General features: G+C 58.2%; 54 protein-coding genes (1 of these 54 cut by a window edge). 44 read left to right on the top strand and 10 right to left on the bottom strand.

Going from position 1 to position 57671, the window contains the following annotated elements:
• Nucleotides 1–57 precede the first annotated feature (57 nt).
• From PSV26_RS01125 to PSV26_RS01140, 4 genes are read right to left on the bottom strand one after another with little or no spacing between them, the layout of a single operon-like run.
• A complete protein-coding gene (locus PSV26_RS01125) occupies nucleotides 58–1263 on the bottom strand; it encodes a CaiB/BaiF CoA-transferase family protein (protein WP_300566602.1) in 1206 nt (401 codons plus the stop codon).
• On the bottom strand, nucleotides 1260–1601 hold the full coding sequence (locus PSV26_RS01130; protein WP_300566604.1) for a polyhydroxyalkanoic acid system family protein: 342 nt from the start codon (nucleotides 1599–1601) through the stop codon (nucleotides 1260–1262). Before PSV26_RS01130 ends, PSV26_RS01125 begins: the two co-directional genes overlap by 4 nt.
• Nucleotides 1594–2703, bottom strand: coding sequence for an aminopeptidase (locus PSV26_RS01135; protein WP_300566607.1), 1110 nt, complete (start codon nucleotides 2701–2703; stop codon nucleotides 1594–1596). Before PSV26_RS01135 ends, PSV26_RS01130 begins: the two co-directional genes overlap by 8 nt.
• Nucleotides 2704–2708: 5 nt before the next feature.
• The gene (locus PSV26_RS01140; RefSeq protein WP_300566610.1) at nucleotides 2709–4823 is read right to left on the bottom strand and encodes a molybdopterin oxidoreductase family protein; all 2115 of its coding nucleotides are present in this window, start codon (nucleotides 4821–4823) and stop codon (nucleotides 2709–2711) included.
• Nucleotides 4824–4885: 62 nt separating this feature from the next.
• On the opposite strand from PSV26_RS01140, the gene PSV26_RS01145 reads away from it, so the two are divergent.
• The gene (locus tag PSV26_RS01145; protein ID WP_300566613.1) at nucleotides 4886–6016 is read left to right on the top strand and encodes an ABC transporter substrate-binding protein; all 1131 of its coding nucleotides are present in this window, start codon (nucleotides 4886–4888) and stop codon (nucleotides 6014–6016) included.
• Between the two features lie 162 nt (nucleotides 6017–6178).
• On the top strand, nucleotides 6179–7312 hold the full coding sequence (locus tag PSV26_RS01150; protein ID WP_300566616.1) for an ABC transporter substrate-binding protein: 1134 nt from the start codon (nucleotides 6179–6181) through the stop codon (nucleotides 7310–7312).
• 85 nt (nucleotides 7313–7397) lie between these two features.
• Here PSV26_RS01150 and argE read toward each other — a convergent pair whose 3' ends face one another.
• Nucleotides 7398–8585: an acetylornithine deacetylase gene (argE, locus tag PSV26_RS01155; RefSeq protein WP_300566619.1), complete on the bottom strand. Its 1188-nt coding sequence runs from the start codon at nucleotides 8583–8585 to the stop codon at nucleotides 7398–7400.
• Nucleotides 8586–8701: 116 nt separating this feature from the next.
• On the opposite strand from argE, the gene PSV26_RS01160 reads away from it, so the two are divergent.
• Genes PSV26_RS01160 through PSV26_RS01185 form a run of 6 tightly spaced genes read left to right on the top strand, consistent with a single transcriptional unit; the run spans nucleotide 8702 to nucleotide 15012 of the window.
• Nucleotides 8702–9556: a decaprenyl-phosphate phosphoribosyltransferase gene (locus PSV26_RS01160; RefSeq protein ID WP_300566622.1), complete on the top strand. Its 855-nt coding sequence runs from the start codon at nucleotides 8702–8704 to the stop codon at nucleotides 9554–9556.
• Between the two features lie 26 nt (nucleotides 9557–9582).
• The gene (locus PSV26_RS01165) at nucleotides 9583–10479 is read left to right on the top strand and encodes a lysylphosphatidylglycerol synthase transmembrane domain-containing protein (RefSeq protein WP_300566625.1); all 897 of its coding nucleotides are present in this window, start codon (nucleotides 9583–9585) and stop codon (nucleotides 10477–10479) included.
• A 13-nt stretch (nucleotides 10480–10492) separates the two neighbouring features.
• Nucleotides 10493–12040, top strand: a complete 1548-nt coding sequence (locus PSV26_RS01170; protein WP_300566628.1) for a glycosyltransferase family 39 protein — start codon at nucleotides 10493–10495, stop codon at nucleotides 12038–12040.
• Nucleotides 12028–12681 carry an HAD family hydrolase gene (locus tag PSV26_RS01175; protein WP_300566631.1) on the top strand — a complete coding sequence of 218 codons (654 nt, stop codon included), beginning with the start codon at nucleotides 12028–12030 and terminating at the stop codon, nucleotides 12679–12681. The genes PSV26_RS01170 and PSV26_RS01175 overlap by 13 nt, the downstream gene beginning before the upstream one ends.
• Before the next feature lie 40 nt (nucleotides 12682–12721).
• Nucleotides 12722–13918 (top strand): M20 aminoacylase family protein, encoded by a 1197-nt coding sequence (locus PSV26_RS01180; RefSeq protein ID WP_300566634.1) that lies wholly within the window; start codon nucleotides 12722–12724, stop codon nucleotides 13916–13918.
• Nucleotides 13915–15012: a M14 family metallopeptidase gene (locus PSV26_RS01185; protein ID WP_300566637.1), complete on the top strand. Its 1098-nt coding sequence runs from the start codon at nucleotides 13915–13917 to the stop codon at nucleotides 15010–15012. The genes PSV26_RS01180 and PSV26_RS01185 overlap by 4 nt, the downstream gene beginning before the upstream one ends.
• 77 nt (nucleotides 15013–15089) lie before the next feature.
• Here PSV26_RS01185 and PSV26_RS01190 read toward each other — a convergent pair whose 3' ends face one another.
• The 4 genes from PSV26_RS01190 to PSV26_RS01205 all read right to left on the bottom strand — a co-directional run bounded on the left by PSV26_RS01190 (nucleotide 15090) and on the right by PSV26_RS01205 (nucleotide 18597).
• On the bottom strand, nucleotides 15090–15863 hold the full coding sequence (locus PSV26_RS01190) for a hypothetical protein (protein ID WP_300566640.1): 774 nt from the start codon (nucleotides 15861–15863) through the stop codon (nucleotides 15090–15092).
• A gap of 46 nt (nucleotides 15864–15909) precedes the next feature.
• Complete coding sequence (locus PSV26_RS01195; RefSeq protein WP_300559788.1) at nucleotides 15910–16569, bottom strand: TetR/AcrR family transcriptional regulator; 660 nt, start codon at nucleotides 16567–16569, stop codon at nucleotides 15910–15912.
• A 37-nt stretch (nucleotides 16570–16606) separates the two neighbouring features.
• Complete coding sequence (locus PSV26_RS01200; protein WP_300566643.1) at nucleotides 16607–17902, bottom strand: patatin-like phospholipase family protein; 1296 nt, start codon at nucleotides 17900–17902, stop codon at nucleotides 16607–16609.
• Nucleotides 17903–18075: 173 nt separating this feature from the next.
• The gene (locus PSV26_RS01205) at nucleotides 18076–18597 is read right to left on the bottom strand and encodes a phasin family protein (RefSeq protein ID WP_300566646.1); all 522 of its coding nucleotides are present in this window, start codon (nucleotides 18595–18597) and stop codon (nucleotides 18076–18078) included.
• 232 nt (nucleotides 18598–18829) lie between these two features.
• Here PSV26_RS01205 and PSV26_RS01210 point away from each other — a divergent pair, with 232 nt between their 5' ends.
• A complete protein-coding gene (locus PSV26_RS01210; protein WP_300566649.1) occupies nucleotides 18830–20827 on the top strand; it encodes an SDR family oxidoreductase in 1998 nt (665 codons plus the stop codon).
• On the opposite strand, the gene PSV26_RS01215 is transcribed toward PSV26_RS01210, so the two are convergent.
• Nucleotides 20777–20983, bottom strand: a complete 207-nt coding sequence (locus PSV26_RS01215; RefSeq protein WP_300566652.1) for a hypothetical protein — start codon at nucleotides 20981–20983, stop codon at nucleotides 20777–20779. The two genes, PSV26_RS01210 and PSV26_RS01215, sit on opposite strands and share 51 nt — an antisense overlap.
• Between PSV26_RS01215 and rfbB the strand changes: the two genes are divergently transcribed.
• The 35 genes from rfbB to PSV26_RS01390 all read left to right on the top strand — a co-directional run.
• Nucleotides 20982–22052: a dTDP-glucose 4,6-dehydratase gene (rfbB, locus tag PSV26_RS01220; protein WP_300566655.1), complete on the top strand. Its 1071-nt coding sequence runs from the start codon at nucleotides 20982–20984 to the stop codon at nucleotides 22050–22052. The genes PSV26_RS01215 and rfbB overlap by 2 nt on opposite strands.
• Entirely contained in the window at nucleotides 22049–22945 is an 897-nt protein-coding gene (gene rfbD / locus PSV26_RS01225; protein WP_300566658.1) for a dTDP-4-dehydrorhamnose reductase, read from the top strand. The genes rfbB and rfbD overlap by 4 nt, the downstream gene beginning before the upstream one ends.
• Nucleotides 22946–22955: 10 nt before the next feature.
• Nucleotides 22956–23843, top strand: coding sequence for a glucose-1-phosphate thymidylyltransferase RfbA (gene rfbA / locus PSV26_RS01230; protein ID WP_300566661.1), 888 nt, complete (start codon nucleotides 22956–22958; stop codon nucleotides 23841–23843).
• On the top strand, nucleotides 23840–24385 hold the full coding sequence (rfbC, locus tag PSV26_RS01235) for a dTDP-4-dehydrorhamnose 3,5-epimerase (protein WP_300566664.1): 546 nt from the start codon (nucleotides 23840–23842) through the stop codon (nucleotides 24383–24385). The genes rfbA and rfbC overlap by 4 nt, the downstream gene beginning before the upstream one ends.
• Nucleotides 24386–24427: 42 nt before the next feature.
• Nucleotides 24428–25303, top strand: coding sequence for a hypothetical protein (locus tag PSV26_RS01240; RefSeq protein ID WP_300566668.1), 876 nt, complete (start codon nucleotides 24428–24430; stop codon nucleotides 25301–25303).
• A gap of 429 nt (nucleotides 25304–25732) precedes the next feature.
• Nucleotides 25733–26902: a nucleotide sugar dehydrogenase gene (locus PSV26_RS01245; protein ID WP_300566671.1), complete on the top strand. Its 1170-nt coding sequence runs from the start codon at nucleotides 25733–25735 to the stop codon at nucleotides 26900–26902.
• A gap of 100 nt (nucleotides 26903–27002) precedes the next feature.
• Nucleotides 27003–28451 carry a mannose-1-phosphate guanylyltransferase/mannose-6-phosphate isomerase gene (locus PSV26_RS01250; protein WP_300566674.1) on the top strand — a complete coding sequence of 483 codons (1449 nt, stop codon included), beginning with the start codon at nucleotides 27003–27005 and terminating at the stop codon, nucleotides 28449–28451.
• Nucleotides 28452–28463: 12 nt separating this feature from the next.
• Complete coding sequence (gmd, locus tag PSV26_RS01255) at nucleotides 28464–29552, top strand: GDP-mannose 4,6-dehydratase (protein WP_300566677.1); 1089 nt, start codon at nucleotides 28464–28466, stop codon at nucleotides 29550–29552.
• A gap of 37 nt (nucleotides 29553–29589) precedes the next feature.
• Complete coding sequence (locus PSV26_RS01260) at nucleotides 29590–30828, top strand: class I SAM-dependent methyltransferase (RefSeq protein WP_300566680.1); 1239 nt, start codon at nucleotides 29590–29592, stop codon at nucleotides 30826–30828.
• 93 nt (nucleotides 30829–30921) lie between these two features.
• Nucleotides 30922–32721, top strand: a complete 1800-nt coding sequence (locus tag PSV26_RS01265; RefSeq protein WP_300566683.1) for an ABC transporter ATP-binding protein — start codon at nucleotides 30922–30924, stop codon at nucleotides 32719–32721.
• Nucleotides 32705–33721, top strand: coding sequence for an NAD-dependent 4,6-dehydratase LegB (locus PSV26_RS01270; RefSeq protein WP_300566686.1), 1017 nt, complete (start codon nucleotides 32705–32707; stop codon nucleotides 33719–33721). The genes PSV26_RS01265 and PSV26_RS01270 overlap by 17 nt, the downstream gene beginning before the upstream one ends.
• A 5-nt stretch (nucleotides 33722–33726) precedes the next feature.
• Nucleotides 33727–34905: a LegC family aminotransferase gene (locus tag PSV26_RS01275; protein ID WP_300566689.1), complete on the top strand. Its 1179-nt coding sequence runs from the start codon at nucleotides 33727–33729 to the stop codon at nucleotides 34903–34905.
• Entirely contained in the window at nucleotides 34902–35519 is a 618-nt protein-coding gene (locus tag PSV26_RS01280) for an acetyltransferase (RefSeq protein WP_300566691.1), read from the top strand. Before PSV26_RS01275 ends, PSV26_RS01280 begins: the two co-directional genes overlap by 4 nt.
• 7 nt (nucleotides 35520–35526) lie before the next feature.
• Nucleotides 35527–36534, top strand: coding sequence for an N-acetylneuraminate synthase (gene neuB, locus PSV26_RS01285; protein WP_300566694.1), 1008 nt, complete (start codon nucleotides 35527–35529; stop codon nucleotides 36532–36534).
• Complete coding sequence (gene neuC / locus PSV26_RS01290; protein WP_300566696.1) at nucleotides 36531–37703, top strand: UDP-N-acetylglucosamine 2-epimerase; 1173 nt, start codon at nucleotides 36531–36533, stop codon at nucleotides 37701–37703. The genes neuB and neuC overlap by 4 nt, the downstream gene beginning before the upstream one ends.
• A 3-nt stretch (nucleotides 37704–37706) precedes the next feature.
• Nucleotides 37707–38759 (top strand): nucleotidyltransferase family protein, encoded by a 1053-nt coding sequence (locus PSV26_RS01295; protein WP_300566699.1) that lies wholly within the window; start codon nucleotides 37707–37709, stop codon nucleotides 38757–38759.
• A gap of 8 nt (nucleotides 38760–38767) precedes the next feature.
• A complete protein-coding gene (locus tag PSV26_RS01300) occupies nucleotides 38768–40102 on the top strand; it encodes an N-acetyl sugar amidotransferase (RefSeq protein ID WP_300566702.1) in 1335 nt (444 codons plus the stop codon).
• Nucleotides 40103–40111: 9 nt separating this feature from the next.
• Nucleotides 40112–40882, top strand: a complete 771-nt coding sequence (locus tag PSV26_RS01305) for an imidazole glycerol phosphate synthase subunit HisF (protein ID WP_300566705.1) — start codon at nucleotides 40112–40114, stop codon at nucleotides 40880–40882.
• Complete coding sequence (hisH, locus tag PSV26_RS01310) at nucleotides 40869–41516, top strand: imidazole glycerol phosphate synthase subunit HisH (RefSeq protein WP_300566708.1); 648 nt, start codon at nucleotides 40869–40871, stop codon at nucleotides 41514–41516. Before PSV26_RS01305 ends, hisH begins: the two co-directional genes overlap by 14 nt.
• Nucleotides 41506–42540, top strand: coding sequence for a Gfo/Idh/MocA family oxidoreductase (locus tag PSV26_RS01315; protein WP_300566710.1), 1035 nt, complete (start codon nucleotides 41506–41508; stop codon nucleotides 42538–42540). The genes hisH and PSV26_RS01315 overlap by 11 nt, the downstream gene beginning before the upstream one ends.
• On the top strand, nucleotides 42537–43229 hold the full coding sequence (locus PSV26_RS01320) for an acylneuraminate cytidylyltransferase family protein (RefSeq protein ID WP_300566713.1): 693 nt from the start codon (nucleotides 42537–42539) through the stop codon (nucleotides 43227–43229). The genes PSV26_RS01315 and PSV26_RS01320 overlap by 4 nt, the downstream gene beginning before the upstream one ends.
• Before the next feature lie 26 nt (nucleotides 43230–43255).
• Nucleotides 43256–44425, top strand: coding sequence for a methyltransferase domain-containing protein (locus PSV26_RS01325; RefSeq protein WP_300566716.1), 1170 nt, complete (start codon nucleotides 43256–43258; stop codon nucleotides 44423–44425).
• Nucleotides 44422–45129 (top strand): SDR family oxidoreductase, encoded by a 708-nt coding sequence (locus PSV26_RS01330; RefSeq protein ID WP_300566719.1) that lies wholly within the window; start codon nucleotides 44422–44424, stop codon nucleotides 45127–45129. The genes PSV26_RS01325 and PSV26_RS01330 overlap by 4 nt, the downstream gene beginning before the upstream one ends.
• Entirely contained in the window at nucleotides 45119–46018 is a 900-nt protein-coding gene (locus PSV26_RS01335; protein WP_300566721.1) for a glycosyltransferase family 2 protein, read from the top strand. The genes PSV26_RS01330 and PSV26_RS01335 overlap by 11 nt, the downstream gene beginning before the upstream one ends.
• 100 nt (nucleotides 46019–46118) lie before the next feature.
• Nucleotides 46119–47066, top strand: coding sequence for a UDP-glucuronic acid decarboxylase family protein (locus tag PSV26_RS01340; RefSeq protein ID WP_300566724.1), 948 nt, complete (start codon nucleotides 46119–46121; stop codon nucleotides 47064–47066).
• 5 nt (nucleotides 47067–47071) lie between these two features.
• A complete protein-coding gene (locus PSV26_RS01345) occupies nucleotides 47072–47839 on the top strand; it encodes an oxidoreductase (protein ID WP_300566726.1) in 768 nt (255 codons plus the stop codon).
• Nucleotides 47840–47847: 8 nt separating this feature from the next.
• Entirely contained in the window at nucleotides 47848–48957 is a 1110-nt protein-coding gene (locus PSV26_RS01350; RefSeq protein ID WP_300566729.1) for an FAD-dependent oxidoreductase, read from the top strand.
• A gap of 76 nt (nucleotides 48958–49033) precedes the next feature.
• Nucleotides 49034–49978 (top strand): methyltransferase domain-containing protein, encoded by a 945-nt coding sequence (locus PSV26_RS01355; RefSeq protein ID WP_300566732.1) that lies wholly within the window; start codon nucleotides 49034–49036, stop codon nucleotides 49976–49978.
• A gap of 74 nt (nucleotides 49979–50052) precedes the next feature.
• Nucleotides 50053–51051, top strand: coding sequence for a GDP-mannose 4,6-dehydratase (locus PSV26_RS01360; protein WP_300566735.1), 999 nt, complete (start codon nucleotides 50053–50055; stop codon nucleotides 51049–51051).
• Between the two features lie 94 nt (nucleotides 51052–51145).
• Complete coding sequence (locus PSV26_RS01365) at nucleotides 51146–52729, top strand: CDP-glycerol glycerophosphotransferase family protein (protein WP_300566738.1); 1584 nt, start codon at nucleotides 51146–51148, stop codon at nucleotides 52727–52729.
• A gap of 1 nt (nucleotide 52730) precedes the next feature.
• A complete protein-coding gene (locus PSV26_RS01370; RefSeq protein WP_300566741.1) occupies nucleotides 52731–53759 on the top strand; it encodes a glycosyltransferase family 2 protein in 1029 nt (342 codons plus the stop codon).
• A 69-nt stretch (nucleotides 53760–53828) separates the two neighbouring features.
• On the top strand, nucleotides 53829–55049 hold the full coding sequence (locus PSV26_RS01375) for an O-antigen ligase family protein (protein WP_300566744.1): 1221 nt from the start codon (nucleotides 53829–53831) through the stop codon (nucleotides 55047–55049).
• A 31-nt stretch (nucleotides 55050–55080) separates the two neighbouring features.
• On the top strand, nucleotides 55081–55827 hold the full coding sequence (locus PSV26_RS01380) for a glycosyltransferase (RefSeq protein ID WP_300566747.1): 747 nt from the start codon (nucleotides 55081–55083) through the stop codon (nucleotides 55825–55827).
• 67 nt (nucleotides 55828–55894) lie between these two features.
• Nucleotides 55895–57118, top strand: coding sequence for a glycosyltransferase family 4 protein (locus PSV26_RS01385; protein ID WP_300567000.1), 1224 nt, complete (start codon nucleotides 55895–55897; stop codon nucleotides 57116–57118).
• On the top strand, nucleotides 57106–57671 hold the 5' portion of the coding sequence (locus tag PSV26_RS01390; RefSeq protein WP_300566749.1) for an SDR family oxidoreductase. Its footprint extends 397 nt past the window's final position; the window shows 566 of its 963 coding nt (coding positions 1–566); its start codon is at nucleotides 57106–57108; its stop codon lies beyond the right edge, outside the window. The genes PSV26_RS01385 and PSV26_RS01390 overlap by 13 nt, the downstream gene beginning before the upstream one ends.

The following is a 57671-nucleotide window of genomic DNA, read 5'->3' on the forward strand; positions in this document are numbered from 1 at the left end:
GTGCCACTGGCCCTTATTGCACGGGCGAAAGCAGCTATCAATAAGGTAGCAAAACCCTCACCCCACAATCCCCCGCTCCCTCAGCGCACTGATCTGCGCCTCCGTTAACCCAACCTCGCGCAGCACCGCATCGGTATCCTGCCCCAAAGCCGGTGCATTGCGTCGCTGGCTGCCGGGGGTGGCTGAGAGTTTGGGCACGAAGCCGGGCACGGCCAGTTCCGAGCCGTCGTCCATCTGCACTGTTTGCAGCATGCCGCGCGCGGCGTAGTGCGGGTCGGCGGCGATGTCGGCCACGGTGTAGATTTTTCCTGCGGGTACCTCGGCGCCCTCCAGCGCCGTCAGCACTTCTTCCACCGTCAGGCCGGCCGTCCATTGGCCGATGGCGGCGTCGATCTCCTGCACGCGCGCCACGCGGCCGGCGTTGTCGGCCAAGGCCGGGTCATTGCCCAGGTCCTGCCGATTCATCACCGTCATCAGGCGCTTGAAAATGCTGTCGCCATTACCGGCGATGAGGGCGTAGCCTCCGTCCTTGCAGGCGTAGGCATTGCTGGGTGCGATGCCGGGCAGGGCGCTGCCGGCCGGGCCGCGCACCGCGCCAAAAGCGCTGTATTCGGGCAGCAGGCTTTCCATGCAGTTGAAGACGGCCTCGTACAGCGCCACATCCACGACTTGACCCTTGCCCGAAGCATGCCGGTGCTGCAGCGCCAGCAGGATGCCGATCACGCCGTGCAGCGCGGCCAGGGTGTCGCCTATGCTGACGCCGACGCGCACCGGTACGCGGCCCGGTTCGCCGGTCAGGTGGCGCAGGCCGCTCATGGCTTCGGCGACCACGCCGAAACCGGGCCGGTCGCGGTAGGGGCCGGTCTGGCCGTAGCCGCTGATGCGCAGCATGATGAGCCGGGGGTTCAGGGCCAGCAGCTCGTCGGGGCCCAGGCCCCAGCCTTCCATGGCGCCGGGCCGGAAGTTTTCAATCAGCACGTCGGCATCAGCCGCGAGTTTGCGCACGATCTCCTGCGCCTCAAGCTGCCGCAAATCGAGCGCCACCGAACGTTTGTTGCGCGACTGCACCTGCCACCAGACCGAGGTGCCGTCTTTCAGCAACCGCCATTGGCGCAGCGGGTCGCCGGTGCGGGGGGCTTCGATCTTGATGACGTCGGCGCCGAAGTCGGCCAGCGTCTTGGCGGCAAAGGGCCCGGCGATGAGCTGGCCCAGTTCCACCACCTTCAGGCCCGCCAGCGGGCCGGTGGGCGCCGCAAACGTCATTTGGCGGCAGGCTTCTTTTTCGCCGCAGCCTTTTTGGCGGCCGGCGCCTTCTGGGCCAACAGCGTGTCGAGGTTTTTCACGATCTCGCCTTCGATCCGGTCCTTGAAGGCACCGAGCAGAAAGCCCAGCTTGGCGTCCAGCTCGAACAGGTCCTTGGTCACCTTGAGCGTGCCGCTGACGCCCGAGCGGGTGAAGCTGACTTCGTCACAGCTGTCGCCTTCCTCGTAGGTGCAGCTCATGTCGAACTTTTCCTCGACCTGTTCGGCCCACTGGAAGGCGATCTTGCGGGCCTGCGCCAGGCCCAGGCTGTGCTCGCGTTCGATATGGATGTCAGCCATGGGGTGTTTCCTCGGTTTTTGTGGTGATGGAAGGACGCAGGGCATCGTGCCGCGCATGTTTGGGCAGGGCGGCCAGCCGCCTGACCGCATCATAAAACCGCAGCCAGTTGTTGCCTTCGCGCGCAAACAGCGCCTCGAAGCCCGGCACCAGTTCATCATAGGCGGCCAGCGCGCCCAGCGAGGCGTTGTTGGTGCGGGCCACCCAGGGGTCGTAACCGGCGTAGCCGTCCCAGCCGGCCTTGAGGTCGGCGTACCGTGTGTGGAAGGTCTGCATTGCTACGCTTTTCATAGCTGCTTGCGCACGGCGGTCAAGGGCTGGAGCCGCTTTTGGCTCGTAAATGTCGCTGAGCTCGCGGCGAAGCCCCAGCGTCAGCGCGCGAAACTGCTGGCGGCGCTCGCTGTACAGCGCGTACTCCTTGCGCACGGCGGCGCTGCCGTGGGTGTCCAGCCAGCGTGCGCTGCCCAGGCGTTCCACGGCGGTGGCAAAGGATTCGTTGAAGTCCATGTCGTCGGCGGCATACACCACCTGATGCGCCAGCTCGTGAAAGATCAGCCGCGCCAGTTCGCCCTCGGGGTAGCCGATGAAGGTGCTCAGCAGCGGGTCGCCGCCGGCCCAGTTCATCCAGCCCAGGGTGGAGTAGGCCGGCACACCATAAACGCTGACTTCCAGCCCCTGCGCGCTCAGCTTGTCGGCTTCGGCGCGCGCCTGGGCCTCGTCAAAATAACCCTTGTAGCCCACGCAGCCGGTGACCGGAAAACACCAGGTGTGCAGGGTCAGCGAAAACTCGGGCGCGGCCGACACATTCCACACCACGGCCTTGCGCCGCAGGTCGGCGTAACGCTGGTAGCTGGCGTTGTCGGGCAACTTCAGTTCGCTCACCGCAAAGCGCCGGATCTGCTGGGTCAGGGCCAGCCGGGCCTTGAGTTTGTCGGGGGTGTCGCTGGCCTGCAGCCAGTCGTCGATCGGCCGGGCGGCGTTCATCAGCTGCAGGTGGCCGCTGACCGACTGCCAGTAGTAACCGAGGCTGGCGCAACCGGACAGTCCCAGCAGCACAGCGGTGAGCAGGGCGACGGTTCGGGGCGACGGGCGGAGGGAGGACATTCCCGTCAGAGTACTGATTCGGCGTCGAGTTGCACCTGGACCAGGCAGTCGTAGAAAACGGGGCCACGGCCCAGGTCGGTCAGGTGCTGGCTGGTCAGTTCGTTGACATTGGTGCCGTCCAGGCCGAACTTGCGCCACCAGACACCCAGGCCGTGGACCACGCCGGGCCGCGCGCGATTCGAGACCTCGGCCCTGACCCGGTAGCTGCCGCGCTGGTTGAACACCTTCACCACGCTGCCGGTGACGATGCCGCGCGCGGCGGCGTCCTGCGCATTGATCTCCAGCAGCGGTTCGCCCTCGATGTCGCGCAGGCTTTTGACGTTGACGAAGGTGGAGTTCAGGAAGTTGCGCGCCGGCGGCGAGATCATCGCCAGCGGGTAGCTGGCCGAGCTGCCAGCCGCCTCGTAATTGGGCACATGGTCGGGCAGGCCGTCCAGTCCCTGCGCGGCGAGCCGGGCGCTGAAAAATTCGCATTTGCCCGACGGGGTCAGAAAGCGGCCGTCGGCAAACGGTGCGTCGGGCCCGGGCAGGGTGGCAAAACCCTTGTCCAGCAGTTCGTCGAAATTTATCCTGTCGCCGTCCGGGTGGCGGAAGGCCGTGCGGCACAGGGTTTCGTCGTCTTCAAGAAAACAGGGTTCGGAAAAACCCATGCGGGCGGCCAGACCGCGGAAGATATCGGTGTTGGTGCGCGCCTGCCCGACAGGCGTTATGGCCGGGCGGTTCAGCAGAACGTCGGTGTGGCCGTAGGCGCCGTGGACATCCCAATGCTCCAGCTGGGTGGTGGCCGGCAGGATGAAGTCCGCATAGTCGGCGGTGTCGGTCTGGAAATGTTCCAGCACCACGGTGAACAGGTCCTCGCGTGCAAAACCCTGCACCACCTTGCCCGAGTCCGGGGCCACCGCGACCGGGTTGCTGTTGTAGACAATCAGTGCTTCTATCTTCGGGCCGAAGTCCGCGGAACTGCTTCTCAGCAGGTCGTCGCCGATGGTGATCATGTTGAGGGTGCGCGAGGGGCGGCCGGCGCGCAGCTCGGGCCGCTGCAGCGCGGCCTGGTTGACCGGAAACATGCCCGAGCTGGACAGCAACACGCCGCCGGCACGGTGGCGCCAGGCGCCGGTCAGCGCGGGCAGGCAGGCCACGGCCCGGGTGGCGTTGCCGCCGCCGCGCACACGCTGCATGCCGTAGTTCAGGCGGATGGCTGCCGGTTGCCCGTTGACGAAACACTCGCCATAGTCACGCGCCAGCGCACGCACCTGTTCCACCGGAATCCCGCAGACCTGCGCCACGCGCTCCGGATTCCATAGCAGCGCGCGCTCACGCAGCAAGGGCCAGCCGAGGGCATGGCTTTCAATGTAGGCGTGGTCCAGCCAGTCGTGGACGATCAGCTCGTGCATGATGCCCAGTGCCAGGGCGGCGTCGGTGCCGGGCTGCAGCGCAATGTGTTCATGGCACTTTTCGGCAGTTTCGGTCTTGCGCGGGTCGATGCAGATGATTCGGGCGCCCCGGCGTTTGGCCTCCTGCACATGGCGCCAGAAGTGCAGGTTGCTGGCGATCGAGTTGCTGCCCCAGATCAGGATGAGCCTGGCCTCGGCAAAAAACTCGACCTTCATGCCGACCTTGCCGCCCAGGGTTTGCGTCAGTCCTTCGGTGCCGGCGGCCGAACAGATGGTGCGCTCCAGCAGCGACGCGCCCAGCTTGTTGAAAAAACGCCCCGCCATGCCTTCACCCTGCACCAGGCCCATGGTGCCGGCGTAGCTGTAGGGCGCGATGGCCTGCGGGTCGCGCTGCGCGATGGCCTGCAGCCGCGCGGCAATTTCGCCGAGCGCGCTGTCCCAGCTCACGGCCTCGAACTGTCCCGAACCCTTGGGACCCACCCGCTTGAGCGGTTGCAGGATGCGTTCGGGGTGGTAACTGCGCTCGGTGTAACGCGAGACCTTGGTGCAGAGCACGCCACCGGTGTGCCGGTGGTCGGGGTTGCCCTGGACTTTGACCGCCACGCCGGCTTCCACCGTGGTGATCAGGGCGCAGGTGTCCGGGCAGTCGTGCGGACACGCGCCCCGCACCTTGATCGCGTCTGTCGCGGAACCGGGCCTAGGGGAGATGCTGATGGAAGCTGGCATGAATAGAACTACATTTTCTGGGAAGGAACCGCCCTGGCTGCGAATCAGTCAGGCAAAACAACATGAAAAAAATACAGACTCTCGGACAGACCCTCATCGTAGCCGCCTTGCTGCTGACAGGTACAGCGGGGCGCAGCCAGGACGGCGTGAGCAAGACCGGTATTGTGATCGGCCAGTCGCTGGCGCTGACCGGCCCGGGCTCCTCGCTGGCCCAGCCCTTTCACCAGGGCGCGAAGCTTTACTTCGACAGCGTGAACGCGGCCGGCGGCATCAACGGCCGCAAGATCGAGCTGGTCACGCTGGACGACCTGGGCAACCCGGCCAACACGGCAGCCAACACGAAAAAGCTGCTCGAGCAGGGTGTGCTTTCGCTGTTTGGTTTTTACGGCTCGCCGCAGGTGACTGCGGCCTACCCCCTGATCAAGGACGGCGACGTGTTGCTGTTTGCGCCCATGGCGGCGGCGGACGAGTTTCGCGGCGCGCTGTATGGCAATGTCTACTCCCTGCGTCCTGGCTATTCGGAGGAGGCCGCGGCCATCACCAAACACGCGGCCACCCTGGGCGCGCGCAAGCTGGCCATCCTGCATGCCAGCGACGGCGAATCCATGGCCGCCCTCGACTCGGCCCAACGCACCATGACGAGTCTGGGCGCCAACCTGGTGGCCAATGCCGCTTTTGCCAGCGGCAGTCTGGCCGGCAGCGTGGACAAGGCACTGGCCGAGCGTCCGGAGTCGGTGCTGGTCATCAGTGACGCCGCGGGCGCTGCCAACGCCGTGCGAGACCTGCGCACCAAGGGCTTTCGCGGGCCGATTTACGGTTTTTCCAATACCGGCGAGAGCCTGCTGGCCGAGGGACTCGGCAAGGCCGGGGCGGGCGTGGTGGTGGCACGGGTGGTGCCCAAGAGCGACAGCAGCAAGGTGGCCCTGGTGCGTGAACTGCAGACCGATGCGGCCGCTGCCAAGCTGGGAAAACCCAATGTGTACATGCTCGAAGGCTACATCGCCGCCCGCGTGTACACCGAAGCGCTGCGGCGTACCGGCAAGGACGTGACGCGGGCCAAACTCCGCAAGGCGATCGATGCCATGGACGATGTCAGCGTCGGCGGCTTCCGGGTCCACTTTCTGGACGACCGCGTGGGTTCCCGGCTGGTCGAGCTCGGTTTGATCGATTCGCAGGGACGTGTGCGCGAATAGTGGGGGCCGCGCGACAGAAGGCTGACAAATGTCTGACGAAAAATCAAGGGTTTACCCTTTGTCGAGCTGATTCTTAGAACTTAAGTGGTTGTTTTCCGGGAACGGGCCGTTGGCGTGTTTTTGGAGCCGGTTCAGCGTCCCGTCTTTGGCGAGAATGGGTGCATGCTTATTTCCCGAAGAAAACTATCCCTCACCGCCGGCGCCGCCATGCTCGCCGGATTCAACATCGCCCGGGCCCAGTCCGACAGCAAGATCATCCTCGGTCAGTCGGCCGCCTTTACCGGGCCTGCCGCGCAGCTGGGCATCCAGTTCTACCAGGGCGCCAAGGTCTATTTTGACCAGATCAACGCCCAGGGCGGCGTCGGCAAGCGGCAGATTGAAATCCGCAACCTGGACGACGGTTACGAGCCGGACCGCTGCGCCGAGAACACCCGCAAGCTGATCGCCGAGGACGTGTTTGCGCTGTTTGGCTACATCGGGACCCCGACCAGCCTGGCGGCCCTGCCGCTGGCAACCAAAGACAAGGTTCCCTTCATCGCACCCTTCACCGGCGCCATGGGCCTGCGCGATCCGTTCAACAAATACGCCTTTCATGTCCGCGCGTCCTACAACGACGAAACCGGTCTCATCGTCAAGCAGCTGACAGGTCTGGGACTGAAAAAAATCGCGGTGTTCTACCAGAACGACGCCTACGGCAAGGCCGGCCTGGACGGCGTCACCCTGGCTCTGAACGGTCTGGGCCTCAAAACCGTGGCGCAGGCCACGGTGGAGCGCAATTCCGTCGACGTGGCCAAAGCGGTCCAGACGCTGGTCGCTGCGGCCCCCGATGCGGTGGTGCAGATCAGCGCCTACAAGTCCTGCGCCGCCTTCATTCGCGCTGCGCGCAAGGCCGGTTACGGCGGCACCTTCTACAACGTGTCGTTTGTCGGTACGCAGGCCCTGGCCGACGAACTCGGCAAGGATGGCGCGGGCGTGGTGGTGTCCCAGGTCATGCCTTCGCCCTACAACGCGGCGCGCCCGATTGCGCGTGAGTTCGCCGATGCCGTCAAGGCGGCCGGCAAGGGTGCCCAGGCCAATTTCTCCAGCATGGAGGGGTATGTGGCTGCCAAACTGTTTGTCGAAGGCCTCCGGCGCGCCAGCGGCAAACTCAGCCGCGAGTCACTGATTGCCGGTCTGGAGGGCCTGGGCAACCAGTCGCTCGGCGGCTTCTCAGTGTCCTTCTCGCCGACCGACCATGTCGCCTCCAGCTTCGTGGAGTTGTCCATGCTGACCGGCGACGGGCGCGTGAGAACCTGAGTTGAACCGGTCATCACCTCCCGAAAAGAAAAGCGCCTGAATATCAGGCGCTTTTTTTATGCTGGCCGGGTTGAGGGGGAAGTGATCACGTGATGCTGGTCGTTGCGGCCAGCCCGCGCAGGAAGGCCTCGCAGCGTGCGAGTTGTTCCAGGCTGACGAACTCATCGGGCTGGTGCGCCTGCGTGATGCTGCCCGGTCCGCACACCACGGTGGAAATGCCGGAGTTCTTGAAAATGCCCGCCTCGGTGCCGAACGCCACCTGCGTGGTGCGTGACTCGCCGCTCAGGCGCTGCGCCAGCCGCGTCACCGCGTCGTTGGCGGAGCCCAGAAAACTCGGCACTTCGCAAATCGTCTCGAAGCTGAAACCGGCCTCCGGCGCTATCTTTTTCATAGCCGGCTCCGCTTGCCGGGCGTAGGCCAGTACCTCTTTTTGCATGGCGGCCGCGTCGGCCGTGGGCAGGTCGCGGAATTCGTAACGGAACTCGGCATCACGCGGCACCACATTGTCGGCAATGCCGCCGTGGAACTGGCCGACGCTGGCGGTGCTGAAGGGCACATCGAACCCTTCGTAGCGCGGCTCGTCTCGCTCGAACCCCTCGGCCATGTCGCGCAGCTTGCCCACCACCCGCGCAGCCATCTCGATGGCGTTGACCGATTGCGGTGTCAGCGACGAATGCGCTTCCTTGCCGCGCACACAGCACCTGTAGCGGTAAACACCCTTGTGGGCGATGGCCGGCACCATGCTGGTGGGCTCGCCCACGATGCAGGCCAGCGGCGCGATGCCGGCGTCTTTCATGTCGGCCACCAGCTCCCGCACGCCGAAACAGCCGACCTCCTCGTCGTAGCTCAGTGCCAGGTGGATCGCAAAAGGCGCAGGGCTGTTCAAAAAGGCATCCGCCTGGGCCAGCGCCAGCGCGATGAAACTTTTCATGTCGGCGCTGCCGCGCCCATAAAGCTTGCCGTCGCGGACCAGGGCCGACAGCGGGTCGACCGACCAGTCCTGACCGTCCCAGGGCACGGTGTCGGTGTGGCCCGACAGGATCACCCCGGCCGATTTGCCTTCTCCCAGCGTGGCAAACAGGTTGGCCTTGGTTTTATCGGCGTTCCAGGTGAGGCGGCTGTCCACGCCGGATTTTTTCAGGGTGTCGCGCACGAAATGGATCAGCTCCAGGTTGGAATTGCGGCTGACGGTGTTCATGCGCACCAGCGTCTGCGCAAGCGCCAGGGCCGGGGCGGACAGGACGGAAAGGGGAGGGGTGTTGGGGGCGGTCATCCCTGATTCTGGCCCAATTGCGCCTGCGGCGGAGGCGGTTATGCTTGAACCCGACCGCGCACACATGGTCTATGCTTGCCCCGCCCGACCGCCCCAACCGACTTTTCTTCTGCCCCATGCGTTTATTGTCCAGCCTCGTCACCTTGATGCGCCCCCACCAATGGCTGAAAAATGCCTTTGTGTTCGCCGGGCTGGTGTTCAGCGAGAGCTGGAGCGAGGGGCCCATGGCCTTCAAGGTGCTGAGGGCCTTTGCCGCGTTCTGCTGCTTTTCGAGCATGGTCTACATCCTCAATGACTGGCTGGACCGCGCCAGCGATGGCCGCCATCCCGTCAAGCGCCACCGGCCGCTGGCCAGCGGTGCCGTGTCGCCTGCCATGGCGCTGGTACTGGCAGCGCTGCTGTTGGCTGCGGGCCTGGCCTTTGCCGCCGGCAACGTGACCCTGCTGGTGCTGCTGGGCCTCTATGTGGCGCTGAACCTGGCCTATTCCCTGCGCCTCAAACAGGTGCCGGTGGTCGATGTGTCCATCATTGCCTCGGGTTTCATGCTCAGGCTGTTGGCCGGCACCCTGGCGGTGGGGATTCCGCCTTCGCGCTGGATGCTGCTGGCCGGGCTGTTCGTGGCCCTGTTCCTGGGATTTTCAAAACGCAAGGCCGAAACCTTTCAGGACGAGACCGCCCAGCGCGCCGTGCTGGATCACTATCCGCCGGCCTTGCTGGACATGTTCATGGCGGTGACGATGACGGCCAGCCTCATGACCTATGGCCTGTTTGCCACCAGCGCCGAAGCGCAACTGCAGCACGGCAACCGGCTGGTCTACAGCGTGCCCATTGTCGTTTTTGCCATGTTGCGCTACGCCTACCAGGTGCACAGGGGACGCGGGGAAGACGTCTCGCGCGACCTGGTGCGGGACCCCTGGATTCTGGCGGCGCTGGCGGTCTGGCTGCTGGTGTTTCTGGGGCGCCGCTTTTGAAGCCGCCGGCCGGGCCGGCGCCGCGCTTGTCGCTCAAACCGCTGTTGCTGGTTCTGGGGCTGGCCGCCACGGCGTATGCGGTGGCCCTGGCGGTGTTCGGCGAAGGCAGCGCTCTGGCGACCCTGCAGCGGCTGGCCTCGCTCGCGGGTCTGCAGGCGGCCGCCCTGTGCCTGCTCAACTACCTGCTGCGCGGCCTGCGCTGGCGCATGTGGATGGCCCGCTACGGGCGGGTGCTCGGCCTTGCGGAAGGTTTGCGTCTGTACCTGGCGGGTTACACCTTCACGCCAACCCCCGGCAACATCGGCGAGGCAGCGCGCGGGCTGATGCTGGCGCGCCATCCGCTGGGCGCCGCGCAAAGCCTGGCGATTTTCGGTGCGGAACGCCTGGCCGACCTGCTGTGCCTGCTGCTGATGTGCCTGCCGGTGGCCTGGTGGCTGGTGGCGCTGGGCAGCCCGATGGCTTACCGCCTGGCGCTGGGCAGCGGCGTTGCCGCGCTCGCCGTGCTGGTGCTGGTTTTTGTGTTCCGGCGGCGCCTGCTGCAGCGGCTGTCCTGGCTGCAGGATGCCTGGCAGTGCCTGGCGACGCGTCCCGCCGTCTGGCTGGCGCTGACCGGGGTGGCCTGGGCCGCGCAGGGCCTGGCCGTCTGGCTGCTGTGTCGTGAGGCGGGCCTGTCCATTGGCGTGTTGCAGGCCGCCAGTTTTTATGCCGTCGCCATGGTCGGCGGCGCGCTTTCCCTGCTGCCCGCCGGCCTGGGCGGCATGGAGGCGCTGCTGACCGGCCTGCTGGTGCTCCACGGCGCCAGCGCGGCGCAGGCCCTGGGCATCACGGTGCTGGTCCGGGTGCTGACCCTGTGGCTGGCCGTGGCCATCGGCGCGCTGGCGCTGGTCTATAGTGCCGCCATTCGAGACATCAGTTTCAGATAATTTCCTCCTGCCCATGCTTGAACGCTCCGCCGCCCCGGCCGCCCCCCTTCTTTCCCCTTTCCTCGTGCGCTGGCTGGTCGCCGCCGGTGCGCTGTCGCTGGCTTTGCGGCTGTGGCTCTCTGCCACCTTCCCGATCACTGGCGACGAGGCCTTTTTCTACTGGTGGGGCGTCTACCCCGACTGGGGCTACTACGACCATCCGCCCATGGTCGGATGGCTGATTGCCCTGTTGCGGGCGACGCTGGGCGACACCACCTGGGCGATACGCCTGCCCGTGGTCCTGCTGCCGCTGGCCCTCGGCGGCCTGGTGGCCTGGGCGCTGGCCCCGCTGGACCGCGTGCGCGCAGCCTGGGCTGTGCTGTTTTTCTGGCTGGCCCCGATCAACTGGCTCAATGTGCTGATCACCACGGACACCCCGCTGATGTTCTGGTCGGTGCTGTCGGTGGCCCTGCTGCTGCGTGCCGAGCGGCGCGGGCGCATGGACCGCAGGGCCTGGGGGCTGTACGCGCTGTCGGGGCTGGCGCTGGGCTGCGCCTTTCTGTCCAAGTACTTTTCGGTGGTGCTGGGACTGACTTACTTCGTGTATTTCGCGCTCTACCGGCGCGAACGCTGGGCGGCGTTTGCGCTGCTGGTGCTGTGCGCCTTGCCCGGCCCGGCCATCAACATCGCCTACAACATGTCGCACGGCTGGTCGAACATCATGTTCAACCTCTACAACCGCAACGAAGGCGAGAGCTTCGCCTGGAACAAGCCGCTGCTCTACCTGGCCATGCTGGTTTATCTGGTCACGCCGGTGGCGGCCTGGCTGACCTGGCAGCAGCGCGGGGCGCTGGTCGCCGCGGCGCGGCAGCAGCGGCTGCTGGCCTGCGTAGTGGTGGTGCCGCTGCTGTTTTTTGCATTGCTGTCGCTGAAAAAGGTGGTGGGGCTGCACTGGGTGCTGTCGTTTTACCCCTTCGGTTTCGCGCTGCTGGCCTTTGCCCTGCCGCGGGACAAGCTCAAGACCTGTGCCATTGGCATGGCCGTGTTTGCGGGGCTGCACGTGCTGGTGGTGGTCGGCCTGCACGCCACCTCACTCGAGAACTGGAAAAGCACCAGGCTGTATCCCCAAATCATCCGCAGCTACAAAACCGCCGAAATGCTGCAGCAGGTGGCGGCACCCGGCGTGGAACTGATGGCCAGTGCCTACACGCCCGCGTCCATCTACGGCTACACGCTGCGCAAGTACGTGCCGGTGTTCGGCCCGGGCAACTTCCATGCGCGGCAGGACGACATGCTGGTTGATTTTTCCCTGTACCAGGGGAAAACCTTGCGCATCCTGCGCATGGACGCGCCGCGCATGGAGGAGTACCAGCCTTACTTCGACAGCGTGCAGGTGCTCGGGTTTTCGCAGGACGGCGTGCCCTTTTACGCGGTCGAGGGCCGGGGCTTCAATTACGCCGCTTATAAAACCGGCGTGCTGGCCACCATTTACAGCCGCTACTACAACATCCCCGGCTGGTTGCCCATGACCGGCTGCCCGTTCTGCGAGCGCCTGTGCGGCCAGGTGCGATGCACGAAATAGGGTCCGCGGGCAAAGCGCCGGTGGTTGTCGCGGCTTTTGACTTCGACGGCACCTTGACCCGGCGCGACACCCTCCTTCCCTACCTGCGCCGCAGCCTGGGCTGGCCACGGTTTCTGCTCGCCGTGCTGTGCAGCAGCCCCTGGCTGGTGGCCTACGCCTGCCGGCTCATCAGCAACCACCGGGCGAAGGCGCGCTTGCTGCAGGCCAGTCTGGGCGGGTGCAGCGCGGCGCAGATCGAGCGTTGGTCGGCCGACTTTGTAACGCATTACCTGCCCCGGCAATGGCAGGCAAAAGCGCTGGCACGGCTGCGTTGGCACCAGCAGCAGGGCCATGACTGCGTGATTGTCAGCGCCTCGCCCGGTATTTATCTGCACGGCGTGGGTGAGCTGCTCCGCGTGGATGCGGTGCTCTGCACCGAGCTGGAGGTCCGGGACGGCACCCTCACCGGGCGCATGGCGACGCGCAATTGCCACGGCGAGGAAAAAGTGCTCCGCCTGCAGGCCTGGTTGGCTGGGCGCGGCGTCGCCGTCACGTCGGTCGTTTTGCATGCGTACGGCGATTCGCGCGGCGACGTGCCGCTGCTAAATCTGGCAGACTATGCGCACTACCAAGGTCAACCCTGGGTCCGCCAACCATCCTGAACACAGCAGGTAGGGTGGGCCTGATCACCCAAAGGTTCTCATGAAAGTCATTGATTCCATCGTCACCCAGGCCGCCGGCATTGCCGCTGTGCGCCGCGATATCCACGCCCACCCGGAGTTGTGTTTCGAAGAAGTCCGCACCGCCGATGTGGTGGCGCAAAAATTGACCGAATGGGGCATTCCCATCCACCGCGGCATGGGCACGACCGGTGTGGTCGGCATCATCAAGAACGGCACGTCCAGCCGCGCCATCGGCCTGCGTGCCGACATGGACGCGCTGCCGATGCAGGAGTTCAATACCTTTGAACACGCCAGCAAGACCCAGGGCAAGATGCACGCCTGTGGCCATGACGGCCACACCGCCATGCTGCTTGCCGCTGCGCAGCACTTTGCCAAAAACCGCAATTTCGACGGCACGGTCTACCTGATTTTCCAGCCGGCCGAGGAGGGCGGCGGCGGTGCGCGCGAGATGATCAAGGACGGCCTGTTCGACAAGTTCCCCATGGATGCGGTGTTCGGCATGCACAACTGGCCGGGCACGCAGGTCGGCAAATTTGCCGCCAGCACCGGCCCGGTGATGGCCTCGAGCAACGAGTTCAAGATCACCATTCGCGGCAAGGGCGGCCATGCCGCGTTGCCGCACAACGGCGTCGACCCGGTGCCGGTGGCCTGCGCGATGGTGCAGGCCTTCCAGACCATCATCAGCCGCAACAAGAAGCCGGTGGATGCCGGCGTGATTTCGGTCACCATGATCCATGCCGGCGAGGCCACCAACGTGATCCCGGACAGCTGCGAGCTGCAAGGCACGGTGCGCACCTTCACCCTCGAAGTGCTGGACCTGATTGAAAAACGCATGAAGCAGATCGCCGAGCACCTGTGCGCTGCGCATGATGCCCAGTGCGAATTCGCGTTTGTGCGCAACTACCCGCCCACCATCAACCACCCGAAGGAAACCGAGTTCGCGCGCAAGGTGATGGCCGAGATCGTCGGCGAGGCCAACGTGATCGCCCAGGAACCCACCATGGGAGCGGAAGACTTTTCCTACATGCTGCAGGCCAAACCGGGCTCTTATGTCTTCATCGCCAACGGCGACGGCGCCCACCGCGAGATGGGCCATGGCGGCGGGCCGTGCATGCTGCACAACCCGAGTTATGACTTCAATGACGACCTGATCCCGCTAGGCGCGACCTTCTGGGTGCGTCTGAGCGAAAGCTGGCTGGCCAGGGAGGCCGCATGAGCGCAGTCACGGAAGCTTTTTCCGGCTCTTATGCCGAGGCGCGCGGCAAATTTCTGGCCGCGGCCGCTGCGGCCGGCCTGCAAGTCGATTCCCAACAGCACCCCGAAGCCGGCCGCGAGGGTGAAGTGTTGGCCATGGACGTGGTGCTGGACGGCCCGGCCGACGCCGGTTCGCTGCTCATTCTCACCAGCGCCTGCCATGGCGTCGAAGGTTATTGCGGCTCCGGCGTGCAGGTGGCTGCCTTGCGGGACACTGAATGGCGCGCCAAGGCCAAAGCGCAGGGGGTGGCGGTGCTGTATGTGCATGCGCTCAACCCCTATGGTTTTTCGCACATCCGGCGCACCACCCATGAAAACGTGGACCTGAACCGCAACTTCCATGACTTCTCGCAGACCCTGCCCGTCAACGAGGCCTACCGCGAACTGCAGCCGCTGTTGCTGCCCGAGCAGTGGCCGCCCAACGACGAGAACAAGGTGGCCACCGACCACTACATCGCCAGCCGGGGCATGGACGCCTACCAGGCAGCCATCACGCGCGGTCAGCATGAATTCCCCGAGGGCCTGTTTTTCGGCGGTACCGCGCCGACCTGGAGCAACCAGACCCTGCGCAAGGTGCTGCAGACCTATGCGCGCCGGGCCGGGCGGGTGGCATGGATTGACATCCACACCGGCCTGGGTCCCAGCGGTGTCGGCGAACGCATTTGCGCCTGCCGCGATGACAAAGCGGCCCTGGCCCGGGCGCGTGCCTGGTGGGGCGGCGGCGGGGCGACCCCGGTGACCTCGATCTACGACGGCTCGTCGAGCTCGGCCTTCCTGACGGGCCTGATGTGGACCTCGATCTACGACGAGTGCCCCGACGCGGAATACACCGGCATTGCGATGGAGTACGGCACCCTGCCGCCTTTCGAGATGATGCAGGCCCTGCGCGCCGAACACTGGCTCAATGTCCACCCCGAGGCGTCACCGGCGCTGGCGGCGCAGATCAAGCAGCAGATGATGGATGCGTTTTACGTGGACACCGAAGCCTGGAAAGAACAGATCATCAGCCAGGCACGGGAGTCGCTGTTCCAGGCGGTGGATGGCCTGACTTCATAGTCTTTTCGGGCCCCAGCCCTTGATACACGGGCGCAACCAGCTATAAAAAACAGAGCGGTTGCGCCTTTTTTTTGGGCTCAGTCTTCCAGTTCAGCCTTGGCCATCTCCACGTCAAGCCGCTCCATCGCGTCCATCGGTGTGCTGGCGGCGGCCTGTTCGTAGAGCTTGGTGGCCTCCTTCATCCGCTTGTCGCCTTCCAGCATCACCATGCCATTGGCATATTCGATCATGGCGATGGCCGAGCCGGGGTTGAGCTTGAGGGACTCCTTGAACAGGGACAGGCCCGCGTCTTTCTTGGCGCCGTAGGTCATGCCGCCAATCAGGGAGCCGACCTTGTCAATCACCTCGGCATGAAAGGCGGCCAGCGCAATGTGCGCGTCAGCATGTTTGGGGCAGAGCTTGATGGCTTGCTCAAGGGCATTTTTCACCTTGGTGCCCAGACCCTGTGCGAGGGCCTTGGCCACACTGATGCCCTGGCTGTAGCGCCCGAGAGCGTAGGCCTGCCAGTACCAGGCGTTGGCGTTCTGGGGGTCAGCTGCCTGCTGGGCTTCGGCGCGCTGGGCGACTTCCATGAACAGCTCGAGTTTGGTCTTTTCCCTGCTCTCGAGGTAGTTGGCGTAAATCGACGTGGCCTTGTTGGCCACGGTGATGCCGGCGCCGCCCGCCTTCAGGCCCGCTTCGGCCGCCTTCTGGAATTCGCCGTTGTGAAACAGCACCCAGGCCTGCAGCGCGGCAGCGTCCTTGGGCAGGGGCTCGCAGTCCCCCTGGTGCAGGCGGGCCCAGTTTTTTTTCAGGCTGGCGGCATCAAATGCATAGTCACCAGCGTGGGGGAAAGTAGTCCATTTGCCCATCGGTCGTCTCCTTGGAATTTATTGTTGGCTGGCTGAAAAATCGGGGTCAGGCGGGGCTGGTGTAGGCGCCCACCAGGGCCTGCAGGTGCATGCGCTGGCCCTGCTCGAGGTAGGGAATCAGCAGGTTGAGGACATGGTGCGCACCTCGCAGCAGGGCCGCCTGCGCGTTTTCCGGCTCCAGTGCGTTGCGCGGGTCCCGCACGTATTCAAAACTCAGCCAGTAGGTCAGCACGACCACCATGCTGGTGGCGGTGGCCTCGACTTCGCGCGAGTCGATGCTGACGGTGTTGGCCCGGCTCATGCTGTCGAGCATGGTCTTGACCGAGCGGGTCTTGTTTTTCAGTACCCACTGGAAATGGGTCTCGAGCCGGCGGTTCTTGCTGAGCAGGTCGTTGAGATCGCGGTACAGAAAGCGGTATTGCCAGATCAGCTCGAACAGCGTGTGCATGAAAAACCAGGCGTCTTCGACATCGCGCACGCTGTCGCTGGCATTGAGCAGCTCGCTCAGGGCGCGTTCGTATCGGTCAAACAGGGAGTTGATCAGCTCGTCTTTGGCGGGGTAGTGGTAGTAGAGGTTGCCGGGGCTGATGCCCAGCTCGGCCGAGATCAGCGTGGTCGAGACATTGGGTTCGCCAAAACGGTTGAACAGATCAAGCGTCACTTCCAGGATGCGTTCAGCAGTTCGGCGCGGCGCTTTTTTCGCCATGGTGTCTACCTCGTATATTTGTTCGACTCTAACCCAGTCATCCGGGGGTTGGAAGTAGGGAAGTCGAGCGTCGGGCGGCGCCGGTCGCCGGTGCCTGCAGGGCGTGGCTCAGGTCCTCCATGATTTCCTCCAGAGAATGGATGGCGCGCCCAAACCGGGAGGCTGGGGGGCGTTCGTTGACCAGATGGCGACGTGAGTCTTCCAGCACCTCCAGGTTGAGCGAGATGCCGTGGCGTGCGAGCTTGGCCGACAGCGTGGTTTTGCGCGAGCGCAGCATGTCGCGGGTCTTCTGGTAGGCGTGTTCGGCCAGCTGGCGGCGCTGGGCGTAACTGAAGGTGTTGGCCAGGAACAGCTCGGCGTCGCGGTGGTCGGGCTCGATCAGGACAATGTCGGTGTCGGGGTAGGCGTGTTCGTAGTGTTTCATGCCCAGTTCCAGTCGGGAATGGATCATGGAGCGGAAAGTCTGGCTCAGCACCGCCGGCAGGCCGCCATCGACGATGCGCGGGATGGCCTGCCGCTCCCTGGGCAGCCCGCGCTTCATCACGCGTTGCCCCATCGACAGCTGTGGCGCGCTGGTCGCGTCAAATGGCACCAGCGGATTGAGGCACAACATCAGGTCAATGCCGCCGTCCATGGCCACCCCGGCATGCAGGGTCTTCTTCAGCGCACCGTCCACGTAGTAGTGATTGTCGATCTCCACCGGGGGAAATAGTCCCGGCAAGGCCGAACTGGCCTGCACCGCTTTGGAGATCGGCACGTGGTCCCAGCCGGGCTGGCCAAAAGGTGCGGCGTCGCCGCTGTCCAGGTTGGTGGCCACCAGCGTGAGCCGCGTCTTGAGCTGGCGGAAGTCGTTGGTCCGCCCCGCCTTGGAAAACAGGAGGGCCAGGCGTCGGTCGACCTCTTCATTTGAAAAAATGCCCGTCGGCAGGGCCGGGCCGAGCTTTTCGAGCGCGTTCAGCAGGGGCTTGCGCCCGACAGTGGCGCGCCACAGGGCTGTCGCCGCCAGGCCGGGGAGCATGATGCTGCGTCGCAGGAATTCGCCATAGGCCGGCACCATCAGCCAGGCGGGGTCGAACACCTCGGAGGCCTGGTGGTCGTTTTCAATGAAAGCGGCACACAGCTCGCGTGGTGTCATGCCGTTGGCCAGGCCAGCCGCGATAAAACCACCGGCCGATACGCCCACGTAGTGATGCAATTTGGTCAGCGCCAGTCCCTGCAGCGATTCATCGAGCGCACACAGTGCACCGATTTCATAAATCGCGCCCAACGGCCCGCCGCCGGCCAGGGCCAGAGCGATACGCGGCGCGGCGGCGGTCCGTGCCGCTCTATTCACCTTGGAGGCTGGTTGACGCTGTCTGGGAGGCCTGGCTGAAGTCATGGATCGGAAGTGTAGACCGCGGGCCCTCACGAATTTGCTGCTATGCAGCAATCCCTGGGGCGGGCGTGGGCGAAAAAAAAGGACGCATCAACGTCCTGTGGGGGTCAAGGCGTCAGGCGCCCCCGGCGTCAGGCCGATTTGCGAGCCGGCGCACGTTTGGCGGCCGGTTTGCGCGCTGCGGACTTTCCGGCGGCGGCTTTGGCTGCGGCGCGTGGCGCTGGCTTGGGGGCGGCCGACCTGGCGCCCATCTGCTGTACATTCTTGTTGAGCTCATCGATCCGCGCGATCAGTGCATCCACATCCTTGGCAGAGGGCACGCCCAACTTGTTCAAGGCCTTCGCGACACGCTCTTCAAAAATGTTTTCCAGCTTGTCCCACTGGGTGCCGGCTTTCGAGGTGATGTCCGTCGCCATGGATGCCATCTTGTTGGTGGCGGTGGAAATCTTCTCTTCGGCAACAGCCTGCGTCTTGCGCTGGATGGACAGGCCTTCCTTGACCAGGGTCTCGAAAACCTTGCCACCTTCTTCCTGAGCCTTGGAGAAAGCACCCAGGCCGGCCAGCCAGATCTGCTGGGCGGACTCCTTTACCGCGCCCGAGAGTTGGGGGCCGGATTTTTTGTCGGCGCTCATTTTTTGCAGTTTCTTGACCATGGGGGACTCCTGTCGATAGGTGGATGGCGGGGGTGTCGCCATCGGCGACGGGTAGAGCAAAATATAAGCGTTGCAGGCGTACAGGTTTAGGTGTTCGCTCCTAAAACGCTAGTGATCCGCCCCTACGGAAAAGCGCTGCCGAACGGGTCGAGCACGGGTTTCTGCTGACCGGCAGGCAGCAGGGTTTGGGCAAGAATCAACGCTGGTCCAAAGTTGTCTTGCGGAGAACACAATGCAGTATTTCGTCACCGGAGCCACCGGCTTCATCGGTAAACGGCTGGTCAAAAAGCTTCTGGCGCGCAAGGGTGCGACGGTGTATTTCCTCATCCGCAAGGAAAGTGCCGGCAAGGTCGAAGCCTTGCGTGACTACTGGGGTGTCAGCGCCGCCAGGGCCGTGGCTGTTCATGGCGACCTCACGGTGAAGAAACTGGGCGTTTCGAGCGAGGACGTCAAAAAACTCAAAGGCCAGATTGACCATTTCTACCACCTCGCGGCTGTTTACGATCTGAGCGCCGACGAGGAAAGCCAGATTGCCGTCAATGTGGACGGCACCCGCCACACGGTCGAGTTCGCCAAGGCCATCGAGGCCGGGCATTTCCACCATGTGAGCTCCATCGCCGCAGCCGGCTTGTACGAAGGCGTGTTCCGCGAGGACATGTTCGAGGAGGCCGAGAACTACGAGCACCCGTATTTCATGACCAAACATGAGAGCGAGAAGATCGTGCGCAAGGAGTGCAAGGTGCCCTGGACTGTGTTCAGGCCCGCTATGGTGGTGGGCGACAGTACCACCGGCGAGATGGACAAGATCGACGGTCCTTATTATTTCTTCAAGCTGATCCAGCGCATGCGCCAGCTGCTGCCGCCGTGGATGCCGGCTGTCGGCCTGGAAGGCGGCCGCATCAACATCGTGCCGGTCGATTTTGTCGTCGATGCACTGGACGTCATCAGCCACAAGACCAGCATTGCCAAGAAGTGCTTCCACCTTGTCGATCCGGTGGGCTACCGTGTCGGTGATGTGCTCGACATCTTCAGTCGGGCTGCGCATGCGCCCAAGATGAACCTGTTCGTCAATGCGGCCCTGCTAGGCTTTATCCCGCGCAGCGTCAAGAAAAGCCTGATGGCCCTGGCGCCGGTGCGTCGCGTGCGCAATGCCATCATGGCCGACCTCGGCCTGCCCGAGGACATGCTGACCTTTGTGAACTACCCCACGCGTTTTGACTGCCGCGAAACGCTTGCCGCTCTCAAGGGCTCAGGCGTTGAATGCCCCAACCTGAAAGACTACGCCTGGCGCGTGTGGGACTATTGGGAGCGTCATCTCGACCCCGACCTGCACATCGACCGCTCGCTCAAGGGCACCGTCAGCGGCAAGGTGGTGCTGATCACCGGGGGGTCCTCCGGCATTGGGCTCGCGGCGGCCCACAAGTTTGCAGAAGCCGGCGCCGTCACCATCATCTGCGGCCGCGACCAGGACAAGCTCGACGAGGCTTGCAAGGAGGCCCGGGCCAAGGGCTACCACTTCATCGCCTACCCGGCCGATATTGCCGACATGGCCGACTGCGACCGCTTTGTGCAGACGCTGATCGAGAAACACGGTGGCGTTGATTTCCTCATCAACAATGCGGGCCGATCGATTCGCCGCGCCATCGAGGCCAGTTATGACCGGTTTCATGATTTTGAGCGCACCATGCAGCTCAACTACTTCGGCTGCCTGCGCGTCACCATGGGCTTTTTGCCCGGCATGGTCGCCAGACACAAGGGCCATGTGGTCAATATCAGCTCGATCGGTGTGTTGACCAATGCGCCGCGCTTTTCGGCCTACGTGGCCTCCAAGTCGGCTCTGGACGCCTGGACACGCTGCGCTTCCAGCGAGTTTGCCGATCAGGGCATCACCTTCACCACCATCAACATGCCACTGGTGCGCACGCCCATGATCGCTCCGACCAATCTCTACAACAACGTGCCGACCTTGAGCCCGGAAGAAGCCGCCGACCTGGTGGCCCAGGCCTGCATCTTCAAGCCGGTGCGAATTGCCACCCGCCTGGGCATTGCCGGCCAGGTGCTGCATGCGCTGCTGCCGCGCGTGGCGCAGATCGCCATGAACACCAGCTTTCGCATGTTTCCCGATTCATCGGCGGCCAAGGGGGGCAAGCCGGGGGACAAGCCGGTCAAGCAGACGCTGTCACCGGAAGCTGTAGCGCTGCAGCAGATGATGCGTGGGATTCATTTCTGAGCGTTCTTGCGGCCTATCCAGAAAATCGCTCCCAGGGGGCGATTTTTTGTTTTTGCTGCTGGCAACCATGATGAATGCTGGCATGAGCGCCAAAGGCATAATGCAGGCGGGCGTCAAGCGGCGCAGGTTTATAGAGACATAGAGGGACAGGCTCATGATTGTGGTTACCGGCGGCGCGGGTTTCATTGGTGCCAATTTTGTTCTTGACTGGCTGGCCGAGCATGACGAGCCGGTCGTCAATCTGGACAAACTCACTTACGCTGGCAACATGGAAACCCTGGCGACATTGCAGGACGATCGGCGGCATGTTTTCATCAAGGGCGACATTGGTGACAGCGCTCTTGTCGGCGAACTGCTGGCCCGGCACCGGCCGCGCGCCATCATCAATTTTGCGGCCGAATCCCATGTCGACCGCTCCATCTCAAGCCCGGAAGATTTCATCCAGACCAACATCGTTGGCACCTTCCGGCTGTTGGAGGCCGTACGGGCCTACTGGAATGGCTTGGGCACTGAAGCCAAGGCCGGCTTTCGCTTCCTGCATGTGTCAACCGACGAGGTTTACGGCTCACTTGCTCCCACGGAAGCCGCCTTCACGGAAACACACCGGTACGAGCCCAACAGCCCGTATTCAGCTAGCAAGGCCGCCAGCGATCATCTCGTGCGTGCCTACCACCACACCTATGGCTTGCCGGTGCTCACCACCAACTGCAGCAACAACTACGGCCCCTACCACTTCCCGGAAAAGCTGATTCCGCTGATGATTGTCAATGCACTGGCTGGAAAACCGCTGCCGGTCTACGGCGACGGCATGCAGGTGCGCGATTGGCTTTATGTGAAAGACCATTGCAGCGCGATCCGCCGTGTACTCGAAGCCGGCAGGGCAGGCGAGGTCTACAACGTGGGCGGCTGGAACGAAAAGCCCAACATCGCTATTGTGAACATCGTCTGCGACCTGCTCGACGAACTTCGGCCGCACTCTGATGGAAAACATTACCGCGAGCAGATCAGCTATATCAAGGACCGCCCGGGGCATGACCGCCGTTACGCCATCGACGCCGGAAAAATCCAGCGCGAGTTGGGCTGGAAACCTGCCGAGACGTTCGAAACCGGCATACGCAAGACGGTGCAATGGTACCTGGCCCATGCGGAGTGGGTGGCACATGTTCAAAGCGGGGCGTACAAGGACTGGGTGGACGCACACTATTCCGGCGTGATCGCTGCATGAAAATCCTGCTTCTTGGAAAAAACGGCCAGGTTGGCTGGGAGTTGCAGCGAAGTCTGGCGCCCCTTGGCGAAGTCATCGCGCTGGATCGGCGCAGCGCGGATTTGTGCGGTGATCTCGCCGATCTCGCCGGGATCAGCGCGACAGTGCGCCAGGTCCGACCCGATGTGATCGTCAATGCCGCGGCTTACACCGCGGTTGACAAAGCCGAGAGCGATGCGGCGACCGCACATGTGGTGAATGCCGAAGCGCCGGGCGTACTTGCCGAAGCCGCTAGCGCTGTCGGCGCATGGCTGGTTCATTATTCGACCGATTATGTTTTCGACGGTAGCGGGAGCAAGCCGTGGGAAGAAAACGACCCTACCGGTCCGCTTAATGTTTATGGTCGGACCAAGCTTGAAGGCGAGCAGCACATTGTGGCCCGGTGCGCGAAACATCTGATTTTGCGAACCAGTTGGGTGTATGCGGCGCGGGGTGGCAACTTCGCAAAAACCATGCTGCGTATGGGAAAAGAGCGTGATCGCCTGACGGTGATCGACGACCAGTTCGGATCACCGACTAGTTCAGAGTTGTTGGCTGATGTCACGGCTCACATGGTGCGCAGCGTACTGACCGGCGCTGCTGGGCGTTTTGCCGGCATTTACCATTTGGCAGCCGCCGGTGAGACCTCCTGGCATGGCTATGCGCGCTTCGTGCTCGATTGCGCGTCCAAGACCGGCCTCGCCCTTAAGGCATCCGCTTCCACGGTGGACCCGATCCCAACGACGGCCTTTCCCACGCCGGCCATCCGCCCGCGAAATTCCCGCCTGAACACCGCTAAACTTCAGGATAACTTTAGCCTGTACCTTCCCGCATGGCAGCAGGGCATCGCCCGCATGCTGACCGAAATTACCTGAAATCCCATTCATGACTCAACGCAAAGGCATTGTCCTCGCTGGCGGCTCCGGCACCCGCCTGCACCCCGCCACGCTTGCCATCAGCAAGCAACTGCTGCCGGTGTATGACAAGCCGATGGTGTATTACCCCCTGAGTACCTTGTTGATCGCAGGTATCCGCGAGGTGCTCATCATCAGCACGCCGCAGGATACGCCGCGCTTTGAGCAACTGCTAGGTGACGGCTCGCAGTGGGGTATGAAACTGCAGTACGCCGTGCAGCCCAGCCCCGACGGATTGGCACAGGCCTTCATCCTTGGCGAAGAGTTCCTGTCTGGCGCACCCAGTGCGCTCGTGCTCGGCGATAATATTTTTTATGGACACGACCTGCACAAATTGCTGATGGAGGCTGACCTGCAGGAAGTTGGCGCCACGGTCTTTGCCTACCACGTACAGGACCCTCAACGCTACGGCGTCGTATCTTTCGATGCGGCCGGAAAGGCGGTTAGCATCGAGGAGAAACCGCTGCGACCGAAAAGTAATTACGCCGTCACTGGCCTGTATTTCTACGATCACCAGGTTGTCGAGATCGCCAAATCGATTAAACCCAGTGCGCGCGGCGAACTTGAAATCACCTCCGTCAATCAGGCCTATCTCGAGCGGGCTCAACTCAAGGTGCAAATCATGCAACGGGGCTACGCGTGGCTGGACACGGGAACCCACGACAGTCTAATGGAGGCTGGGCAGTTCATTGCAACGCTGGAGCATCGGCAGGGTCTCAAAATTGCCTGCCTGGAGGAAATAGCCTGGCGCAACGGATTTATTGACAACGCACAACTCGAAAGGCTGGCCGAGCCTCTCGTTAAGAGCGGGTATGGGCAATATTTGACCGGGCTGCTTAGGGAGGGTGACCCAGTATGAAAGTGACAGCGACCTGTCTCGCAGATGTTCTGATTCTTGAGCCCAAAGTATTTGGTGACGAGCGCGGGTTCTTCTTCGAGAGCTTCAATCAGAAGACATTTGAAGAAGCCACGGGGATGGGCGTTCAGTTCGTTCAAGACAATCACTCGCGGTCAGGGAGGGGTGTACTGCGTGGCTTGCACTACCAGATAGAGCAATCACAGGGAAAGTTGGTGAGGGTTGTAAGCGGCGCTGTGTTCGATGTGGCGGTCGACCTGCGCAGGTCATCGGCCACGTTTGGGCGGTGGGTGGGCGTAGAGCTGTCTGAAGCAAATCGACGCCAACTCTGGATTCCTCCAGGCTTTGCGCACGGGTTTTTTACTTTGAGCGACACAGCAGATTTTTTGTATAAAACCAGTGACTACTACAACCCACGTCATGAACGCTGCATCGCTTGGAATGATCCTGTTCTGGCTATCGAGTGGCCTTTGGGTGGTAGCCTTCCAAAGCTGTCGATCAAAGATCAGGAAGGCACCTCTTTTAGCGGAGTCTCGAGTGTTTGAGTGATCTGATTTCCGTAGATAATAAGCAATTAGGGGTGAATGATGGAATTGGATACAGAAAAAGAAGGTCTGAGCCTGCTTGATCTATTGATCGTGGCATCAAAAAATCTCAAGTTGTTGATTTTGGGGCCTATTGCCGTTGGGCTTTTGACGTTGGGTTTTGGTTACACGTTGCCGCAGAGCTTTACCAGTCAGGCGATCTTGTCTCTAGCCACGCCAACAGCAAGCGCGGCAGTGACGGCAGCACAGACTACGCAAGCCGCTGCGCTTATGGTTTCGCCGGTAGTATTGGATCCGGTCATTGAGTCGCTTAAGTTATACGCGGGACAACCGCTGCAATTTGCCAGAGCGGACTTGGCGAGTCAAATTAAGACTACGGTAGGCAAGGATGGATTGCTTCGTCTCGAAGTGACTGCCAATAAACCCAGCGGCGCGCAAGGCATCGCAAATGCGGTTATTGACAGCTGGCTTAAAAGTAGCGTGCCAGGGGAGCAGGAGCGCGCTGAGTTGGAGCGGCGACTGGTATTTGCGAACGAGTCGCTGAAGTCGGTCAACAACCTTCTCGGTAGGCTAACTGCGCAGGGGGCTGCCGCCTTGAATAAACCTCTGACGTTTGGTGAGGCCGGGCTCGGCATGGTGGCGGTGGGTGAGTTGCAGGCACGTTATCAAGCAGATGTGCTCACCTTTACCCGGTCTCTCAAGGGGTTTACGCGTGACACGGTGGTACAGCCGCCTACATTACCCACCCATCCTGTCGCACCGAAAAAGAGCGTGATGGCAGTGCTCGCGGCGCTTGGCAGCGGCGTTGCCTTGTTGCTGTGGGTTTTCTTGCTTCAGGCTTGGCGTGAAGCCGGAAAAGATCCGGAGGTGGCAAGAAAACAAAAGCGCCTTTTGGCTGCATTAGGGCTGAACAAATAAATTCATGAAGTGGGGACTGTCGTTTTCATGATGATGCGCATGTGTCATGTCGGTGTGCACTGTCAGGTAAAGCCGCTTCGATTGCGTTGTCTATCCAGTAGCTCCAGTCCTCATCTGCGTTGCCCCTTATCCGTCGCTGTGGAGGCTGGAAGCCAAAAGTGCCGCTGACCTATGAGCCGGTAATTTGGTGAGCGACGTGACTGTTTTCTCGGGCAGTCCCGGCGCCCGAGGGGTGGATCACTCGAGCCGTGGCGCGATATCACTCGCACTGGAATCAGTAATACCGGGCGGTGTGCGGGATCCGGGTCAGTATGCGGCAGCTACCGATCCGCGTCAAACACCTGACTTTGGAATCATTCACGGAAATCGAAATTTTGACCCAGGTGGATTGCGCAAACCTATTTGGCGACCCCAAACAAAGAATCAAATATGAAAATCGCCATTGCTGGAACCGGTTACGTTGGATTGGCCAATGCTGTTTTATTGGCTCAGCACAACGAAGTTGTTGCACTGGACATTGTTGCGTCTAAAGTGGATTTGCTCAATCGGAAGTTGTCGCCGATTGAGGACGCGGAAATTGAAAGCTACCTGCAAAACCATGCTCTCAATCTTCGCGCCACGCTCGACAAAAATGACGCTTATGAGGGCGCCGATTTTGTAGTTATTGCAACTCCTACTGACTACGATCCCGAGACCAATTACTTCAATACCGAATCCATCGAATCAGTTATCCGGGATGTGATGGCTATCAATCCGACTGCAGTGATGATCGTGAAATCGACGGTGCCTGTCGGTTACACCTCTGGTGTCAAGGTTCGCTTGAAGTGTGACAACATAATTTTCTCCCCCGAATTTCTTCGCGAAGGCACCGCCTTGTACGACAACTTATATCCGTCGCGCATTGTGGTGGGGGAAAAGTCCGAAAGGGCTGAGACCTTTGCAGGCTTGCTGAGGCAGGGAGCGCTAAAACCCGATATTGCAGTGTTATTGACAGACAGTACGGAGGCGGAGGCAATCAAACTGTTTGCCAACACTTTCCTGGCCATGCGTGTTGCCTACTTTAACGAACTGGATACCTATGCGGCGACACACGGGCTGGACACGCGACAGATTATTGACGGAGTGGGCCTGGATCCGCGCATTGGTACTCACTACAACAACCCATCGTTCGGTTACGGGGGTTACTGCTTGCCCAAAGATACCAAGCAGCTTTTGGCAAACTACCGCGATGTGCCGCAGAGTCTGATCCATGCCATCGTTGAGTCGAATACCACGCGAAAAGACTTCATCGCCGATTCGATTCTCCGGAAAAATCCGAAAACGGTTGGCATATATCGCCTGACCATGAAGTCGGGCTCTGACAACTTCCGGTCCTCCAGCATCCAGGGCGTCATGAAGCGAATCAAGGCCAAGGGCGTTGAGGTCATCGTGCATGAGCCCGTACTCAAGCAAACCGAGTTCTTTCATTCCCGCGTGGTAAATGATCTGGAGGCTTTCAAGCGCGAGTCGGATGTAATAATCGCTAACCGGATGACGCCTATGCTCTCGGATGTGGAAGCTAAAGTTTTTACCCGCGACTTGTTTGGGAGCGATTCATGACAATTTTTACAAGCGAAGCTGGCCGATCAGACGAGTGCGCACCGGCGCCGGTGGGCGCTCGGGGAGGGCGTCCGGGCGCCGAGCTGGAAAAATTGGCCCTATGACAGTTCTTTCAGTAAGGCCGGTTGTACTCTGTGGTGGTTCGGGTACTCGTCTTTGGCCTTTATCGCGCGCAGGCTTTCCCAAACAGTTCCTGGTCCTCTCGGGGACTCACAGCCTGTTTCAGCAGGCACTTTTGCGTATCAACGAACTGGGTGCGGACGATATCCGCCTGGGGCAAGCGTTGGTTGTCACCAATGAGGAGCACCGATTTCTGGCGCTGGATCAATTGCGCGACATTGAGCAAAATGACGCCACCTTGTTGCTTGAGCCAGCGGGAAGAAATACTGCCCCCGCGTTAGCGCTAGCCGCCTTAGAGGCTTCTCAAAATGGACACGATCCCATTTTGGTGGTGAGCCCGGCCGATCAAGCCGTCACTGACATGGTTGCCTTTACGACTGCATTGCAGCAGGGCATCCGTGCCGCTGCCGATGGCGCTATGGTCGTGCTTGGCGTTACACCGGATGCACCCGAAACCGGGTACGGCTATATCCAGCATGAAGAAGTGGCAAGCACTCAGGGTGGATATCGGGTGGCCAAATTTGTGGAAAAGCCAGATATCGAAACTGCCATCAGCTATCTGGCGAGTGGCAATTTCTTCTGGAACAGTGGCATGTTTGTGCTGAGAGCGAGTGTCTGGCTCAAGGCGCTGACGCATTTCCGGCCAGATATTGCCGAGTCAACCCAGATGGCGTGGTCAGGCAGAACGATAGACTCGCCTTTTATTCGCCCGGACAAATCCCTTTTCACGGCAGTTCCCGGTGATTCAATCGACTACGCGGTGATGGAGAAATGCCCTGGCTCGGCCTTTCCGGTGCACATGGTTCCGCTCAATGCCGGCTGGAGCGATCTGGGGGCCTGGAATGCCGTTTGGCAAGTCGGTCCCCAGGATGCACATGGCAATGTAACGCAAGGGGATACGCTGCTGGTAGATACCAGCAACACGCTTGTCCATGCCAGCAACCGGCTGGTGAGCGCAGTCGGTGTCAGCGACCTCGTCATTATCGAAACTGCCGACGCTGTGCTGGTGGCAGATCGCAAACAGAGCCAGGATGTCAAGAAAATTGTGGGACTGCTGGATGCGCAAAAACGTGCTGAACTTGGCCTGCATCGAAAGGTTCACCGCCCTTGGGGTTGGTATGACAGCATCGACGAAGCCCAGCGCTTTAAAGTCAAACGCATCATGGTCAAGCCGGGTGCAAGTCTGAGCTTGCAAAAACACCACCATCGGGCTGAGCACTGGATTGTGGTCAAGGGAACTGCAGAGGTGACCTGCGGCAACAAGGTCGTTCTCCTCACGGAGAACCAGTCGACCTATATCCCCCTCGGTGAGATTCACAGGTTGGTCAACCCCGGGAGTATCCCTTTGGAAATAATCGAAGTTCAGTCCGGCAGTTATTTGGGTGAGGATGATATTTTGCGGTTTGAAGATACTTACGGACGAAACTAAAAGGTGAATGATATGAAACCAAAGATCGCGCTGATCACGGGCATCACCGGGCAGGACGGATCGTATCTGACGGAATTTCTTCTGGAGAAGGGCTATATCGTGCACGGCATCAAGCGCCGGGCCTCGTCCTTCAATACAGCGCGTATAGATCATCTATATCGGGATCCTCACACGCAAGGGGTGCGCCTGTTTCTGCATCATGGTGATCTGACTGACTCGTCCAACTTGATCCGGATTATTCAGCAGACTCAGCCCGATGAAATCTACAACCTCGCCGCGCAAAGTCATGTGGCCGTGAGCTTTGAAAGTCCTGAATACACGGCAGATGTCGACGGAATTGGCACGCTTCGCATTCTTGAGGCGATTCGCATTCTGGGCCTGGAGCGTAAAACGCGTTTTTACCAAGCTTCCACTTCAGAACTGTACGGCTTGGTTCAGGAGATTCCGCAGCGTGAGACGACGCCGTTTTATCCGCGCAGCCCCTATGCGGTTGCCAAACTCTATGCCTACTGGATTACCGTCAATTACCGCGAAGCTTATGGAATGTACGCGTGCAACGGAATCCTTTTCAACCATGAATCACCGGTACGTGGCGAAAATTTCGTTACCCGGAAAATCACGCGAGCCATGGCCCGCATCAAGCTGGGTTTGCAGGACCGGATATATCTGGGAAACCTCGATGCAAAGCGGGATTGGGGGCACGCAAAGGATTACATAGAAATGCAGTGGCTGATGTTGCAGCAGGATACGCCTGAGGACTTCGTCATAGCTACCGGCATGCAGTACAGCGTGCGGGATTTTGTGAATTTTGCAGCCGAGGAACTTGGTATCAATGTGCGTTGGGAGGGGGGGGGTGTGGAGGAAAAGGGCTACGACGCCACTGGAAAGTGCATCGTGGCGGTGGACCCCCGTTACTTCCGGCCTACCGAGGTGGAAACTTTGCTTGGTGATGCCTCCAAAGCAAAAGAAAAGCTCGGCTGGACACCCAAAATCACATTCAAAGAACTTGTAGCAGAGATGGTCAGGGAAGATCTCAAATCGGCAGAACGGGACGAACTGGTCAAGCGTCACGGCTATCAGTCGCTGGACTACCATGAATAAATCATCTTCTGCTGCCCTCAATTTTAGGAATTAAGCGATGTTCAAAACCATTTCAAAATGCCGTATCTGTGGCGGCGCGCAATTAACGACAGTGATGGCTTTGGGGGAGCAAGCCTTGACTGGCGTGTTTCCCAATTCCCGCTCTGAGAAAGTTACATCTGGTCCGGTGGAACTGGTCAAGTGCTCCTCCGTGGATGGATGCGGCCTGGTGCAGCTCAAACAAAGCTACGATCTCAGCGAGATGTATGGCCTCAATTACGGCTATCGCTCGGGATTGAATGCAAGCATGGTTCGCCACCTGCACTCAAAGGTTAAAAAAATTCTCGCCATGGGAGTCCTGGAACCCGGTGACATGGTCGTTGATATCGGCAGCAACGATGCCACAACCCTGCTCGCCTATCCGCAGGATCAATACCGTCTCATCGGAGTGGACCCGACGGGCATCAAGTTCGCTTCGTATTACCCCGCTGAAATAACACTCATCGCCGATTTCTTTTCCGCCAAGGCAATCGCTGCCAAACTGGCTGACAAAAAGGCCAAAGTCATTACTTCATTTTCCATGTTTTATGACCTGGAGGATCCCATTGCTTTTGCTCGTGAAATTGAAGGGTCGCTTGCCGACGAGGGAGTCTGGATCTTCGAGCAAAGCTACCTGCCGGCGATGCTCCGAACCAACTCTTTCGACACCATTTGCCACGAACACCTTGAGTTTTATGCTCTGAAGCAGATCAACTGGATAGCCGACAAAGCGGGTCTTAAGGTTCTGGATGTTGAGTTCAATGAGGTCAACGGCGGCAGCTTTTCCATCGTGGCAGCCAAGCGTGATTCCCAACGCCCGGTCAATGCTGAGTGGCTCAACAAGATTCTGGCGGATGAAGTGGCTCTGGGACTTGACAGCACCCAGGCGTTTGATGCGTTCAAGATTCGTGTGGAGGAGGCACGTGCTGCCCTGATGAGTTTCCTTGAGGAAGCTAAAAGAAGCGAAAAAACCGTGTGTGGATTGGGTGCGTCCACCAAAGGAAATGTCCTGCTGCAGTATTTTGGAATAGATGAAAACCTGGTCCGCGAAATTGGTGAAGTCAATGAGGACAAGTTCGGGTCTTTTACTCCCGGGACTCATATTCCGCTGGTGCCGGAGCAGCAGGTGCTGGCATCGAACCCTGATTACCTGCTGGTCCTGCCCTGGCATTTCAGAGCCTTTTTTGAATCTCTGCCATCGATGAAAGGCAGGAGTCTCGTTTTCCCATTGCCCAAGTTTGAGATTGTTAAAATCTGATGGCGGCACAGGCTTGCTTCGTATGGGTCTTGGCGCGTCAGAGCAGTGCGTCCTGACGGAGTCAGACTAATCTACATCTCCTTCCTAATTAACTTGCAGCACTTTCACCCCATTCCCGCGTTGCTCCGTCGCCTTTGGCATCACATCGATCCGCGGCGTCGGGTGCAATTCGGCTTATTGTTTTTGCTCATGATCCTGGCGTCCTTTGCCGAGGCCGTGAGCATCGGTGCTGTGCTGCCCTTTTTGGGGGTGCTCACAGCACCGGAGAGGGTGTTCGCTCACCCGCTTACCCAACCGTTTATCCAGGCCCTGGGCCTTACCGAGCCAAAACAACTGCTGCTGCCCCTGACCATCGCTTTTGCCATGGGAGCACTTTTTTCAGGTGTCATACGACTGGTTTTGTTGTGGGCTCAAATCCGGCTGGGTCATGCCGTCGGGGCAGACTTCAGTATCAGCATTTACCGAAGAACCTTGTATCAACCCTATGCGGTGCACGTCGCACGCAATAGCAGTGAGGTCATCGCAGGGATTACCAACAAGGCAAACATCGTCGTGCATCAGATGGTGCTTCCCGCACTCACCATCCTCAGCTCCAGTTTGATGCTCTTCACCATTTTGGTTGCCTTGCTTGCAATTGAACCGCTGATTGCTTTTGCCGCCTTTGTGGGTTTTGGCGCCATTTATGCCTTGGTGATTCTTGTCACCAAGAAACGCCTCATGCGAGATGGACAACGCATCAGCCGTGAGCAGAATCAGGTTGTCAAGGCTTTGCAGGAAGGCTTGGGTGGAATTCGTGACGTTCTTATCGACGGCACGCAAGCTGCATATTGCAGTATTTACCGTAGCGCGGACTTGCCGCTACGCCGCGCCACTGCAAACGTGCAAATCATAAGCAGCAGTCCTCGCTTCGCCATCGAAGCGTTGGGGATGGTTCTCATTTCTGCACTTGCCTTGTCGATGGTTGGCCGGCCGGGCGGTATTGCCAATGCCATCCCTGTTCTTGGCGCACTCGCGCTTGGCGCGCAGCGCCTGTTGCCTGTATTGCAACAAGCCTATTCCAGTTGGACTTCCATGCTTGGTGCCCAGGCTTCGCTGAGTGATGCGCTGGACTTGCTTGATCAACCGCTTCCCGAGCATGCCGACGCACCGCCAGTTGCGCCCCTTGCATTCAAGGACAGAATTACGCTGAACCAGCTGGCCTTTCGTTATACGCCGGGGACGCCGTGGGTATTGCAGGGCGTTGATCTCGATATCCCGAAAGGAAGTCGCATTGGATTCATGGGGACTACGGGAAGTGGGAAAAGCACCTTGCTGGATCTCATCATGGGTTTGCTCCATCCTGTCGCGGGCAGCCTGGCCGTCGACGGTGTGAATATAACCCCTCAAAATCACCGCGCCTGGCAGTCGCATATTGCGCATGTGCCTCAGGCCATCTTTCTGGCTGACGCCACTATTGCGGAGAATATTGCCTTTGGGATGCCGCTGGATCAAATTGATCACGCCCGAGTTAGGCAAGCAGCGCAGAAAGCCCAGATTGCCCAGGACATCGATTCCTGGAGCCAGCAATACAACACGGTCGTCGGTGAGCGCGGCGTGCGTCTGTCAGGAGGGCAGCGGCAGCGCATAGGCATTGCCCGTGCACTCTACAAGAAGGCTGACGTTATAGTGTTTGACGAGGCTACGAGTGCGCTTGACAACGAGACCGAATTGGCGGTTATGGAAGCAATCGAGAATCTGGGTGAAGAAATCACGGTGCTCATCGTTGCCCATCGCCTTACAACTCTCCAGAACTGCACCCATGTCGTCGACTTGAGCGACGGCCAAATCAAGCGCAGTGGCAGTTATCAGGATATTGTCGAGCAGACAGTAAGTACAAATGAACATCCAGTCTAAAACATCAAGAATTCTCGTCACCGGCGCGGACGGTTTCATCGGATCCCACCTGACCGAGGAGCTGGTGCGGCAGGGACATACGGTGCGCGCTTTCGTTCTCTATAACTCCTTCAATTCCTGGGGCTGGCTTGATCAGTGCGCGCAGGATGTAAAAGACAAGATCGAAGTTTTTTCCGGTGATATTCGTGACCCGCACGGCGTCAAAATGGCAATGACGGATTGTGACGTGGTACTTCATCTGGCAGCCCTTATCGCGATCCCTTATTCCTATCACTCGCCTGACACCTATGTGGATACCAATATCAAGGGAACTCTGAACGTGCTGCAGGCGGCGCGCGAGCTTGGCGTCAAAAGAGTGGTCCATACATCAACCAGCGAAGTCTATGGCACGGCACGTTTTGTACCCATCACCGAGGAGCATCCACTGCAAGGTCAGTCGCCGTACTCTGCCACCAAGATAGCAGCAGATCAGCTGGCGTATTCGTTCTACGCATCCTTCGGGCTGCCCGTGGTTATTGCGCGGCCCTTCAACACGTATGGACCGCGCCAGTCCGCGCGCGCCGTAATTCCGACAATCATTACTCAGATCGCCAAAGGGCAACGGCAGATCAAGCTGGGTGCGGTGTCTCCCACGCGCGATTTCAATTTCGTGCAGGACACGGTCGCGGGTTTTATCGCCATACTCAATTCAGATCAGGGCTTGGGCGAGGTTGTCAACCTCGGCAGTAATTTCGAAATCTCTATTGGTGAGACCGCCCGGCTAATCGCCGAAGTCATGAATGCGGAGATCGAGATTCTGACTGACGAAGCCCGCTTGCGCCCCGAAAACTCGGAAGTCGAGCGACTATGGGCCGGCAATGCCAAGGCAAAGGAACTCTTTGGCTGGCAACCTGAATACGGAGGGCGTGAGGGATTCAAGCGCGGTCTGGCTGAGACTGCCGTCTGGTTCACAAAGCCAGACAATCTGCGTGCTTACAAGACGGACATTTACAACCTTTGAATGATATGAGCACATCGCCGCTTCTTGCTGAGAAAATTGTTGCTGCCATTAGGAGCGTTGTCGGAACTCGGCCTGCGGTCCTGCACGAGCCCAGCTTTTCTGGAAACGAATGGCAATATCTCAAGGAGTGTCTCGATTCCACATTCGTTTCCTCGGTGGGAAAGTTTGTTGACCGATTTGAGGTTGAGCTGGCGGCGTTTACAGGCGCCAAGCACGCGGTCGCGGTTGTCAACGGGACCGCGGCTCTGCATATCGCCTTGAAGCTGGCGGGTGTCAAAGCCGACGATGAGGTCCTGATCCCGGCTCTTACCTTTGCAGCTACTGCCAACGCGGTGACCTATTGTGGGGCCACCCCCCATTTGATCGATAGCGATGTCCGAAACCTGGGCGTAGATGCCGCAAAACTCAGAGAGTACCTTCGCAATCGTACCGATCAACGCCTCGGCCAATGCGTAAATCGTGCTACTGGTCGCATCATCAGGGCGTTGGTGCCAATGCACACTTTTGGTCATCCGGTTGACCTGGATGGCGTTCTTTCCGTTGCATCTGACTTCAATCTTGCACTGGTGGAAGATGCAGCCGAGTCGCTGGGAAGTTATTACCACGGAAAACATACCGGGACGTTTGGAAAATTGGGAACCTTGAGCTTTAACGGCAACAAGACGATCACTACCGGCGGAGGAGGCGCGATTCTGACCAACGACGCAGAACTCGCGGTTCGTGCCAAGCACCTGACCACAACTGCCAAGGTGCCGCACGCGTGGGAGTATCGGCATGACGAGGTGGGGTACAACTACCGAATGCCCAACCTGAACGCGGCCCTGGGTTGTGCGCAGTTGGAAAAATTGCCCGACATGCTTTCTTCAAAGAGGGCATTGTTTGAAAGGTACCACGCCGCTTTTTCGCAGGTGCCCGGTGTCGAGCTGGTGAAGGAGCCTGAACAATGTCGTAGCAACTACTGGTTGCAGGCCTTGTTGCTGGACGTGGCGCAATCGGATCAACGCGATCTGATATTGAAGGCAACCAATGACGCGGGTCTCATGACGCGCCCGGTCTGGATTCTCATGCATGAGTTGACGCCGTTCAAGGATAGCCAGCGTATGGATCTGTCTGGTGCCCTTTCGCTGGCACAGCGCCTGATCAACATTCCGAGCAGCGCGGGTCTGGTGCCCGTCGGTCCATGAGCAAGCCCGGCCTCATCCTCGTTGGTGCGGGTGGGCACGCGCACGCGTGCATTGACGTCATCGAGCAGCAGGGGCGTTACCAGATCGCGGGATTGGTCGGCATGCCCGACGAAGTGGATGCCTTGCATATTGGGTATTCTGTTATCGCAACTGACGCCGATCTGCATGAACTGGCCGGGCAATATCGGCATGCCTTTATCAGCGTTGGCCAGATTCGGTCCCCCGATGTCCGAATCAGACTTTATTTCCGGCTCCTTGAATTGGGCTTTCAACTGCCGACCGTCATTTCGCCAGCGGCTTATGTCTCTCGTCATGCCACTATTGGCGTGGGCAGCATCGTTATGCACGGTGCAGTCGTCAATGCCGGCGCCGAGGTGGGGGACAACTGCATCATCAACTCCCGGGCGCTTGTTGAGCATGACGCGATAGTGGAGGCCAACTGCCATATCTCGACCGGTGCCATTCTTAATGGCAATACCCGCGTTGGCGCAGGGAGCTATGTTGGCAGTGGCAGCGTCATCAGGGAGGGCATTGCGCTGGGCGAGGGTTGCATGGTCGGCATGGGGCTGTCCGTGCGGCACAGTCAAGCAAGTGGAACCCGCTTCGTAGGATAGACAGATCATGAAACAACGAACTCTCATCATTGCTGAAGCGGGCGTGAATCACAACGGCGACCTCGATCTGGCCAGGCAGCTGATTGAGGCTGCTGCGGCAGCCGGCGCCGACCTGGTGAAGTTCCAGACCTTCAATGCAAACCGCTTGGTCACGCGTGGTGCGAAAAAAGCCGACTACCAGAACAAGACCACCGACAGTCAGGAGTCACAGCATGAAATGCTGCGCCGTTTGGAACTCAGTCCTGAAATGCACCAGGAGCTCGTCGCACACTGTGCCAAGTCCCATATCGGTTTCTTTTCTACCGGATTCGACAATGAGAGCATCGACCTGCTTTTGAGTTTGGGGCAGGATCACTTCAAGATCCCCTCCGGGGAAATTACCAATTTGCCATATTTGCGCCACGTCGGCCGCCTTGGCAAGGCGGTTATTCTTTCGACTGGCATGGCAACTTTGGGTGATATCGAGGCCGCTATCGCCGTGCTCGAACAGGCCGGAACGCCGCGTGCCAACATCACGGTGTTGCATTGCACCACGGAATACCCTACGCCCATGGCCGAAGTGAACCTGCGCGCCATGCAGAGTATTCAAGCTGCGTTTGGTGTGGCGGTCGGGTATTCAGACCATACGGCCGGCATCGAGGTGGCTATTGCCGCGGTCGCCATGGGTGCGCTCGTCATCGAAAAGCACTTGACCCTGGACCATCATCTGCCAGGTCCTGATCACAAGGCCAGCCTGGAGCCCGGCGAATTCAAGGCGATGGTCACGGCGATTCGCAAGATCGAGGTGGCGTTGGGTGACGGGATAAAACGGCTGACTTCCAGCGAACTCAGAAACAAGCCCATCGCACGCAAATCGCTGGTGAGCAACCGGTCCATCAAGGCAGGTGAGTTGTTCAGCGCAGAAAATATCACTGCAAAGCGACCCGGTACCGGCATATCACCCATGCGCTGGGATGAGGTCATCGGGCGCCGCGCGGCGCGTGATTATTCCGCAGACGAATTGATCGAGTTATGAGCCGCAAAATCTGTGTCATTACCGGCACCCGGGCCGAATACGGCTTGCTGCGCTGGGTAATGCAAGGCATCAAGGACGATCCTGATCTGGTGCTTCAGGTCGTCGCAACGGGTACGCACCTGTCTCCCGAGTTCGGCCTCACCTATCTAGAGATCGAGCAACATGGATTCCAGATTGATCGCAAGATCGAGATCCTTGTGGGCGCCGATACGCCGGCTGCGATTGCCAAGTCCATGGGCCTCGGCTTGATCGGGTTCGGTCAGGCGCTGAGCGAATTGCGGCCCGATTTGATCGTGGTGCTCGGCGATCGGTTTGAGATTTTTGCTGCGGTAGCCGCTGCCCTGGTTGCGCGCGTGCCGGTTGCACATTTGCATGGCGGCGAACTCACCGAGGGCGCTTTTGACGAAGCCCTTCGCCATTCCATCACCAAGATGTCTCATTTGCATTTTGTGGCAGCGGAAGAGTACAGGCAACGAGTGATTCAGCTGGGGGAACAGCCAGACCGCGTGTTTCTGGTCGGCGGTCTTGGCGTCGACAGCATCAAACGAATCCATCTTCTGGACAGAGCTGCACTTGAAGCATCGCTCGAGTTCAGCCTTGGCGAGAAGAGCTTGCTCATCACCTTTCATCCAGCCACTCTTGAGACCCACGCGGCGGCCGATCAAATGGCGGAACTGTTGGCCTCACTGGATGAACTGCACGATACCCAGCTTGTTTTTACCTTGCCAAATGCAGATACCGAGGGCCGGATTCTTATCCAGATGGTGACGCAATTTGTTGAACGGCACGCCAATGCTCGCCTATATGCATCGCTTGGCCAATTGCGGTATTTATCTTGCGTTGCCCAGGTTGATGGTGTGGTGGGCAACTCATCCAGCGGCTTGGCGGAGGTTCCCAGTTTCAAAAAGGGGACAGTCAACATTGGCGACCGCCAGCGCGGGAGGCTGCAGGCGGCGAGCATCATCAACTGCGCACCTGAGCGAGGGGACATTACGGCCGCGCTGGAGCGGCTGTATTCCGCAGGCTTCCAAACGAGCTTGAGGCAGGTACGCAATCCCTACGGGGAGGGTGGCGCCACCGAGAAGGTGCTCAGAATTCTCAAGGAGCATCCCATCGGGCACATTGCAAAGAAGTTTTTTCATGATCTGCAGCAACCAAGCAAGGTGTGACAAGTGAGCCCCACTGAAGAACGCTGGCGCCAAGCCATTCTCCCTGTCAAAACCTCCATACAGCATGCGATACGCAGCCTTGACCAGGCGTCCATCAAAATTGTCATGGTTGTTAATGAGGCCGGCGAACTGGAAGGTACGATTTCCGATGGCGACATAAGGCGCGGTTTGCTCAAGGGGCTTGACCTCAGCAGTCCTATTGCCAGCGTCATCCATCGGAATGCCCTGGTGGTTACTCCAGAAATGGGGCGCGATGTGGTGCTCCAGCTTATGGGTGCCAACAAGATACAGCAGATACCTATCGTGAATGAGTTGCGTCAGGTAGTGGGTGTGCACCTTTGGGATGAGATCACCACGTTGCCGGCGCGCTCCAATCTGATGATCATCATGGCGGGCGGCATGGGCACACGTCTGCGTCCCTACACGGAGACCTGCCCAAAGCCGTTATTGCCCGTAGCGGGCAAACCGATGCTCGAACATATCATCGAGCGAGCCAAGCTCGAGGGTTTTAGTCATTTCGTGCTCGCTGTTCATTACCTGGGGCATATGATTCAGAGTCATTTTGGCAATGGAGGGCAGCTGGGGGTACAGATAGACTATCTGAACGAGAAATCGCCGTTGGGAACCGCCGGTGCACTGGGTCTTCTGAGTCCGCGGCCAGGTGCCCCTTTTGTTGTGACAAATGGGGATGTCATTACCGATATCCACTATGGTGAATTGCTGGACTTCCACATCCGTCATAACGCCATGGCGACCATGGCGGTTCGCATGCACGAATGGCAGCACCCTTTTGGTGTTGTGCAGACTCGGGGTATCGAAATTGTAGGATTCGAGGAAAAACCGGTGGCCCGCAGCCACATCAATGCAGGCGTTTATGCACTCGAGCCGGACGCGTTAAATCTGCTGAGCCAAGACGCACACTGCGACATGCCTACCCTGTTTGAACGCCTTCAGGCGAAGGCCATGCGCACAGTTGCATACCCCATGCACGAACCCTGGCTGGATGTAGGCCGCCCGGACGATTTGAATCGCGCAAACACCGAAAATAGTAATTAAACCTAAACATGGATTCCGAAATGGAAAAAATAAAGTATCCCCAGCCTGTCGATTTGAGCCTGTTCGCAAAAGATGCAAAAAGTCCGAGCGCTCGTTATGGACTGCCGGAAACGGTTAGTTACTGCAAGAAGTGCGTCATTTCCAACCAGCGTCCAAACTCTGCAGTGGAGTACAAGCACACCAAAGACACCAAGAAGGCGACCATCCATTTTGACGAAAATGGTGTTTGCGACGCCTGTAACTTTGCCGAGCGCAAGCATCACGGCATTGATTGGGCTGAACGCGAAAAGCAACTACGGGACCTTTGTGACAAGCATCGCAAAAATGACGGTTCCTATGATTGCATCGTCCCCGGTTCAGGGGGAAAGGACAGCTTTTACGCATCCCATATCCTGAAGACTAAATACGGCATGCACCCGCTCACTGTCACTTGGGCGCCCCACGTCTACACCGAATGGGGCTGGAAGAACTTCCAGTCCTGGCTCCATGCTGGACACGACAATTATCTGATGACGCCCAATGGCCGCGTGCACAGGTTGTTAACGCGGCTCTCGACGGAACTGCTTTTCCATCCCTTCCAGGCGTTCATGTTTGGGCAAAAGGCACTTGCCCCCAAAATGGCGCTGCTGTTTAACATTCCCCTGGTCTTCTACGGCGAAAATGAAGCGGAATACGGTAACCCGATCGGGGACACGGATACCGCAAAACGTGACTGGTCTTATTTCGCGGCAGAAGATCAGTCGAAAATCTATCTCGGCGGTGTTTCCGTCGCAGATTTGAAAGAGAATTTTGGATTGGATCAGAATGACTTGCAGCCTTATCTGCCAGCCGACCCCAACCAGATCTCCGAAAAGAATATTGAGGTGCATTATCTTGGCTACTATCTGAAATGGCACCCGCAGTCCTGTTATTACTATGCGGTCGAACACGGAGGTTTTCAGGCCTCCCCTGAACGGACACCCGGAACTTACTCGAAGTACAACAGCATTGATGACCGCATTGATGATCTTCATTACTACACCACGGGAACGAAATTCGGTATTGGACGGGCCAGCTATGATGCGGCACAGGAGATCCGCTCAAGGGACATCAATCGCGAGGAAGGGGTTGCCTTGGTCAAGCGCTTTGACCATGAGTACCCCGAACGATTTATTGAGGAAATGTTTCAATATTTGAGCTTGCCGGAGAAGGAGTTCCCGGAAGCCAGCAAGATGTTCGAAAAGCCGTTGATGGATCGTGAGTATTTCCGCCTGCTGACGGATCAGTTTCGGTCCCCCCATCTTTGGTATCAGGAAAATGGCGAATGGAAGTTGCGCCACCCGGTTTCAAACGAAAAAGAATAAGAGGATACGGTGAGGAACGTTCGCATCATTGCTCGTCTGGATATCAAAGGTCCAAACCTGATCAAAGGCATCCATCTCGAAGGTTTGCGGGTTATCGGATCGCCGGGCGAGCATGCCTTACGCTATTACCTGCAAGGTATTGATGAGTTGATTTATATGGATTGCGTGGCGAGCCTTTATGGACGTAACCACCTGGGAAGCATAGTCAGCGCCGCAGCCAAGGATATCTTTGTGCCGATGACTGTAGGTGGTGGAATTCGTTCGGTGGAAGATGCCACACAGATTCTGCGGGCTGGGGCGGACAAAGTCGCCATCAATACCGCAGCAGTCAGCAATCCCCAACTCGTTACGGACATAGCTCGCCGTTTTGGGAGCCAGTGCATGGTGCTCTCGGTGGAGGCCAAGCAGGTGGGCCATGAGCGCTGGGAGGTTTACACCGACAATGGCCGCGAGCGCACAGGACTTGATGTGGTCGAGTGGGTAAAACGTGGCGTGGCCTTGGGAGCTGGGGAGGTTTTGCTCACATCAGTCGACCGTGAAGGCACTCGCAAAGGTTTTGATATATCGCTGGTACGAGCTGTTGCGGCGGAGGTGTCTGTCCCGCTCATTGCGAGCGGAGGCATGGGCAAGCCGGAGGACTTGGCGGACGTTGTTCGAGAGGGCGGCGCAGATGCTGTGGCCATGGCGGACATCCTGCATTACAAGCGCTCGGAAGTTGGGATTATCAGGGCTGTGGCCATGGCAGAGGGCTTGGGAGTGAGAAATTATGAGCGCACCTGAAGTCATCGTCATTGATTACGGTGTGGGTAACTTGTTGAGCGTGCAGCGCGGGCTTGAGCATTGCGGCGCCAAAGTCACATTGACTGCAGATCCGGAGCGAATTCTTTCTGCCAAGCGGGTCGTATTGCCTGGGGTGGGGGCGTTTGAAAATGCCATGATGGCGCTGGGCGCGCTCGATCTGGTTGGCGTGATCAAGGAGGTTGGCCGGCGAGAGACCCCTCTGCTTGGTATTTGCCTGGGGATGCAACTCCTGCTTGATGAAAGCGATGAGTTTGGAATTACTGCCGGACTGGGTCTGATTCCAGGGCGTGTCGTCGCTGTTCCGGTTCAATCGACATCAGGCGATGTTCAAAAGGTCCCTCACATCGGCTGGAACGCATTGTTGCCATCGAGTACACGCCTTGATTGGAATGGGACCTTGCTGCAGGATAACCGTCCGGGTGACGCTGCCTATTTCGTGCATTCCTTTATGGCCGTCCCCACCGATCCTGTGCATCGCATTGCCGATTGCATGTATGGCGGGCATGGAATTCCAGCCGTGATTGGCCGCGACCATATAACAGGCTGCCAGTTTCACCCTGAAAAGAGCGGCGAAGTGGGCTTGAAGATCCTTCGAAGGTTCTGTGTCAGTTAGTCGTGTCCTTGTCGTAGGTTTGGGGAGCATTGGCAAGCTTCATTTGCGCTTGGCCAGGGAATTTCTTCCCCATGCGGATATAAGGGTCCTGCGCCGTGAAGATGGGGCGGTGCCTCCGGAGCAGGCCAATGGAGGCTTTTCCAGAATGGATCAGGCCATTGCTTTTCGGCCGCAAATAGCGGTCATCGCCAATCCGGCTCCATTTCACCTCAGTGCGGCCCATTCACTGGCAGATGCAGGCGTGCATCTGATGGTCGAGAAACCTTTGTCAATTGCCGCTGAAGGAGTGCAGCGCCTGATTGAATCCTGTCGCTCGCGTGAGCTGGTCCTGCTGACCGGCTACAACCTGCGCTTCCTGCCTTCCTTGCAACGTTTTCGCGATCTCTTAAAGCAGAATGTGATCGGAAAGGTTCTCTCCGTGCGTTGTGAGATCGGGCAATATCTGCCGTCTTGGCGCCCCGGTGTTGACTACAGGCAGGGAGTGTCGGCACGGCATGATCTGGGTGGCGGCGCATTGCTTGAGCTCAGCCATGAACTGGATTATCTCCGCTGGATTTTTGGTGAGGTCGATTGGGTGGACGCTTGTCTGTCTCGACAGAGTCGCCTGGAAATTGATGTCGAAGACACGGCCCATCTGATGCTGGGTTTTACGCCGGAGGCAGACAGTCATCGACTGATCGGAACCTTGAGCATGGATCTGTTGCGCCACGATACAACACGGCTGTGTACCGCCATCGGAGAACTGGGCAGCCTGCGCTGGGACGGATTGACAGGTGCGGTGGAGCTGTTTGAAGCAGGTGCGAAGAACTGGCGTGAGCTTTTCCGCTATCAGCATCAACGCGAGGACAGCTATCGCGCGGAGTGGGGAAATTTTTTAGCCTGCATAGAAGGAAAATCGAAACCGTTGGTCAGTGGGGAAGACGGGCTCAAGGTGATGCAGATCATTGACGCCGTTCGCCAGGCTTCGGTGAGGGGTGGCCGAGTTGTTATCAAGGACCATGCAGCAACGGGGAGGAAAGCTTGAAAGCGGTAGCCTTCATTTTTGCCCGGGGCGGCTCCAAGGGCTTGCCCGGGAAGAACATCCGGTCTCTCGGCGGGAAACCTCTGATGGCCTGGGCGATTGAACACGCGCTGGCTGTCAAACGCATAACGCGGGTGATCGTGTCAACCGACTCCATTGAAATAGCCGAAGTGGCTCGTGCGCATGGCGCAGAAGTGCCCTTTATCAGACCAGCCGAGCTGGCAGGCGATGACAGTCCGGAATGGTTGGCCTGGCGACATGGGCTCAATTACCTGTTGGACAGCGATGGGGTGTTGCCTGATGCAATGGTGTCTGTGCCCACCACGGCACCTTTGAGGCAGCCCGAAGACATCGAAAATTGCCTGGATGAATACGAGAAGGGCGATGTGGACATAGTCATCACCGTGACCGATGCGCATCGCAGTCCGTATTTCAATATGGTGAAAATTCATCCTGACGGAACAGTCGGCCTGGTCATCCCGCCGGAGTCGGCGGTGGCGCGCCGGCAGGATGCACCACAAGTTTTCGACATGACCACCGTGGCATATGTCGCCCGACCGGAGTTTGTCCTCGCGCGCAGTGCCGCCTTTGAGGGAAGGGTGCGTCAAGTCCACGTTCCAGTGGAACGCGCACTGGATATCGACACACTTCTGGACTTCCGAATTGCGGAGTGCCTTTTGGCTTTACGTTGATCCCTTTGAGAATTACTGGAAAAAAAGTGCTTGAGATATCCCTTGAACCACGTTCGTGCGAGTGTTGCGGCGGCAACAATCTGGAACCTGTCTGGTCCAGCCAGAGCATCGTGACCCGCGCCACGAATACGTGGAAATTTCCTTTTAATGTTTCGGTATGCCGCAACTGCGGTTTTTGCTTCGCATCCCCCGGGCCCAAGCGCGATGATCTTGCGCGTTACCACGCAGATGGACTGGCCGGTCACAAGGAAATCGGGCTTCCGTACTCTGTGGATGCACGAATGGCGGTACTTGAGCGCTATAGCGCGCCGGACGGCGTATTCGCAGAAATTGGTGGTGACCAGCCGGGTGAATTTCACCGGCGTTGTTCGCCGCTTTTCGGAAAACAGCTTGTCGTCGAAATTTCAGAAGATACACCAGCGGAACTCCGCAGTGTGCATGACCTGCCTGAAAACTCCGTCGATGTATTGGCGCACTACGACGTGCTGGAACATGTATCCGAGGTTACGGAATTCCTGGTCGCTTGCTGTCGCGCATTGCGTCCGGGCGGCGTCATGATCTGTGAAGTGCCAGATCTCCGGTTGTATCCGCGTAATCTGCTGTTGCTTGAGTTTGAACACGTCAATCACTTTTCAGCGGCAACTCTCAATGCAATTGCCGGAAAAGCGGGCCTCAGGCTCATAGAACTAGGTCATGTTTGCAGTCGGCCCTACGGATTTCTTTCGGTATTTCGCAAGGAGGCTTTGGACGTCGTGCCCGAGACCGGTGGCCGCTGTGAATTTATTGATGCTCTGGCGTGCGTTCGCGGCGGTCTGGAGCAGATCCGGCGTGCAGAGCTGCAGATTGAGATCGTGAGGCAGCAACTTGCCATCATGGGAAAAAGCGGGAAAAAAGTGACCTTGTGGGCGGTGACGGATTTTCTTCGCCGTCTGCTGGCCGGCTTCACCCTGCCGGAGTCGGTGACGGTGGTTGACTCCGATCCGCGCCGTCAAAACCATCTTGAGAACGATGGGTTGGGGGTGTTGGAGCCCAAAAATTCCATTGAGCACATCAGGAACAGCGAGTTGCTGGTCATTTGTGCGCCGCGCTACAAAGCTGAAATTATCGAGTGGATAAGGCAACAAACAGGAAAGACATTTTCCGGGTCTGAACTGGTGGTTCTGGGATCTGGCCCTTCCGGGGAGACGCTGACGTGAGCTCGGGCGAAATGGAGACGGTTGTCATTGTTGGGGCGTCCTCAAGCATTGGCCGGGCGATATCTTCACGGTTTTCATCAGCGGATCGCGTCATTACGACGTATACCTCCCGAATGCCCGAAGGGTCGGACCAGCACAATGCCTTGCACTTGGACTTGCGTGAAGATTTGAGCATCGAGCGGTTCGTAGAGCAACTCAAGAAAATCTCTCGGCGGATCGATGTTGTTATTTTCTTGTCTGGAATACTGCCAGGCAAGGACTTGAAAGGATATGCGTTTGAGGAGGTGGATGAAGTGATGGCCGTGAATTTCAGCGGACAGGCCAAAGTGCTGATGAGAATGCTGCCCCTCCTGACGGAACGCTCGCGCTTACTGATGTTTTCCTCAATCTCTGCCCAGCGCGGCAGTTTTGATCCAATTTATGCGGCCTCGAAGGGGGCATTGCTTTCATTCGTGAAGTCCGTGTGTACCCAATTACCCGCTGGCGCACGCGTCAATGCGGTTGCTCCGGGATTGATACAAGACAGTGCCATGTTCGTCGAGATGGCAGTGCAAAGGCAGGAGTTTCATCGAAAACAAGTGCCCTCACAACAGTTGCTCGGCCAGCAGGCCCTGGCCGACATTGTTTTCGACATATGTCAGCCTCACTGGGCGCATCTCAACGGAGCCTGCATCGACCTGAATGGAGGGCAATATGTCCGATAGCCCGCCAACCCATGCGCGAACGATGGAAGATCGCTTCATCGCGGGATTTAACAGCAGCAGATTCGCCCTGATTGAGCCCGTGCAACTGCAGATTGCGCGCTTGAAACACGCGCGAGAATACGATGACCGCCATCAGGAGCCGCTGGTCACGGTTTGCGTGCCAACTTACAATCGTGGTCCCTTGCTGATAGAGCGGGCGGTTGCTTCGGTGCTGTCGCAAACTTACACCAATCTTGAATTGATGATAGTTGGTGATCACTGCAGCGACAATACGGCGGAGTTGCTTGCCGAAATCAGAGATCCGCGGCTGCGTTTTTACAATCTGCCAAGTCGCAGCAGGAATTACCGGCAGACGGTGGAAAACCACTGGTTTGTCGGAGGCGCCACGCCCGCAAACAAGGCCATGGAGCTTGCGCGCGGTCAGTGGATTGCCCGTGTGGACGACGACGACACTTGGTCGCCGGATCATATCGGGAAGCTTCTCCGCTTCGCCCGGCAGGGACAGTATGAGTTCGTGTCGGGCTTGTACGAGGAGGAGCGATTTGGAGAGCGAAAAGTTGTGGATGGCGTCAGAGCGCTCGACCCTTACTACACCCGCCGACCCGTGGCCGGTGTAGATGACAGCCCAAAGATTGGCGGCGTGTCCACCTGGTTGTATCGATCCTACTTGCGCTTCATGCGTTACAACGTCAATTGCTGGCGCAAGGAATGGAACAGGGTTTGGGATGTGGATTTATCCCTGCGCATTCACGGCGCAGGCGTTCGGATGGGTTTTTTGGACGAGGTTGTCGCCTATGTCTTGCCGCGTCCCGGAGAGACTTCCGTGGGACTGGAAGCCTACAAACTGACCGAATCTGAAAAACTTGAAATGTACAAGTTTGAAAAATGAATTCCCCTGGCCTGTCAATAAGGGCTTGGGCTGGTATTGTTGTCGTCGACCTTTGATCCCATCGTGGGCCTTGGCTCACCAAAGATCTGAAAAATAAAGAATGGTGATTATGAAAAAGCGGATTCTGGTGACTGGCGGTGCCGGCTTTGTTGGGTCACATTTGTGTGAGCGGCTGCTGCGGGAGGAGAATGATGTCGTTTGTGTCGACAACTATTTCACAGGCAGCAAGGAAAATATAGCGCACCTCCTCAGTAACCCATACTTTGAGGCGGTTCGTCACGAGATAACTTTTCCGCTATATGTCGAAGTCGATCAAATCTACAACCTGGCATGTCCGGCCAGTCCTGTCCATTATCAAATGGATCCCGTACAGACTACAAAAACGTCGGTGATCGGAGCAATAAATATGCTTGGACTTGCCAAGCGGACCAAAGCCCGTATTCTCCAGGCGTCCACCTCCGAGGTCTACGGTGATCCTGAAGTCCACCCTCAAACCGAGGACTATTGGGGCCGGGTCAACCCCATCGGCATAAGAAGTTGTTATGACGAGGGCAAGCGCTGTGCCGAAACCCTATTTTTTGATTACTACCGTCAATATCAGCTCCCGATCAAGGTAGTGCGTATTTTCAACACATATGGCCCGCGCATGCATCCCAATGATGGCAGGGTGGTCAGCAACTTCATTGTCCAGGCGCTGAGGGGCGAGGACATCACCATCTACGGTAGTGGCCAGCAAACACGTAGTTTCTGTTACGTGGATGATCTGGTAGACGGTCTGATCCGAATGATGAACTCAGCCGCAGAAACCACCGGACCCCTGAATCTGGGAAACCCCGGTGAATTTACTATGCTGGAACTGGCTGAAAAAGTGCTTCACTTTACACGTTCAACTTCCAAGCTTGTTTTTCTGCCCTTGCCTCAGGATGACCCCAGGCAACGTCAGCCGGATATATCGAGGACCCGGGCGAAACTTGACTGGTCCCCGAAAGTGGAACTCGATGAAGGCTTGCAGAAAACCATTGCCTACTTCAAGAATATTGTCGGTTAGAAATGATGCTTGATGAAACCGTTGTCGTTGTGACCGGTGGGGCCGGACTGCTCGGGCGCGTTTTTGTACGCGATATTGTGCAGCACGGAGGAATCGCAGTTGTAGCCGACATCGATATGGCCGCTGCCGCAAAGTTTGTAAGCGAGCTGCCTGAGCAATACGCGGCTCATGCGTATGCCATGCAGCTGGATATAACCGATACGGCATCCGTAGCCGCGCTTATATCCGCCGCCTTTGAACGGTTTGGCCGGATTGATGCCGTGGTGAACAATGCCTATCCGCGCAATCCCCACTATGGGCGCAAGCTGGAAAATGTGACCTATGAGGATTTCTGCCAGAACCTCTCGCTTCATTTAGGTGGTTATTTTCTTGTAGCACAGCAGTTCGGGTTGTTTTTCAGGAGCCAGCAGAAGGGAAATATCATTAATATGGCTTCCATTTATGGCGTCATGGCACCGCGCTTCGAGATATATTCCGACACCCAAATGACCATGCCCGTAGAGTATGCGGCGATAAAGTCAGCGGTCATTCATTTGACGCGCTATTTCGCGCAATACTTCAAGAACGATCACGTCCGGGTGAATAGCCTGAGCCCGGGAGGCGTGCTGGATCAGCAGCCGGAGTCATTTCTTCGGAATTACAGGGCGTTTTGCAGTTCAAAGGGAATGCTGGAGGGTAAAGATATTTCCAGCGTGTTGTTGTTTCTGTTGTCAGATGCCTCAAAATATTTAACCGGACAAAATCTTGTCGTAGATGACGGATTTTCCATATAGCGCTATTCATGACTAACGTTTTCAATGTGGCCGTGATCGGCTGTGGCATATTTGGCGCAGAAATTGCACTCAAGGCAAGCGCATGCGGGTTGAGCGTCAAGGTTCTGGAGGCGAGATCCGATGTCTTGTCCGGCGCTTCTATGAACAATCAAAACCGGCTGCACTTGGGATTTCATTATCCCCGTGATCTGGAAACCGGGCGGCAATCCATACGGGGGTTTGATGCTTTCAGGCAGAACTATGCAGAGTGCATTCAAAGTGATTTTCTGAATGCTTATTTCATAGCCAACAGCGGATCGCTGACTACTCCGGCTTCCTATTTGCAATTTTGCGAAGAACTCGGTGTCCCCTTCCAGAAAATCGATGCCAAGAGTTTTTCTGTCGCCATCCGCGGAGCGGATACCGGCATTTTGTGCGAAGAAGTCGTTTATGACTGCGCCATATTGCGTGAGCTGGTGAAGCAGAAACTCCGGCAAAAACATGTTGAGGTGTCTCTGGGAGAAAGAGTCACCAAACTTTCCAGGCAGGGCGGGCGTTATCGGCTGGAAACCCTCGCCCAATCAACCATTTTTGCCGATGTTGTGATCAACGCATCCTACGGCGACATCAATCGTTTGACCGAAGGGCTCGGTCATGTGGTGGTCGAAAATCTCTATGAATACACTGCGGTGCCGATCATCAAAATGGATATGCCGCGGGTTGGAGTAACCATCATGGATGGCCCGTTCATGACGGTTCTCCCGCATGGAAAATCCGAAAATTTCCTCCTTTACAACGTTGCTCAAAGCGTCGTCGCCAGCAGTGTTGCCAGACTTATGGATTCAAGGTGGCTTTCGCCCGAAACGGCGCCATTTTCCGGGATGGACAAGAGTGCTTTTTTCAGGAAGATGGTGCGCATGTGCAGTGAGTACATGCCGTCCCTTGGCAATGCGGAACTTGTGGGGTTTCTCGAGGGCCCGAGAATGGTCCTGGCAAAAAAAGATGCGTCTGATGCCCGCCCTTCGATGGTGACGAATTATGATGATGGCTATTTCTCGGTGTTTGCAGGAAAGATTGATCACAGCATTTGGGTGGCTGAGGATCTCATGGGCCTGCTGAAAAAGCGGTTTTCCTTGTAAAACCGGGTCATGAGAGAAATAAGCGGGCTTTTTTTGAAGACAAAATTGATACGTAAATTAGATGGGGAATGGATATATGCAACAAGACAACCTTGACCAATTGAAAAAGGCTGAAGCCGATTTTTTCGACCAAATTGCCGATATACGCACGTCAAAATCCGAGCAGATTGCGATGGAAGCGGACATCCGCCGCGCCACGAAGTACATTCCCCAGCGTGGCGAAAAGAGATTCCTCATCGATCCCAAAATGACGGAAATACTCGAAGGCGGAGCCCGTGACCAATATATCAAATGGGTATCGCACAAACCGGGTTCGCGGGTACTCGATATAGGTTGCGGATCAGGCTGGCTGGCGCTGGAACTGGCCCGGAATGGATGCCATGTCGATGCCTACGACATATCGCCAAAAGCCATTGCGCTTGCGAGAAAAATGCTTGAAGAAAATCCGTACAAGGAAGGATTTGGATCGGTAACTTATCACCTGCAGGATGTTAGCGAACTGGATCTGGGCGTGGACAAGTATGACGCGGTATCCGGATGGTCGGCGTTCCATCATATGCCTGACGTTCCTGTCTTCATGGACAGGGTTTTTCACGCCTTGAAGCCAGGTGGCATTGTGGCCACCATGGATGACATGCCGCGAGGCCGGCTGGAGCAGGGGCTGGAATATTTCTTCGAATTTATTTTGCCGACGTACTCGCTTTCTTACCCGCAAAAAATAGGCACGGTTTTTAATTTGCTGACGGGTAAAAGAAAATATCGGGAAGAGATTTTTAGTCCCATGGAAGAGGCAAAACATTCTGCGGTGGATGAAATTGCAGACGTGTTCAATAACAAATTCGAAGTCATTTTGAGTTTGCGCCACAATGCATTTGCCGGTACGCCGGTCATGAGGATAAGCGGCTCGGACGGATTTCGCTACGCGGCTGCCAGGGTGGTTGTGGGAATTGACAGATTCTTGTGCAAGCTCGGTATCGTCAAGGGATTTGAACGGGTCATGGTGGCCCACAAGACGGCGTAGCAAGTCCTTTCCCCCAGATTCATTATTCTGGCTGCCTTCTGGCCATGGTCCGGGCGGGCCATGGGTGTATTTATTTGTTGGCGCTGGTGCCGTGGTGGGTGATGAAGACGGTCTGTATTACTGGAATAACCGGCCAAGACGGCTCGTATTTGGCAGAACTCGCGCTTTCGGAAGGCTATCGCGTTGTCGGTGTCGCCAGGGACCTCTCCCGTGCAAGATCGCAATTGCCGGACTTGCTTGAGCGCGGCGTCGAGTTGGCGCACTGGGACCTTGCCGATCCGGCGGCCATTCGAGGTATCCTGGAGGCGCATCGACCGGCGAAAATGTTCAACTTCGCAGCTTATTCGACTGGCGGCGGAATGTACGACGACCCGGTAGGCATCGGAGAGGTCAACGGCCTTGCAGTGGTGAAAATACTGGAGGCTATCCTCGGGGTGGATAAGGCCATTCGCTTTTGCCAGGCGTCGAGCCGTGAAGTTTTTGGCGAAGCAACTGAAAGTCCCCAAACGGAACTGACCGCGTTAAACCCGCGCAGCCCTTATGGCGCCGCAAAGATGTATGCAGATGCGATGATCCGCATTTATCGGCAACGGTATGGGCTGTTCGCAAGCTCTGCAATTCTTTTCAACCATGAGAGTCCACGGCGAGGCCTTTCTTTCATCACTCGAAAGATCACGCACGCCGCGGTCAATATCAAACTCGGGCTGGCGCAGGAACTGGCGCTTGGCAATCTGGATGCGCGCAGGGATTGGGGTCACGCGGCTGACTATGTACGCGGGATGTGGTTGATGGTGCAGCAACCGCAGCCAGACGATTATGTGCTGGCTTCAGGGACGTCGCATTCTGTGCGGGACGTTTGCAGCGTTGCGTTTGAAGAACTGGATCTCGATTACCGGGATTATGTTCGTGAGGATCCGGCCTTGTTTCGCCCCAGTGAGCCCTTGTTGCTTGTGGGCGATGCAGGTAAGGCGCGCAGGCAACTCGGTTGGATACCGCAGATAACGTTTCGGGAGATGGTCTGCCAGATGGTGGCCCATGACCTGGCACTGGCAACAAATACGTCCCAGCATTAAAAGTCTCCGCATTAAAAAACGACTGTGTTGCGATGGTCAGTGATCAGAACGGGCGTGTTCTGTTTCTGCCGGCAGGAACCGAAAATACTGTGATATGAATTCCAAAGGCTCCCCGCCAACATTTACGGAAACCCAGACCGGGTACGCTTCCTTGATCAAAGGTCTCGGCGCGACCATGCTCCCCTGGGGGAAGACACTTTCTGAGGCCCTGACTGTCGACGATCTGCCCTTTTGGGAAATTTTTGCCACTGAACTGGCTTATCGCCATTTGACGACCGCTGTAGCGTCAGTCGGTCCCCTGGCAAGAACCAAACAGGGCTTGCGGCCCTACCTTCTCCGGCTGAAGCACTGGATCAAGGCCGCGAGCAGGCGCCGGACGGCCGAGGGCTGCTCAAGCTGGCCTGCAGGTAACACCGTGCTGTGCCTTGGATTTACCGAGCGCATGTACCGTGATGTACTGGAGCCGGTGGTTGAGCGTGTTATCACACACAACGCTTTCAGTGCCGTGGTGCTGGCGGAGCTTGCTCAATCCGGAAAGCGTTCCGGTTCGGCGGGTGTACGCGTCTACCAGACTACGTCCCAGCATTGGGATGTGCATGTGGAAGACCGGCTTCGGCATCTCAAGCGCGCGTTGGCCCAGCTGGAGAAGCGGTTCAAAAGCTCCGGGGCGCTTGCCGGATTGCAAGTGGGCCTGGATCCCAGCCTGAGCTCTGCAGTGGCGCAGTTGTTCCATCTTCTGTTCAAGGGGTACATTCCCCTGATGGCACCGCAAGCCGTGCTGGCAAGGCATATCCTGGAAAAGCATCGGCCGGCCATTGTCCTGTCACCCGATACGGCTGACTCGCGTGCGAGGGTGTATGCATTGCTTTGTGGGCAGATGGGAATCCCTTGTCTGGATGTCCAATTCGGATTGACCGGCGATGAGGCCATAGAGTGGCGCTTTTTTGCCGCAAGCCGCGTTGCCGTATGGGGCGACAGTTCGAAGAGATTTCTGAGCAAACATGGCGTTGCTGAAGAAAAAATCCATGTTACGGGCTCGCCCCGTCACGACAGTCTGGTAAACCCGCCTGCGGCAGTGTTTGACTCTTTTAGGGACACATTTGGCCAGACAGGGACCCGTAAAATCGTGGTTCTGGCTTCTACCTACACCGACAGCGCTCATGGTGACTACACCGACCCGGGCATTCTTCGGGAAATGAAGCTTGCGATATTCAGGGCGGCCGACCGCTCGCCTGGGCTGCTGCTTATCGTCAAACCCCATCCACATGAGAACGTCGATGAAACCCGCGCACTGTGCGGGAACTGTCAAAATGTGGTGTTCGCGGAGCAAACATCGGATATTCGCGCGGTGATTGCCGTTTGCGATGCCTTTGTTTCATTCGGCTCGACGGCAACGATCGATGCACTGATCGCTGACAAGCTGACTGTGTGCCCCATTTTTCCCGGCTGGCCCTTCAGCGACGTATTCAGGGATTCCGGTGCGGTTCTGGTGCCACAATCAGGGGAGGAGCTAATGACACTCTTCAGGAAGCTGGAAACCGGGAATCTGCTGAAGGAAAAAGCCGATCTGGGTGGCGCGCGCAGTGCATATCTCCAGGAGATTTCCCACCAACCCGATGGCCTGGCTTCTGCGCGTATTGAAAAACTGGTCCTGGAAATGGCCGGAACAGAAAAATAAGATGGATTCCATGATCAAGCTGTCGATTTGTATAGCGACCTTAAACCGCGGCGCGCTGATAGGACAGACACTCGACAGCATCGTTTCCCAGCTTACCGAGCAGGTGGAAATTGTCATTGTGGATGGCGCATCCACCGACAACACCGAGGAGGTCGTCCTATCCTACCGGCAACGATATGCCAACGTGCGTTATACGCGCCTTGCGCAGAAGGGTGGGGTGGATCAGGACTACTCGCGCGCCGTGGAACTGGCAACTGGCGAGTATTGCTGGCTTTTCTCCGATGACGACATCATCAAGCCGGGAGCGATCGACGCCGTTTTAGGCGTTTTGGAAAACAGCCCGGGGCTGGTGATTGTGAATGCCGAGATTCAAAATTCCGATCTCACGCAAACCCTCAAGCCGGGCAGCCTTGACCTGACGGAAAACACCACCTACACCAAAGATGAGGCCGACCGGCTGTTTCGGGACACAGGAAATTTTCTTTCGTTCATTGGTTGTGTGGTTGTCAGGCGTTCCATGTGGGACGCCAGGGACAAAAAGTCCTACTACGGCACCCTGTTTGTACACATGGGCGTCATATTCCAGCAGCCCATCGCCGAGGGCGCCATCGTTCTGGCCGCTCCGATGATTGCCATCAGATACGGCAATGCCATGTGGACGGACAAGGGGTTTGAGGTGTCACTCTTCAAATGGCCAGAACTGGTATGGTCTTTTGCCGGTATTGCCGATGCGGCCAAAGCGCAAGTCTGCGAGCGGGAACCGTGGCGCAATAAGGCCAGGCTGATGCTTTACCGCGCCAGGGGCTTGTACTCGGCACGTGAGTATCAAAAATTCCTCAAAGGCCGCATGACCACTGCACAGCGCTTGGTCGCCTTCGCGATCGCCAGGATTTCGGCCACGTTTTTCAACCTGTTGTTTTCCATGTATTTCTCCTCTCTTGGCAGAAGGCGCCCCAATGCCCGGTTGACCCTCGTTGATCTGGAAAACAGCAAGTTCAACTGGAAGCGTTTTCTTGCAGCGGCCAAATAAACTTCGCGAATTGGCCAGTGCCATGCCGTCTGCCCGAAACACTCTGCCCTATTGTTATGTGGTAACACCATGAGTCTCGATCAGCAATCACCCACGGCCTCGCACCCCAAGCAGGGGCATGCCGTAGACCGCACACCGAACAAATTGCTTTTTGGCATGCTGTTTTCCTTCTATCTGGCATTGTCTCTGGCGCGTTTCGTGTGGCCAGCCCAACTGTTGATGTCATTTTTACTGTCGACCCTGGGTCTGGTTGCCCTTGTGCTGACGAGCAAAACCATCGAGAAAAAATATCTCAAAATATATTCATTTATTGGTTTGTTCCTTTTTTCGTTTCTGGTCTCATCCCTGCTTGTGTCGGCGAGGACAGACCGCCTGGGTCATGTTGTCCTATTCATTCTTGCCAATGCGGGAATAGCGCTGCTCCTGGTCAAGGGCTGCGTGCCGCGTGCAGGCGCGTATTTTGTTTTTTATACCCTGGCCCTCTGTTTTGTTGCCCTGATTGTCACCGGCGTCGATGCGAGGGACGCGCTGACAGCGACCAGCTACAACGGGATTTCCATGATGCTGCTCGCGGCCTGTATCTCTCTGTACATCGTGCTTGGAGTGGACGGCGGGAAAATTGATCTAAAGCCAGCGCTGGTCACTGCCTTACTCTGCATCTGGGCCATCGGACGCTCTGGCATTCTTTCAAGTGTTTTTCTGCTGGGAGGACTCGCGCTGATCACTCTGCAGGGACGGATCAGTAGTCGCTACGTCTACATCTTGGTCTTGGGATTGGTGTTCTTTTTTGCATACCTGTTTTTCGATAATCTGGGATCACTGTCTGAAGACAATGTCCTTCTCGGAAATGCGGTTGACAACTATTCAGCAAGAAGCGCCGATGAAGAATCTCCGCGATTGGTGATGTGGGGCAATTACCTGAACAATCTGGATTTTTTCCGGCTTGTTTTCGGGGCAAACATCTTCACGGACCCATGGCCCCAAGGAGAGGAGTTCGGGTACAACTATCACAACTCCTGGATCAGCCTTCACTCGCAGACCGGACTGATGGGGTTGGTGGTCATTGCCCTGGTCGGGCTTTCGCTGCTCAAATTCTGGAAAAACAACAAGCTGTTTTTCGTGCTTTTTTCCGCCGTGATCATCCGGTGGTCGACGGACACGGGCATCTTTTTCGAATCATGGGATTTTCTGGTGTATTTCTTCATCTTTTATTACCTGAGCGGTAAAGCAGACAAGCCTGACCGCAGGGCCCAGGAAAACGATGCGCGTCCCCTGCAGGATCGCGTGTGACCGAGATTCCTTTTGCAGTTGAAGGAAGCCCATGAAAATATCCGTGTGCATGGCTACTTATAATGGTGCGGCGCATGTCGAGACCCAGATATCTTCCATTCTCAAACAGCTCAATGACGCAGATCAGCTGATTGTTGTGGATGACAAGTCGGCCGATAACACGGTGGAAATCATCGGGAATTTCAGAGATGCACGCATCCAGCTAATCATCAATCCGATAAACGTGGGAGCCGCGCTGACGTTTAATCGCGCGTTGCAGGAAGCCGGTGGAGATATTGTTTTTCTCAGTGATCAGGATGATCGCTGGCACGATGGAAAGGTCGCCACGGTGGTGAAAATGCTGGAAGCCGGCAAGCTGGACCTGGTCGTTCACGATGCGGTGGTGATGCGCGGCGGGCAGGTTCTTCACGCTTCTCTTTTTGAGATGGCTGGCAGTTCACCGGGCGTTATCAAGAACATCGTCAGCAATACTTTCACCGGGTGTTGCATGGCTTTCAGGCGGGATATCCTGCGCGATGTGTTGCCGATCTCACCGCATATCGGAATATTCCACGACGCCTGGATCGGTGTGCTGGCCCAATATTTCGGGTACAGGGTCAGCTTCCTGCCTGTGCCCTTAATGGACTTCATCAGGCATGGAGGGAATGCTTCGACGCTCCAGAGAAGGAGCATTGTCCCCATAATTTTGGACCGCGTCGCCTTTGTAGCGGCGCTCACGCTTCAGATTGGCCGCGTTTACTTCAGACGGCTGATGAAACAACCGGGCGTGATCAGGTGATATTGACGTTCAGGCACGCGGGCACCTCTAGGGGATCAGGTATGGCTCAAAGAAGAAGTTGACCAACATGCAGTCTCCGTTCCCTCCTGCGAACTTGTCGGCGTTATCGGGCATACGTATTGCCCGGATATCGACCGTCCCCTTTTTTGTTGTGACACAGCTCAAGCACCAGATCGCCATGCTTGGGCAATCTGGCGCGCTGGTGACCGTGGTCACCAGTGCCGGCGCCGGCATGGAGGTACTGAGGGACATGGGTGGCGTCCGTTGCGAAATCATCGACATTCGGCGCGCCATTTCCCCGGGACGTGATGTGCTGGCACTAATGCGCCTGTTTCTGTTCTTCCGGAAAAACCGCACGCAGATCGCGCATTCGACCACGCCCAAGGCCGGCCTGTTGACGGCCATCGCCGCGTTTCTGGCGGGTGTGCCGGTTCGCCTGCATACTTTCACGGGGCAGCCCTGGGTGGGCATGGGTGGCGTCAAGGGACGGCTTGCACGCCTGAGCGACATGCTTGTCGGCAGGCTCAACACACGGTGTTATGCCGACAGTGCAAGCCAGCGCCAATTTTTGATCGACCAGCAAATTCTTGGCGCAGGGCGGCTGGCTGTCATCGGCGCCGGTTCGCTGGCAGGCGTTGATATGCAACGTTTCGACCGCGCACGGTTCTCTCCGGCAGACAGGGCCTCTCTGAAACGTTCGCTTGGGATTCCGGAGATCGCCTGCGTGCTTCTGTTTGTAGGACGCATCAGCCAGGAAAAAGGTGTCAGGGAGCTGTTGCGGGCATTTGGTGCACTCAAGCCCGTGTTTCCCGAGGCCCACCTGGTTCTTGTTGGTCCTGCGGATGAAGAAAGCGGGGTGGACGGCAGCCTCTCGCATGAGGACCTAACGCGGCTTGACGATGTGCATGGCGTCGGGTACACGGATTGTCCGGAAAGCTATATGGCCATTGCTGATGTTCTTTGCCTGCCGAGCTACCGGGAGGGCTTCGGAACCGTGGTTATTGAAGCCGCCGCCATGGGGGTACCCACGGTCGGAAGTGCTATTTACGGTCTGACAGACGCCGTTGTCCATGAGGAAACGGGATTGCTGGTGACTCCCAAAAATTCCGTGGCGCTCGCGACTGCGCTCCATCGCATGCTGGAAAGCAAGTCCTTGCGGACCGGCATGGGCGAGGCCGCCAGGCGGCGGGCGCAGGCGCTGTTCGATGCCGAGAAAGTCAATTTGCAGCTTGCGCAGGAATACGGTGCGCTGTTGCGCAGCAAAAACATGGTCGACACATGCCTTTCCTGACAATCACCGGTGCCACAGGATTTGTCGGTCGTGCCGCGTGCACCGAGGCCGTGGCTCGCAAGCGTGAGGTGCGCGCCGTTACCCGCGCGGCATCTGACATGCCGCCGGGGATGGACCATGTTGCTGTGGGGAATATCGATGGCGCGACAGACTGGGGGCCAGCCCTGGCGAATTGTGATGTCTTGGTTCACCTGGCCGCCAGGGTCCATGTGATGCGCGAGTCTGCCGCTGATCCTTTGGGCAGTTTTCGCCGCGTCAACGTGGACGGCACACTGAACCTGGCGCGACAGGCGGCCGCGGCGGGTGTGCGGCGCTTTGTCTTTGTCAGCTCCATCAAGGTCAACGGGGAGTCCACAGCGCCGGGAAAGCCGTTTTCCGAAAGTGATGCCCCAGCGCCGGCCGACGCCTATGGCGTGTCAAAAATGGAGGCGGAGCAGGGTTTGCGCGAACTGGCGGCCCGCACCGGGATGGAGGTGGCGATCATCCGCCCTCCACTTGTTTACGGATCGGGGGTGAAAGCCAATTTTGCCGCGCTGTTGGGCGCCATCCAGAA

The sequence above is a fragment of the Polaromonas sp. genome, assembly GCF_029945685.1.
Classification (GTDB): domain Bacteria; phylum Pseudomonadota; class Gammaproteobacteria; order Burkholderiales; family Burkholderiaceae_C; genus Polaromonas.

Excerpts from the sequence above, each read along its gene's own strand:
- PSV26_RS01365 (WP_300566738.1), top strand. The coding sequence starts at position 51,146 with ATGAATTCCAAAGGCTCCCCGCCAACATTTACGGAAACCCAGACCGGG.
- PSV26_RS01275 (WP_300566689.1), top strand. The coding sequence starts at position 33,727 with ATGAGCACATCGCCGCTTCTTGCTGAGAAAATTGTTGCTGCCATTAGG.
- PSV26_RS01370 (WP_300566741.1), top strand. The coding sequence starts at position 52,731 with ATGGATTCCATGATCAAGCTGTCGATTTGTATAGCGACCTTAAACCGC.
- PSV26_RS01125 (WP_300566602.1), bottom strand. The coding sequence starts at position 1,263 with ATGACGTTTGCGGCGCCCACCGGCCCGCTGGCGGGCCTGAAGGTGGTG.
- PSV26_RS01185 (WP_300566637.1), top strand. The coding sequence starts at position 13,915 with ATGAGCGCAGTCACGGAAGCTTTTTCCGGCTCTTATGCCGAGGCGCGC.
- PSV26_RS01140 (WP_300566610.1), bottom strand. The coding sequence starts at position 4,823 with ATGCCAGCTTCCATCAGCATCTCCCCTAGGCCCGGTTCCGCGACAGAC.
- PSV26_RS01345 (WP_300566726.1), top strand. The coding sequence starts at position 47,072 with ATGCTTGATGAAACCGTTGTCGTTGTGACCGGTGGGGCCGGACTGCTC.
- PSV26_RS01175 (WP_300566631.1), top strand. The coding sequence starts at position 12,028 with ATGCACGAAATAGGGTCCGCGGGCAAAGCGCCGGTGGTTGTCGCGGCT.
- gmd (WP_300566677.1), top strand. The coding sequence starts at position 28,464 with ATGAAACCAAAGATCGCGCTGATCACGGGCATCACCGGGCAGGACGGA.
- PSV26_RS01130 (WP_300566604.1), bottom strand. The coding sequence starts at position 1,601 with ATGGCTGACATCCATATCGAACGCGAGCACAGCCTGGGCCTGGCGCAG.
- PSV26_RS01150 (WP_300566616.1), top strand. The coding sequence starts at position 6,179 with ATGCTTATTTCCCGAAGAAAACTATCCCTCACCGCCGGCGCCGCCATG.
- PSV26_RS01350 (WP_300566729.1), top strand. The coding sequence starts at position 47,848 with ATGACTAACGTTTTCAATGTGGCCGTGATCGGCTGTGGCATATTTGGC.
- PSV26_RS01240 (WP_300566668.1), top strand. The coding sequence starts at position 24,428 with ATGGAATTGGATACAGAAAAAGAAGGTCTGAGCCTGCTTGATCTATTG.
- neuB (WP_300566694.1), top strand. The coding sequence starts at position 35,527 with ATGAAACAACGAACTCTCATCATTGCTGAAGCGGGCGTGAATCACAAC.
- rfbD (WP_300566658.1), top strand. The coding sequence starts at position 22,049 with ATGAAAATCCTGCTTCTTGGAAAAAACGGCCAGGTTGGCTGGGAGTTG.
- PSV26_RS01380 (WP_300566747.1), top strand. The coding sequence starts at position 55,081 with ATGAAAATATCCGTGTGCATGGCTACTTATAATGGTGCGGCGCATGTC.
- rfbB (WP_300566655.1), top strand. The coding sequence starts at position 20,982 with ATGATTGTGGTTACCGGCGGCGCGGGTTTCATTGGTGCCAATTTTGTT.
- hisH (WP_300566708.1), top strand. The coding sequence starts at position 40,869 with ATGAGCGCACCTGAAGTCATCGTCATTGATTACGGTGTGGGTAACTTG.
- PSV26_RS01135 (WP_300566607.1), bottom strand. The coding sequence starts at position 2,703 with ATGTCCTCCCTCCGCCCGTCGCCCCGAACCGTCGCCCTGCTCACCGCT.
- PSV26_RS01385 (WP_300567000.1), top strand. The coding sequence starts at position 55,895 with ATGCAGTCTCCGTTCCCTCCTGCGAACTTGTCGGCGTTATCGGGCATA.
- PSV26_RS01270 (WP_300566686.1), top strand. The coding sequence starts at position 32,705 with ATGAACATCCAGTCTAAAACATCAAGAATTCTCGTCACCGGCGCGGAC.
- PSV26_RS01250 (WP_300566674.1), top strand. The coding sequence starts at position 27,003 with ATGACAGTTCTTTCAGTAAGGCCGGTTGTACTCTGTGGTGGTTCGGGT.
- PSV26_RS01375 (WP_300566744.1), top strand. The coding sequence starts at position 53,829 with ATGAGTCTCGATCAGCAATCACCCACGGCCTCGCACCCCAAGCAGGGG.
- PSV26_RS01210 (WP_300566649.1), top strand. The coding sequence starts at position 18,830 with ATGCAGTATTTCGTCACCGGAGCCACCGGCTTCATCGGTAAACGGCTG.
- PSV26_RS01145 (WP_300566613.1), top strand. The coding sequence starts at position 4,886 with ATGAAAAAAATACAGACTCTCGGACAGACCCTCATCGTAGCCGCCTTG.
- neuC (WP_300566696.1), top strand. The coding sequence starts at position 36,531 with ATGAGCCGCAAAATCTGTGTCATTACCGGCACCCGGGCCGAATACGGC.
- PSV26_RS01195 (WP_300559788.1), bottom strand. The coding sequence starts at position 16,569 with ATGGCGAAAAAAGCGCCGCGCCGAACTGCTGAACGCATCCTGGAAGTG.
- PSV26_RS01160 (WP_300566622.1), top strand. The coding sequence starts at position 8,702 with ATGCGTTTATTGTCCAGCCTCGTCACCTTGATGCGCCCCCACCAATGG.
- PSV26_RS01300 (WP_300566702.1), top strand. The coding sequence starts at position 38,768 with ATGGATTCCGAAATGGAAAAAATAAAGTATCCCCAGCCTGTCGATTTG.
- PSV26_RS01245 (WP_300566671.1), top strand. The coding sequence starts at position 25,733 with ATGAAAATCGCCATTGCTGGAACCGGTTACGTTGGATTGGCCAATGCT.
- PSV26_RS01280 (WP_300566691.1), top strand. The coding sequence starts at position 34,902 with ATGAGCAAGCCCGGCCTCATCCTCGTTGGTGCGGGTGGGCACGCGCAC.
- PSV26_RS01190 (WP_300566640.1), bottom strand. The coding sequence starts at position 15,863 with ATGGGCAAATGGACTACTTTCCCCCACGCTGGTGACTATGCATTTGAT.
- rfbA (WP_300566661.1), top strand. The coding sequence starts at position 22,956 with ATGACTCAACGCAAAGGCATTGTCCTCGCTGGCGGCTCCGGCACCCGC.
- rfbC (WP_300566664.1), top strand. The coding sequence starts at position 23,840 with ATGAAAGTGACAGCGACCTGTCTCGCAGATGTTCTGATTCTTGAGCCC.
- PSV26_RS01170 (WP_300566628.1), top strand. The coding sequence starts at position 10,493 with ATGCTTGAACGCTCCGCCGCCCCGGCCGCCCCCCTTCTTTCCCCTTTC.
- PSV26_RS01260 (WP_300566680.1), top strand. The coding sequence starts at position 29,590 with ATGTTCAAAACCATTTCAAAATGCCGTATCTGTGGCGGCGCGCAATTA.
- PSV26_RS01335 (WP_300566721.1), top strand. The coding sequence starts at position 45,119 with ATGTCCGATAGCCCGCCAACCCATGCGCGAACGATGGAAGATCGCTTC.
- PSV26_RS01355 (WP_300566732.1), top strand. The coding sequence starts at position 49,034 with ATGCAACAAGACAACCTTGACCAATTGAAAAAGGCTGAAGCCGATTTT.
- PSV26_RS01180 (WP_300566634.1), top strand. The coding sequence starts at position 12,722 with ATGAAAGTCATTGATTCCATCGTCACCCAGGCCGCCGGCATTGCCGCT.
- argE (WP_300566619.1), bottom strand. The coding sequence starts at position 8,585 with ATGACCGCCCCCAACACCCCTCCCCTTTCCGTCCTGTCCGCCCCGGCC.
- PSV26_RS01340 (WP_300566724.1), top strand. The coding sequence starts at position 46,119 with ATGGTGATTATGAAAAAGCGGATTCTGGTGACTGGCGGTGCCGGCTTT.
- PSV26_RS01215 (WP_300566652.1), bottom strand. The coding sequence starts at position 20,983 with ATGAGCCTGTCCCTCTATGTCTCTATAAACCTGCGCCGCTTGACGCCC.
- PSV26_RS01205 (WP_300566646.1), bottom strand. The coding sequence starts at position 18,597 with ATGGTCAAGAAACTGCAAAAAATGAGCGCCGACAAAAAATCCGGCCCC.